The 57,671-nt window shown below is 43.9% G+C and carries 59 protein-coding genes (1 of these 59 running past the window's edge); 14 read left to right on the plus strand and 45 right to left on the minus strand.

What is annotated here, in order from left to right; all coding sequences use genetic code 11:
- Positions 1 to 91 precede the first annotated feature (91 nt).
- From EKM80_RS06065 to EKM80_RS06085, 5 genes are all read right to left on the minus strand, one after another.
- The gene (locus tag EKM80_RS06065; RefSeq protein ID WP_125552224.1) at positions 92 to 1,657 is read right to left on the minus strand and encodes a DEAD/DEAH box helicase; all 1,566 of its coding nucleotides are present in this window, start codon (positions 1,655 to 1,657) and stop codon (positions 92 to 94) included.
- A gap of 242 nt (positions 1,658 to 1,899) precedes the next feature.
- Positions 1,900 to 3,282, minus strand: coding sequence for a UDP-N-acetylmuramoyl-tripeptide--D-alanyl-D-alanine ligase (locus tag EKM80_RS06070; RefSeq protein WP_125552225.1), 1,383 nt, complete (start codon positions 3,280 to 3,282; stop codon positions 1,900 to 1,902).
- Between the two features lie 43 nt (positions 3,283 to 3,325).
- Positions 3,326 to 4,402: a D-alanine--D-alanine ligase family protein gene (locus EKM80_RS06075; RefSeq protein ID WP_125552226.1), complete on the minus strand. Its 1,077-nt coding sequence runs from the start codon at positions 4,400 to 4,402 to the stop codon at positions 3,326 to 3,328.
- A 104-nt stretch (positions 4,403 to 4,506) separates the two neighbouring features.
- Entirely contained in the window at positions 4,507 to 5,280 is a 774-nt protein-coding gene (locus EKM80_RS06080) for a hypothetical protein (protein WP_125552227.1), read from the minus strand.
- Between the two features lie 291 nt (positions 5,281 to 5,571).
- Positions 5,572 to 6,132: a LemA family protein gene (locus tag EKM80_RS06085; RefSeq protein WP_125552228.1), complete on the minus strand. Its 561-nt coding sequence runs from the start codon at positions 6,130 to 6,132 to the stop codon at positions 5,572 to 5,574.
- 244 nt (positions 6,133 to 6,376) lie between these two features.
- On the opposite strand from EKM80_RS06085, the gene EKM80_RS06090 reads away from it, so the two are divergent.
- Positions 6,377 to 7,597, plus strand: a complete 1,221-nt coding sequence (locus tag EKM80_RS06090; RefSeq protein WP_225418823.1) for a multidrug efflux MFS transporter — start codon at positions 6,377 to 6,379, stop codon at positions 7,595 to 7,597.
- Positions 7,598 to 7,747: 150 nt separating this feature from the next.
- On the opposite strand, the gene EKM80_RS06095 is transcribed toward EKM80_RS06090, so the two are convergent.
- From EKM80_RS06095 to EKM80_RS06120, 6 genes are all read right to left on the minus strand, one after another.
- The gene (locus EKM80_RS06095) at positions 7,748 to 8,023 is read right to left on the minus strand and encodes a type B 50S ribosomal protein L31 (protein ID WP_125552229.1); all 276 of its coding nucleotides are present in this window, start codon (positions 8,021 to 8,023) and stop codon (positions 7,748 to 7,750) included.
- Positions 8,024 to 8,179: 156 nt separating this feature from the next.
- Positions 8,180 to 9,472: a transcription termination factor Rho gene (rho, locus tag EKM80_RS06100; protein ID WP_125552230.1), complete on the minus strand. Its 1,293-nt coding sequence runs from the start codon at positions 9,470 to 9,472 to the stop codon at positions 8,180 to 8,182.
- Positions 9,473 to 9,566: 94 nt separating this feature from the next.
- Positions 9,567 to 10,856 (minus strand): UDP-N-acetylglucosamine 1-carboxyvinyltransferase, encoded by a 1,290-nt coding sequence (locus EKM80_RS06105; protein WP_125552231.1) that lies wholly within the window; start codon positions 10,854 to 10,856, stop codon positions 9,567 to 9,569.
- Between the two features lie 280 nt (positions 10,857 to 11,136).
- Complete coding sequence (locus tag EKM80_RS06110; protein ID WP_125552232.1) at positions 11,137 to 12,738, minus strand: CTP synthase; 1,602 nt, start codon at positions 12,736 to 12,738, stop codon at positions 11,137 to 11,139.
- A 249-nt stretch (positions 12,739 to 12,987) separates the two neighbouring features.
- Positions 12,988 to 13,578, minus strand: coding sequence for a DNA-directed RNA polymerase subunit delta (gene rpoE / locus EKM80_RS06115; RefSeq protein ID WP_318531438.1), 591 nt, complete (start codon positions 13,576 to 13,578; stop codon positions 12,988 to 12,990).
- 172 nt (positions 13,579 to 13,750) lie between these two features.
- Positions 13,751 to 14,197 (minus strand): DUF1934 domain-containing protein, encoded by a 447-nt coding sequence (locus EKM80_RS06120; RefSeq protein WP_125552234.1) that lies wholly within the window; start codon positions 14,195 to 14,197, stop codon positions 13,751 to 13,753.
- Between the two features lie 165 nt (positions 14,198 to 14,362).
- Between EKM80_RS06120 and EKM80_RS06125 the strand changes: the two genes are divergently transcribed.
- A complete protein-coding gene (locus EKM80_RS06125; RefSeq protein ID WP_125552235.1) occupies positions 14,363 to 15,709 on the plus strand; it encodes an HD domain-containing protein in 1,347 nt (448 codons plus the stop codon).
- On the opposite strand, the gene EKM80_RS06130 is transcribed toward EKM80_RS06125, so the two are convergent.
- Positions 15,706 to 16,158, minus strand: coding sequence for an NUDIX hydrolase (locus tag EKM80_RS06130; RefSeq protein WP_125552236.1), 453 nt, complete (start codon positions 16,156 to 16,158; stop codon positions 15,706 to 15,708). The two genes, EKM80_RS06125 and EKM80_RS06130, sit on opposite strands and share 4 nt — an antisense overlap.
- A gap of 446 nt (positions 16,159 to 16,604) precedes the next feature.
- A complete protein-coding gene (gene rlmN, locus EKM80_RS06135) occupies positions 16,605 to 17,627 on the minus strand; it encodes a 23S rRNA (adenine(2503)-C(2))-methyltransferase RlmN (protein ID WP_125552237.1) in 1,023 nt (340 codons plus the stop codon).
- A gap of 170 nt (positions 17,628 to 17,797) precedes the next feature.
- Between rlmN and mscL the strand changes: the two genes are divergently transcribed.
- Complete coding sequence (mscL, locus tag EKM80_RS06140; protein WP_125552238.1) at positions 17,798 to 18,187, plus strand: large-conductance mechanosensitive channel protein MscL; 390 nt, start codon at positions 17,798 to 17,800, stop codon at positions 18,185 to 18,187.
- Between the two features lie 39 nt (positions 18,188 to 18,226).
- Here the strand turns inward: mscL and EKM80_RS06145 are convergent, their stop codons facing one another.
- The 20 genes from EKM80_RS06145 to EKM80_RS06240 form a co-directional block, all read right to left on the minus strand.
- On the minus strand, positions 18,227 to 19,150 hold the full coding sequence (locus tag EKM80_RS06145; protein ID WP_125552239.1) for a YdcF family protein: 924 nt from the start codon (positions 19,148 to 19,150) through the stop codon (positions 18,227 to 18,229).
- A gap of 87 nt (positions 19,151 to 19,237) precedes the next feature.
- Positions 19,238 to 20,218: a ribose-phosphate diphosphokinase gene (locus tag EKM80_RS06150; protein ID WP_125552240.1), complete on the minus strand. Its 981-nt coding sequence runs from the start codon at positions 20,216 to 20,218 to the stop codon at positions 19,238 to 19,240.
- A 186-nt stretch (positions 20,219 to 20,404) separates the two neighbouring features.
- Positions 20,405 to 21,784, minus strand: coding sequence for a bifunctional UDP-N-acetylglucosamine diphosphorylase/glucosamine-1-phosphate N-acetyltransferase GlmU (gene glmU / locus EKM80_RS06155; RefSeq protein ID WP_125552241.1), 1,380 nt, complete (start codon positions 21,782 to 21,784; stop codon positions 20,405 to 20,407).
- Between the two features lie 244 nt (positions 21,785 to 22,028).
- The gene (locus EKM80_RS06160) at positions 22,029 to 23,183 is read right to left on the minus strand and encodes a VanZ family protein (protein ID WP_125552242.1); all 1,155 of its coding nucleotides are present in this window, start codon (positions 23,181 to 23,183) and stop codon (positions 22,029 to 22,031) included.
- A 4-nt stretch (positions 23,184 to 23,187) separates the two neighbouring features.
- A complete protein-coding gene (gene purR, locus EKM80_RS06165; protein WP_125552243.1) occupies positions 23,188 to 24,015 on the minus strand; it encodes a pur operon repressor in 828 nt (275 codons plus the stop codon).
- A gap of 218 nt (positions 24,016 to 24,233) precedes the next feature.
- Positions 24,234 to 25,100, minus strand: a complete 867-nt coding sequence (gene ispE, locus EKM80_RS06170; RefSeq protein WP_125552244.1) for a 4-(cytidine 5'-diphospho)-2-C-methyl-D-erythritol kinase — start codon at positions 25,098 to 25,100, stop codon at positions 24,234 to 24,236.
- Between the two features lie 176 nt (positions 25,101 to 25,276).
- Positions 25,277 to 26,815: an L-lactate permease gene (locus EKM80_RS06175; RefSeq protein ID WP_125552245.1), complete on the minus strand. Its 1,539-nt coding sequence runs from the start codon at positions 26,813 to 26,815 to the stop codon at positions 25,277 to 25,279.
- A 293-nt stretch (positions 26,816 to 27,108) separates the two neighbouring features.
- Positions 27,109 to 27,363, minus strand: coding sequence for a Veg family protein (locus EKM80_RS06180; protein ID WP_125552246.1), 255 nt, complete (start codon positions 27,361 to 27,363; stop codon positions 27,109 to 27,111).
- Positions 27,364 to 27,469: 106 nt separating this feature from the next.
- Positions 27,470 to 28,360 carry a 16S rRNA (adenine(1518)-N(6)/adenine(1519)-N(6))-dimethyltransferase RsmA gene (rsmA, locus tag EKM80_RS06185; RefSeq protein ID WP_125552247.1) on the minus strand — a complete coding sequence of 297 codons (891 nt, stop codon included), beginning with the start codon at positions 28,358 to 28,360 and terminating at the stop codon, positions 27,470 to 27,472.
- Positions 28,353 to 28,937, minus strand: a complete 585-nt coding sequence (rnmV, locus tag EKM80_RS06190; RefSeq protein WP_164509512.1) for a ribonuclease M5 — start codon at positions 28,935 to 28,937, stop codon at positions 28,353 to 28,355. Before rnmV ends, rsmA begins: the two co-directional genes overlap by 8 nt.
- The gene (locus EKM80_RS06195) at positions 28,937 to 29,710 is read right to left on the minus strand and encodes a TatD family hydrolase (protein ID WP_125552249.1); all 774 of its coding nucleotides are present in this window, start codon (positions 29,708 to 29,710) and stop codon (positions 28,937 to 28,939) included. The genes rnmV and EKM80_RS06195 overlap by 1 nt, the downstream gene beginning before the upstream one ends.
- A 111-nt stretch (positions 29,711 to 29,821) precedes the next feature.
- Positions 29,822 to 31,852 carry a methionine--tRNA ligase gene (gene metG, locus EKM80_RS06200; protein WP_125552250.1) on the minus strand — a complete coding sequence of 677 codons (2,031 nt, stop codon included), beginning with the start codon at positions 31,850 to 31,852 and terminating at the stop codon, positions 29,822 to 29,824.
- A gap of 112 nt (positions 31,853 to 31,964) precedes the next feature.
- Complete coding sequence (locus EKM80_RS06205) at positions 31,965 to 32,519, minus strand: DNA-3-methyladenine glycosylase I (RefSeq protein ID WP_125552251.1); 555 nt, start codon at positions 32,517 to 32,519, stop codon at positions 31,965 to 31,967.
- 14 nt (positions 32,520 to 32,533) lie between these two features.
- A complete protein-coding gene (locus EKM80_RS06210; RefSeq protein ID WP_125552252.1) occupies positions 32,534 to 33,376 on the minus strand; it encodes a DUF72 domain-containing protein in 843 nt (280 codons plus the stop codon).
- A 16-nt stretch (positions 33,377 to 33,392) separates the two neighbouring features.
- Positions 33,393 to 33,713, minus strand: coding sequence for a hypothetical protein (locus EKM80_RS06215; RefSeq protein ID WP_125552253.1), 321 nt, complete (start codon positions 33,711 to 33,713; stop codon positions 33,393 to 33,395).
- A gap of 51 nt (positions 33,714 to 33,764) precedes the next feature.
- A complete protein-coding gene (locus EKM80_RS06220) occupies positions 33,765 to 34,229 on the minus strand; it encodes an Rrf2 family transcriptional regulator (protein ID WP_125552254.1) in 465 nt (154 codons plus the stop codon).
- An 88-nt stretch (positions 34,230 to 34,317) separates the two neighbouring features.
- Positions 34,318 to 34,797 (minus strand): NUDIX hydrolase, encoded by a 480-nt coding sequence (locus tag EKM80_RS06225; RefSeq protein WP_225418824.1) that lies wholly within the window; start codon positions 34,795 to 34,797, stop codon positions 34,318 to 34,320.
- A 41-nt stretch (positions 34,798 to 34,838) separates the two neighbouring features.
- On the minus strand, positions 34,839 to 35,120 hold the full coding sequence (locus tag EKM80_RS06230) for a chorismate mutase (protein ID WP_125552255.1): 282 nt from the start codon (positions 35,118 to 35,120) through the stop codon (positions 34,839 to 34,841).
- Between the two features lie 84 nt (positions 35,121 to 35,204).
- The gene (locus EKM80_RS06235) at positions 35,205 to 35,891 is read right to left on the minus strand and encodes an NAD-dependent protein deacylase (RefSeq protein ID WP_125552256.1); all 687 of its coding nucleotides are present in this window, start codon (positions 35,889 to 35,891) and stop codon (positions 35,205 to 35,207) included.
- Between the two features lie 4 nt (positions 35,892 to 35,895).
- Positions 35,896 to 36,855, minus strand: a complete 960-nt coding sequence (locus EKM80_RS06240) for a hypothetical protein (RefSeq protein ID WP_125552257.1) — start codon at positions 36,853 to 36,855, stop codon at positions 35,896 to 35,898.
- A gap of 147 nt (positions 36,856 to 37,002) precedes the next feature.
- On the opposite strand from EKM80_RS06240, the gene EKM80_RS06245 reads away from it, so the two are divergent.
- Positions 37,003 to 37,539: a dihydrofolate reductase family protein gene (locus EKM80_RS06245; protein WP_125552258.1), complete on the plus strand. Its 537-nt coding sequence runs from the start codon at positions 37,003 to 37,005 to the stop codon at positions 37,537 to 37,539.
- A 45-nt stretch (positions 37,540 to 37,584) separates the two neighbouring features.
- Here the strand turns inward: EKM80_RS06245 and EKM80_RS06250 are convergent, their stop codons facing one another.
- The gene (locus tag EKM80_RS06250; protein ID WP_125552259.1) at positions 37,585 to 38,454 is read right to left on the minus strand and encodes an SPFH domain-containing protein; all 870 of its coding nucleotides are present in this window, start codon (positions 38,452 to 38,454) and stop codon (positions 37,585 to 37,587) included.
- Positions 38,455 to 38,456: 2 nt separating this feature from the next.
- A complete protein-coding gene (locus EKM80_RS06255; protein ID WP_125552260.1) occupies positions 38,457 to 39,011 on the minus strand; it encodes a TIGR01440 family protein in 555 nt (184 codons plus the stop codon).
- Positions 39,012 to 39,155: 144 nt separating this feature from the next.
- On the opposite strand from EKM80_RS06255, the gene EKM80_RS15105 reads away from it, so the two are divergent.
- Positions 39,156 to 39,281, plus strand: coding sequence for a hypothetical protein (locus EKM80_RS15105; RefSeq protein WP_263853729.1), 126 nt, complete (start codon positions 39,156 to 39,158; stop codon positions 39,279 to 39,281).
- A 17-nt stretch (positions 39,282 to 39,298) separates the two neighbouring features.
- Here the strand turns inward: EKM80_RS15105 and EKM80_RS06260 are convergent, their stop codons facing one another.
- The 5 genes from EKM80_RS06260 to dhaK form a co-directional block, all read right to left on the minus strand.
- Positions 39,299 to 40,129, minus strand: a complete 831-nt coding sequence (locus tag EKM80_RS06260; protein ID WP_125552261.1) for a Cof-type HAD-IIB family hydrolase — start codon at positions 40,127 to 40,129, stop codon at positions 39,299 to 39,301.
- Positions 40,130 to 40,217: 88 nt separating this feature from the next.
- On the minus strand, positions 40,218 to 40,586 hold the full coding sequence (dhaM, locus tag EKM80_RS06265) for a dihydroxyacetone kinase phosphoryl donor subunit DhaM (RefSeq protein WP_125552262.1): 369 nt from the start codon (positions 40,584 to 40,586) through the stop codon (positions 40,218 to 40,220).
- Positions 40,583 to 41,170: a dihydroxyacetone kinase subunit DhaL gene (gene dhaL, locus EKM80_RS06270; protein ID WP_125552263.1), complete on the minus strand. Its 588-nt coding sequence runs from the start codon at positions 41,168 to 41,170 to the stop codon at positions 40,583 to 40,585. Before dhaL ends, dhaM begins: the two co-directional genes overlap by 4 nt.
- 21 nt (positions 41,171 to 41,191) lie before the next feature.
- Positions 41,192 to 41,719, minus strand: coding sequence for a hypothetical protein (locus EKM80_RS06275; protein WP_125552264.1), 528 nt, complete (start codon positions 41,717 to 41,719; stop codon positions 41,192 to 41,194).
- Positions 41,720 to 41,862: 143 nt separating this feature from the next.
- Positions 41,863 to 42,867 (minus strand): dihydroxyacetone kinase subunit DhaK, encoded by a 1,005-nt coding sequence (gene dhaK, locus EKM80_RS06280; RefSeq protein WP_125552265.1) that lies wholly within the window; start codon positions 42,865 to 42,867, stop codon positions 41,863 to 41,865.
- Positions 42,868 to 43,264: 397 nt separating this feature from the next.
- Between dhaK and EKM80_RS06285 the strand changes: the two genes are divergently transcribed.
- The 7 genes from EKM80_RS06285 (at position 43,265) to EKM80_RS06315 (ending at position 48,968) form a co-directional block, all read left to right on the plus strand.
- A complete protein-coding gene (locus tag EKM80_RS06285) occupies positions 43,265 to 44,188 on the plus strand; it encodes an SPFH domain-containing protein (RefSeq protein ID WP_125552266.1) in 924 nt (307 codons plus the stop codon).
- Positions 44,189 to 44,374: 186 nt separating this feature from the next.
- Positions 44,375 to 45,466, plus strand: coding sequence for a DUF871 domain-containing protein (locus tag EKM80_RS06290; RefSeq protein ID WP_125552267.1), 1,092 nt, complete (start codon positions 44,375 to 44,377; stop codon positions 45,464 to 45,466).
- 8 nt (positions 45,467 to 45,474) lie between these two features.
- A complete protein-coding gene (locus EKM80_RS06295) occupies positions 45,475 to 46,635 on the plus strand; it encodes a GNAT family N-acetyltransferase (RefSeq protein WP_125552268.1) in 1,161 nt (386 codons plus the stop codon).
- Positions 46,636 to 46,792: 157 nt separating this feature from the next.
- Entirely contained in the window at positions 46,793 to 47,110 is a 318-nt protein-coding gene (locus EKM80_RS06300; protein ID WP_125552269.1) for a PadR family transcriptional regulator, read from the plus strand.
- The gene (locus EKM80_RS06305; protein ID WP_125552270.1) at positions 47,110 to 47,718 is read left to right on the plus strand and encodes a DUF1700 domain-containing protein; all 609 of its coding nucleotides are present in this window, start codon (positions 47,110 to 47,112) and stop codon (positions 47,716 to 47,718) included. The genes EKM80_RS06300 and EKM80_RS06305 overlap by 1 nt, the downstream gene beginning before the upstream one ends.
- Positions 47,718 to 48,575, plus strand: coding sequence for a DUF4097 family beta strand repeat-containing protein (locus EKM80_RS06310; protein WP_125552271.1), 858 nt, complete (start codon positions 47,718 to 47,720; stop codon positions 48,573 to 48,575). Before EKM80_RS06305 ends, EKM80_RS06310 begins: the two co-directional genes overlap by 1 nt.
- An 84-nt stretch (positions 48,576 to 48,659) precedes the next feature.
- A complete protein-coding gene (locus EKM80_RS06315; RefSeq protein ID WP_125552272.1) occupies positions 48,660 to 48,968 on the plus strand; it encodes a DUF960 domain-containing protein in 309 nt (102 codons plus the stop codon).
- A gap of 88 nt (positions 48,969 to 49,056) precedes the next feature.
- Here EKM80_RS06315 and argF read toward each other — a convergent pair whose 3' ends face one another.
- The 5 genes from argF to argC all read right to left on the minus strand — a co-directional run bounded on the left by argF (position 49,057) and on the right by argC (position 54,319).
- A complete protein-coding gene (argF, locus tag EKM80_RS06320) occupies positions 49,057 to 50,082 on the minus strand; it encodes an ornithine carbamoyltransferase (protein ID WP_125552273.1) in 1,026 nt (341 codons plus the stop codon).
- A 15-nt stretch (positions 50,083 to 50,097) separates the two neighbouring features.
- On the minus strand, positions 50,098 to 51,228 hold the full coding sequence (locus EKM80_RS06325) for an acetylornithine transaminase (RefSeq protein ID WP_125552274.1): 1,131 nt from the start codon (positions 51,226 to 51,228) through the stop codon (positions 50,098 to 50,100).
- A complete protein-coding gene (gene argB, locus EKM80_RS06330; RefSeq protein WP_125552275.1) occupies positions 51,225 to 51,983 on the minus strand; it encodes an acetylglutamate kinase in 759 nt (252 codons plus the stop codon). Before argB ends, EKM80_RS06325 begins: the two co-directional genes overlap by 4 nt.
- 84 nt (positions 51,984 to 52,067) lie before the next feature.
- Positions 52,068 to 53,264, minus strand: a complete 1,197-nt coding sequence (gene argJ / locus EKM80_RS06335; protein ID WP_125552276.1) for a bifunctional glutamate N-acetyltransferase/amino-acid acetyltransferase ArgJ — start codon at positions 53,262 to 53,264, stop codon at positions 52,068 to 52,070.
- Positions 53,265 to 53,290: 26 nt separating this feature from the next.
- On the minus strand, positions 53,291 to 54,319 hold the full coding sequence (gene argC / locus EKM80_RS06340) for an N-acetyl-gamma-glutamyl-phosphate reductase (RefSeq protein ID WP_125552277.1): 1,029 nt from the start codon (positions 54,317 to 54,319) through the stop codon (positions 53,291 to 53,293).
- Positions 54,320 to 54,672: 353 nt separating this feature from the next.
- Here argC and EKM80_RS06345 point away from each other — a divergent pair, with 353 nt between their 5' ends.
- Positions 54,673 to 55,749: a carbamoyl phosphate synthase small subunit gene (locus EKM80_RS06345; protein WP_125552278.1), complete on the plus strand. Its 1,077-nt coding sequence runs from the start codon at positions 54,673 to 54,675 to the stop codon at positions 55,747 to 55,749.
- A gap of 49 nt (positions 55,750 to 55,798) precedes the next feature.
- Positions 55,799 to 57,671, plus strand: the 5' portion of a protein-coding gene (gene carB, locus EKM80_RS06350) for a carbamoyl-phosphate synthase large subunit (protein WP_125552279.1). It continues 1,154 nt past the right edge of the window; only the first 1,873 of its 3,027 coding nucleotides appear in the window; its start codon is at positions 55,799 to 55,801; the stop codon falls past the right edge of the window.

The following is a 57,671-nucleotide window of genomic DNA, read 5'->3' on the forward strand; positions in this document are numbered from 1 at the left end:
TTCCAGTTCTGCCTAAAATTAGCTATCAACAGGATTTGACAAAGAGCCAAAAAAACCGGCAACTGAAATTCAGTTACCGGCTTTTCGTTAATTATGCGTGTGTATGGATGGTGTAGTTACGTTTGCTACCGCCATCTTTTTTGTCGTAACGTTTCTTGCGATCATAGCGACCTTCGCTGCTGCCATGGTTATTGTCGCGTGAACGACTATGACCGCCAGCACTATGGTTGTTGCTATGGCCGCCGCCATTACCACCGCCGCGACGATCACGATCGTTGCTACGATGACCGCCACGATAGCCGCCACTACGACGACCGTTGCCGCCATGACCGCGCCGTGGTAATGGGCGTTCGGGTGTGATCTTAACAGGCACTTCAGCAGCGTCGTCTTTACTAGTTACTTTCAATAAAGCAGCTGCCAATTGTAATGGTGTGTAATTATCCAACAATTGTTCGCCTTGTGCTTCATAATTACTTAAATCTTTGTCATCGATCATTGAATGAATCGCTGCGACTGCTGAAGTCAATTGACCTTGAAGTGCTTCCTTGGCCGTTGGTGCCTTCAGTGGTTGCATCTTAAGCCGAGTTAGCTTTTCAATCGTCCGTAAGTAGCCCATTTCATTAGGCGTTACGAAAGTGACCGATGTCCCTTTATGTCCAGCACGTGCTGTACGTCCAACACGATGGACGTAACTATCTGGATCTTGGGGAACATCATAATTATACACATGCGTAACACCAGTAATATCTAAGCCACGAGCAGCGACATCAGTTGCAACTAAGATATCTAAATGACCACCCTTAAATGAACGTAGTACGCTCATCCGTTTTTGCTGTGATAAGTCACCATGGATACCTTCAGCGTTGTAACCACGCGCACGTAAGCCTTTAGATAATTCATCGACCCGGCGTTTAGTACGACCGAAGACGATGGTTAATTCAGGCTTTTGCACGTCGAATAACCGCGTCATAACATCAAACTTTTCAAATTCTTTCGTTTGAACAAAGTACTGATCCAATAAGTCAGCCGTTAATTCCTTGGCCTTGATTTGAACCATTTTGGGATCGTGCATAAACCGATCAGCAATTTTACGAATAGCTGTCGGAATTGTTGCGGAGAATAAAAGGGTTTGGCGAGTTTCCGGTACTTGTTGGACGATTTTTTCAATATCTTCCAAGAAGCCCATATCTAACATTTCGTCAGCTTCGTCTAAGACCAATGTTTGTACGTGGTCTAAACGAATTGTCCGCCGGTTGATATGATCTTGTAGGCGGCCAGGTGTACCAACGATGATCTGTGGATGTTCTTTTAACGAACGAATCTGACGACCAATGTCAGCCCCACCATAGACAGCTTGGACCTTGGCATGTTTGTCTTGGCCTAAGCGATAAAGTTCTTCTTGTGTTTGTACAGCTAATTCACGTGTTGGTGAAATAATCAATGCTTGTACGTTAGGATTTTCAAGATCAATTCTTTGTAAGATTGCTAAACCAAAAGCAGCAGTTTTACCGGTACCAGTTTGGGCCTGGCCGATAACGTCAACGCCACTCAATGCCAACGGAATAGTTTCCGCTTGAATTGGAGTAGCTTCCTCGAAGCCTTGTCGTTGGACTGCTTTTAATAGCTCTGGATCTAATCCTAAATCTGTAAATTTCAAATAGTTTCCTCCTCGGGTCTGTTAAACAATTTGCAAAACAGTTCCCGATCCCATTCGCGTCTGCCTTGCAAAAATATTTGATGCTTACTAATTTGCATCTTTACCATGTTATCATGAACGACCGATAAAAACAAATTTTTGTAACAATTTATTTTCATGAAACCGTTCTGACCATACTTACTGTATCTTGTTTATTGAACAAAGTAAAAGACTATTGTCAATGATAATAGTCTTTTACTCACTTAATCGTTTGTTTGTAATGCATGTAAAACTTCATCCAAATGAATACCGTTACTGGCTTTGAGCAATACGGCATCAGCAGCGGTAATCGTTGCTAATAAATCAGTGATCATCGTCAATTTTTTGTTCAATGGATAATAATGAACGTGCCCGCTGAAAGCAGGATTTTTCGACAATATCGTTGCCAAAGATTGAATTTGTGGTCCCAACAAGTAAACTTCATTGATCTTAGCTGGATCAATAGCTGGTGCAACCGCCGCGTGTAGTGCTGGTGCTTGTTCACCTAGCTCCAACATATCACCTAACACAACAATGTGACGTCCAGTGACAGTTACCGCTGAAAAAGCCCGTAATACCGCCATCATGGCCGTTGGATTAGCATTATAAACATCACTTAAGATTTGTTCACCTTGCGCACCAGTGACCCATTGTGTCCGATTCTTGATCAATTTAAAATCAGCCAATGCCGCCTGCATTTGCTGCGGCTGAACTTGGAATAACCCGCCAATGGTAATTGCTGCCATCGCATTATTCACGTTATAGGTTCCTAGCAGTGGCAAATGAAATTCCGTCTCCGGATATTGGTTCAACGTAAAATCGATCTGTTTACTACCCGCCTTGATCGCCGTCGGGTATAAATCGTTGCTTTCTTGTTGGCCAAAGGTTTTCGTCCGCTGGGCAATCTTAGCAGCGCGCGCCTGCAATAACGGTTCATCACCATTATAAATCAGCATGCCATCTTCCTTGAGTCCGTGGGTGATTTCCATTTTGGCGTCAGCAATTTTATCGCGCGTGCCAAAAAATTCAATGTGCGCTTCGCCGATCATTGTAATGATGGCCAAGTCTGGGGCCACTAGCTGGCTCAAAAAATCCAGTTGGCCAGGCCGATCCATTCCCATTTCAATAACTAAAGTTTCAGTGTTTGTGCTCATATTCAAAATGGTGATTGGCACACCAATTTCGTTATTGAAATTACCCTGTGTTTTAACAATGTTAGTGTGCGGCGCCAAAATTGCGGCGGTCATATCCTTAGTGGTGGTTTTACCGTCACTGCCTGTGATGGCAATCACGCGTGGATCAACCTTATTTAGGTAATACTTAGCCAATTGTTGCAAGGCCTTCAAGGGATCACGGACTTCCAAAACCGGAAAGTCAGTTGGCTTACCCGGGTGCCCTAATTGCCAAAAGGCTGCAACTGCACCATTTTGCTGGGCGTTGCCAATATAGTCATGACCATCATTTTCAGCAGTCAGCGGAACAAAGAGTGCGCCAGTAGTTAGCTTCCGCGAATCAAAATGGACACTGGTGATTTCTAAATCTTGCCAGCGCGAATAGTCATTTTCAGCGGCTACTGCCTGCGCAATTTCTGCAAGTTGCATTTTCATAGATTAAAATTTCTCCTACTTAAAATTATCGTACCCCAACAAGTTAAAAATGTTGTTGGGCGCGTTGCCGCTTGAAACGTTTTAACGCCAATTGAATTAATTCTTCGATCAGATCGCCACTACTTAGCCCCATTTTTTGCCATAACTGTGGGTACATGGCGTACTGATCAAACATTGGCATCGTATTAATTTCGTTAAGCAAAACATCGCCATTAGCCGTCAAAAAGAAATCACAACGCGCTAGCCCAGAGCCATCCATAATGGCGTATGCTTGCTGTGCGTATTGCTTCATTTTGGCCAATGCATCTGCGTCGATTGCAGCCGGGATCTCTAATTCTAGCTGTTTACGGGACTGCTTCATCCCTTGATCAATAAAATCCTGTTGTTTGGCAATTTCACCAGGAATTGTAAAGTGTAGCTCTTCGTCACCTAGTAAACCTAGCTCAATTTCACGCGCCACGATGCCCTGTTCTACTAAAACACGAGAAGCAAATTCAAACGCCTTTTCGATGGCTGCAATCAATGCTTCACGATCACTTACCCGGCTAACCCCAAGACTCGAGCCTAGATTCGCCGGCTTGACGTACATTGGGTATAAAAGTGAGCCCTCACAACGCGCCAGAATCTTTTCAGCTGCTGCGTGCCATTGCGCTTTTAACACAGGAACGTAAGGTGCTTGCGGGATACCCGCTTGTTGAAATAACATTTTGCTAACAATTTTATCCATCCCCACAGCACTGGCCAGTACGCCATCGCCAACATAAGGAACGCCTAATGACTGCAACATGCCTTGAATCGTGCCATCTTCAGCATTTTGCCCATGCATGACTGGAAAAACAACTGCGTCTTCAATAGCTAAGTCGCCAGGTCGTAGTGCAATACCAGTTGATACGCCATTTTCATTAAATTGGGCGGTCTCACCGGCTACTAAATTAAGCGCAGTCGCCGCACTTAGCGGTTCATGTAAAACCGCCCCGCGCAACCAGGCCCCCGTTTGCGTAATATAAATTGGACAAACTGAGTAATACTTGAAATAAATTGCGTGAATAACTGCGAATGCCGAAGCAATCGACAAGTCATGCTCTGCATTTTGACCGCCATATAGTAGGTAAATCTGCATACGCGCCCTGCTTTCTTAAGTGTAGAAAAACGTCTGTAACATCTGACTCAGTGCATTGGATTTGAGCCATTGATCTACATTTTTACTTGGTTAAAACAATCTGATCAAAGCAATCCTTGGTTCGCAAAAGCAGCTTCATTAATGACGTTTAAGCGCCATTTTTGAATACCGTGATTGTAAATCAATTCAGCTACTTTTTCTTGATCCATACTATGCCAATCATCATCGATCAGCTTAAAACGACTATTTAAGTACAAAATTGGAATATGGATCTCCTTTTGCCGGCTATCAATATCAGCAAAGGAAAACAGCGCCCCGTCAATGAATAGCGGTTGTAACTGTTTAAGAATCGTCGGATCAATATCTTGAATTAATGACCGACGCCGAAATAAAAAGCGCATGTCAGGATATTTTTCCTGTAAATGTCGCTTTAGACTTCGATTTAACACGGTGTAAAATTGCGGCAAATGCCGGTAATAAGTTTTCACTGTGCCATCCGGTAAATCTAGATAAACATAATCATTTTGCAACTTATAATAAAACGGTGATTCTAAATGTGTGTAGGCGTGCCCCAAATAAAGCAACTGCGCCACCTCATTTGGCGTCACCTGCTCTAAGTATAATTCATGCGCAAAATCGATCCACTTATGTGTTGCTAAGTGTGGATCGGTTAAGTACGAGGCAATCGCCGGCGCACCAGAAATACTGTTGAACCCAGTGTGCGGATCAACATCATCATCCAGATCGACCGGCGTTAACAGTAGCAAATGATGCGGCACGCGTGGTAGCGCACCTGCAAAATCCTGCAAACTGATGCCATAGGACAATATTAAATTAGAAACCGTCTCTAAATGAACGTATACAACTTCCGCACTCATGATCCCACTCCACATCACTTTTAACCAATACTCACCTTATTGTACTACGAACGCTTAGGAAAGACAGCGAAAAAACAAGTATTCACACAACTGAAACATGCTTGAAATATTAATCAACAGTCGTACTAGCAACAAACGGCCGTCATTAAGCATAAACCACAGCTACCAGTTAGAAAGGGGTTGTGTCCTTACATGCGCAACCCCTCTAAATATGCTATTAGCTAGTGTTGCCCACAAAAAAGGTCCGCCAACTTTCAGCCAGTTACGGCTGATCATTGACGAACCTGTTACTTAAAATGAAACCTTAGGCGCCGTTTTTTCGGCTTCTGGTGTTTCTAAATAATTTATTTTCTGGAAGTTGTGGGCTGGTGCAATGACATTGCCCGGGAATGTTTGAATTTTATTATTATAATTAACGGCACTTGAATTGTACAGTTGGCGTGCATAGGCAATTTTATTCTCTGAATTGGTTAATTCATCCATCAACTGTCCAAATTGTTGATTTGCCTTAAGATCAGGATAGCTTTCTGATAAAGCAAAAATATCTTTTAAGCCAGCGGAAAGCTGATTGGAGACCGCCATTGTCTGTGCATGATCATCGCTAGGAACAGCTGCCAATTGATTGCGTTTGGCAATCACGTTTTCCAACGTGCCTTGTTCATGCTTAGCGTAGCCTTTAACCGTCTCAACTAAATTCGGGATCAAATCATTCCGGCGCTTCAATTGAACGTCGATTTGGCTCCAAGCTTCGTCGGTCCAATTACGACTACGTACCAAGCCATTATAAAAGCTGATGTAACCAATTACAATCACCGCTGCAAGCAAGATTGCAATTAAAATAATCCACAGCATCGCAAACCCTCTTTTCTTTTATATTCTGTATTTGCATTAATTGTCACAGATACGATTCAACTTGTCAATTAAGGTTATTGCTAGACGGAAAATTTTACCAGCAGCTTAATTGGTCTAGGCTTATTTAGGCCGCTGAATATGCTTTTACATCAGCTAATCATTAATTGTGGGCTACTAGCACTTTTAATTTTTGTCAATCGTGCTAACATAGAATTATCGCAATTTTCAGAAAGAAGGTGAGCGCTTGAACTCGGTTCAGCGCAAACGCCCGCAATGGCAACAAAATCTTTACGTGCTCTGGTTTGGTTGTTTTATGACCGGGATGGGATTTAGCTTAGTCCTTCCGTTTATGTCACTATATGTTGATACACTAGGTAAATTCACCCATGTCCAACTTAGTTTTTGGAGCGGCTTGACCTACTCCGCCACTTATTTAGTCACCGCCATCGTTTCTCCTTGGTGGGGCCGCTTAGCCGATCGCAAAGGCCGCAAATTAATGCTGCTACGTGCCTCAGCCGGAATGGCAGTGATCATTGGTGCCATGGCCTTTGTGACCAACGTCTATCAATTAGTTGTTTTGCGCGCCTTGCAAGGCGTCGTTTCTGGCTTCATTAGTAACGCCAACGCCTTGATTGCAACTTCAGCACCACGCAATAAAAGTGGTCAAGCGTTAGGCACACTTTCTACTGGCGCCGTCACTGGTCAAATGATCGGCCCATTATTAGGTGGTTCTATCGCCGGTTTCTTTGGCTACCGGGTCACCTTTTTGATTACAGCATGCCTACTGACAACTAGTTTTCTGTTATGTTTGTTTTTCGTTCATGAAACCTTTGAACCAGTTGAAAAAGGCAAAGAACAGCCAGCAAAAGCAATCATTCAGCAATTACCGCATCCCCAATTGATTATCGGTATGTTCGTTACCACGATGTTTATCATGGCCGCCAACAATTCGATCAGCCCAATCATCGCGTTGTTCGTTCGCGAGTTATTACACGGTACTGGTAACGTACCCTTGATCAGCGGTATTATTGCTGCCTTACCGGGGATTGCCACATTGATTGCTGCACCCCAATTTGGTAAGCTAGGCGACCGCATCGGTACCCAGCGAATTTTGTTACTAGGTTTGATTTTTGCCACTATCGTTTACCTGCCCCAAGGTTTCGTGACCAATGTGTGGCAACTGGCAGTATTGCGCGTTTTCGTCGGAATTTCTGACGCCGCCTTATTGCCTGCTGTACAGACAATTCTAGCCAAATACTCGCCGCATACCGTGGCTGGTCGTATTTTCAGCTATAATCAGTCCTTCCAGTCGGTTGGTCAAGTTTCTGGGCCATTGATTGGCTCCGGTATCTCCGGCTTTCTCGGCTACAACGGCGTCTTCTTCACGACAGCCGCACTCGAATTTATCAACTTCGTTTGGGTTTGGCGTAGCACTAAACCGTTACGCCTAAAAGCAAAAAAATAATCGTCAGCTAAATTAGCCGACGATTTTTTTGTACCATTTTTTTAACAAAAAGAAGCGTGTGTCATAAGACGGTAGCGCCCTCCGCTTAGCCTATAATATTCAGCAATAAAAAAACACCTGATAACAATATCAGGTGTCGCGTGCAATTGCTTAGTCTTTTTTGCCAGGTGCTGCATTTGTATCGGCAAAACCATATTTTTTGTTGAAACGATCGACTGCACCGTCGGCTTGCGTGAACTTCTGCTTGCCGGTGTAGAAAGGATGTGAGTCTGAACTGATTTCAACTAAAACTAATGGGTAACTATTACCGTCTTCCCATTCAACCGTTTGGTCAGATGTTTTCGTTGAGCCAGACAAGAATTGGAAACCTGTTTGGGAATCACGGAAAACAACGGGATGATAATCTGGATGAATACCTTTTTTCATTATAATACGCTCCTTTGCCCTGAATCATACTAACGTTAGCGTTTAAACTAGTCAGCCGGAAACAGCCTAACTGGTTATACCTAAGCTAGCCTGCGAAACAGAGATGATTTGGTTACACAACTAATAAATAGTACCATGTACGTTGAAATTTTGCAATTAGTGATGTGAATTTCTTGTTTGTTGTCGCTTAAACGTTAATCTGTTTAAATTTTGGTAGAACGCACGGTTGTCCGAAGTCCGCTGCATAAAGCGTAACAACTGTTCGGTGTATTCTAAAGCATCACCTGTCATTGAACGGCGAATTTTCCACAATGCGTCCAAATTTGTTTTTGGCAATAACAATTCTTCCTTGCGGGTGCCTGATTGCTTAATATCCAGTGCTGGAAAAACACGCCGTTCTGCTAATTCACGAGATAAATGCAGTTCTAAATTACCAGTTCCCTTGAATTCTTCATAGATCACATCATCCAAGCGGCTACCAGTATCAACCAACGCCGTAGCCAAAATTGTTAAGCTGCCGCCTTCTTCAATATTTCGTGCAGCACCAAAGAAACGTTTTGGCCGATAAAATGCTGCCGGATCCAGACCACCGGATAAGGTTTTACCACTGGAAGGTGTCGTTAGATTATACGCGCGCGTCAAACGGGTGATTGAATCCAACAAAATGATCACGTCTTGCTTATCTTCGACCAAGCGTTCTGCACGCTCCAAAACCAACTCGGCCACCCGCGTATGATTAGCTGGTTGCTGATCAAACGTAGATGAGACCACATCGCCTTTAACAGAGCGTTCAATATCAGTAACTTCTTCCGGCCGTTCATCGATCAACAGCACAATCAAATAGGCATCAGGATAATTCTCAGTGATACCAGTTGCGATAGCCTTAAGTAGACTCGTTTTCCCCGCTTTTGGTGGTGCCACGATCAAGCCACGCTGGCCAAAGCCAACTGGCGCAAAAACGTCGATCAAGCGGGTAGACAACTGCTGTTCAGTCGTTTCCAAACGAATTTGTTTATGCGGGTAAAGCGCCGTTAACGCTGGAAAATGCGGCCGCTGCTTAGCTTCTTCCGGATCTTTGCCGTTAACAGTATCAACGTGCATTAAGCCATAATAACGTTCGTTGGGCTTAGGTGGCCGTGCACGCCCATCAACTTTGTCACCAGTACGTAGGCCAAAACGCCGAATCTGTGATGCCGAAATATAAATATCTTCTTGCGATGGGCCATAATTGATTGGCCGTAAAAAGCCATAGCCATCGTCACCAACAATTTCCAAAACGCCTTCCATTGAAACGAAGCCCTGCTTTTTGGCTTGGGCACGCAACACGGCCAATGATAGTTCCTTTTTGTTCATTTGGCTGTAATACGGGATTTTAAAATCACGCGCGTACTTATAAATTTCTTTTAGGGTTTGGTTTTCTAACTCACCCATGGTCAAAAAATCGCTCATTAAATTACTCCTTCATTTAAATCAAAAAAAGAAACGAAAACAACGCTTCCGCTTATCAGCAAAGCAAGCTGCCCTCGTTCCTTAATATACGCTATTAGCGTGATGCAATCGTGATCTGTTCTACATCATCAACAATCTCGACCTGTGCGCCAAGTCCACGCAACTTATCGACTACTCGTTCGTAACCACGCAAAATATTGTCGACATTACTGATAATAGTTTCACCTTGTGCCATTAAACCAGCAGTCATCAGGCACGCACCAGCACGAATTTCGTCCGCTGATACTTCGGCACCATACAATTGATCAGCGTGATGCAAAATGATTACATCGTTTTCAATTGTGATCTCTGCCCCCATCCGAATCAATTCAGGAATATGTTTGACCCGCTTGGGGTAAATCGTATCAACAATTAAGCCTTCGCCGCGTGCCTTTAGCAACAATGGGGTAATTGGCTGCTGTAAATCAGTCGCAAAACCGGGGTAAACGGCTGTTTTGATTTGTACCATCTTTAAATGGTCAGATGGATTTACATAAATACTATCTTCATGATAGTCCAGCTGTGCACCCATTTCTTCCATTTTCGCCAAAAAAGCGTCTAAATGCTCAGGAATAATATTTTTAACTAAAACCCCATCACCAATCGCTGCGGCCATGGCTAAATAAGTCCCCGCTTCGATACGATCTGGGATGATTGTATGTGAATTATGTGCTTCTAATCGTTGTACACCGTCGATCCGAATAATATCGGTACCCACGCCACGAATTTTTGCACCCATATTATTTAAAAAGGTAGCTAAATCAATAATTTCCGGCTCCTTGGCGGCATTTTCAATAATTGTCCGCCCATTAGCACGAACCGCGGCCAATAAAATATTGATCGTCGCACCAACTGAAACCATATCTAAAAAGATTCGTGCACCGTGTAAACCTTCTGCCGGCGCCTTAATGTACATAGCGCCATGCTCATTTGTGACTTGTGCACCAAGGGCCTCAAACCCCTTAATGTGCTGGTCGATTGGCCGGGGTCCAATATCATCGCCACCGGGCAAGCCAACAATAGCCTCACCAAATTTACCTAATAATGCGCCCATAAAATAATATGAGGCACGTAGGCTTTTAATACGACCATTCGGTAATGGTGTCGGTACAATCTTGGTGGGATCGATTTTGAGGATATCCGCAGTGAACGTTGAGGTCACGTGCATCGATGCCAAGATTGACATTAAATTATGTACATCCCGAATATCAGGCACCCCGTCCAGCGTTACCGGCGTATCAGCTAGAATCGATGCGGGGATGAGCGCAACGGTACTATTCTTCGCGCCCCCGATCGTCACCGTGCCGGATAGCGGTTTGCCACCTTGGATCCTCATTTTCTTCATATGCTACTTTCCTCACTTCAATTATAATCATTTCAATGATAAAGAATGTAACCTAAAAATACAATACCTTAAGCCACTTAGTTAGGAAATTCTAACAATCATGTAACGTGCCTGAGCCTTACTTACACTAATCATACCGAAAAATAGTTGCTAAAACCAGTCTTAGGACTTTATCAATTCTTAATATTTGTCATGTTTTGTCATCTACCCTAAAAAAATAGAGTATTGTAGCAAATTGCCTACAATACTCTACCATAAAAGTTAGAATCGTGCTACCTCTTTAGCTATGGCTAGCTGTTTTGATAAATGCTTTGTACAAACCTTCTGGCCGGCTTGGACGTGATAAGAATTCTGGATGGTATTGCGCAGCCACGAAGAAATCATTTTGTGGTAATTCAACCACTTCGACCAAGCGATTATCTGGGGAAACACCAGAGAAAACTAAGCCATTTTTCGCCAATAAATCGCGATACTTATTGTTGAATTCGTAACGATGACGATGGCGTTCTTGGATCTCAGGCACGTTGTCGTAAGCGGCAGCGGCTACGGAACCTTCCTTAAGCACACAAGGATACAAGCCTAAACGTAAGGTACCGCCTAAGTTTTCCTTGGCGTTTTGGTCAGCCATCAAATCAATAACTGGATCAGCAATATCTGGTTGTGTCTCAGATGAGCCAGCATCCTTCAAACCAACCACGTTGCGCGCAAATTCGACACAGGCCATTTGCATCCCTAAACAAATACCTAAGAACGGTACGTTGTTTTCACGAGCATACTTAATGGCCGTAATTTTACCTTCAAGACCACGATCACCGAAACCACCAGGAACTAAAATACCATCGGCGTCACCTAATAATTCAGTGACATTTTCATCATTAACGTGTTCAGCATTAAATTTAACAATTTCAACGTCAACATCATAGAAATAACCGGCGTGCTTCAAGGCTTCCGTTACAGAAATATAAGCGTCCTGTAGTTCAACATATTTACCAACCAAGGCAATTTTTGTCTTACCTTTTAAGTTACGGACCCGTTGTAATAAGCCATTCCATTCCGTCATATCGGCAGTTGGCACGTTAGTCATGCCAAAATGTTCTAGCACAATATCGTCCATATTTTGTTTCTGTAAATTGACTGGAATTTGATAAAGTGTATCCACGTCCAAAGATTCGATGACTGCTTCTGGGGTCACGTCACAGAACAACGCAATCTTATCTCGCATGTCTTGGGTAATTGGCTTTTCTGAACGAACAACTAAAATGTCCGGTTGAATCCCCATACCACGTAATTCCTTAACTGAATGTTGCGTTGGTTTGGTTTTCATTTCACCAGCCGCACGCAAATAAGGAATCAGCGTTGCGTGGATGTAAAGTACATTTTCACGGCCAACATCAGCTTTCATTTGCCGAATTGCTTCTACGAATGGTAAGGATTCAATATCGCCTACCGTACCACCAATTTCGGTAATGATAATATCGGAATCAGACGTTTTAGCAGCCCGTGTAATTTTTTCCTTCAAAGCGTCAGTAATATGTGGAATAACTTGAACCGTTGCGCCAAGGTAGTCACCATTACGTTCTTTTTGGAGAACTTCACTGTAGATTTTACCCGTGGTAACGTTGGAGTATTGGTTTAAATCTTCATCAATAAAGCGTTCATAATGGCCAAGATCAAGATCGGTTTCCGCACCATCATCGGTGACAAAGACTTCCCCATGCTGATAAGGATTCATCGTACCAGGATCGATATTGATATACGGATCAAATTTCTGAATTGTTACTTTTAAACCTCTGTTTTTCAGTAGCCGTCCCAATGATGCTGCAATAATTCCTTTGCCTAATGATGAAACAACGCCGCCTGTTACAAAGATATACTTGGTCATATCAAAACTCCTTCAATATTATTCGGGGAAGATAAAATTAGAGCATTTTAAAAGGCACTCAGGCTCTTCAAAATACGTTCAAATTAATTTAGCTAGAACGCTTCAAAAATAAAAATAAGCTCCCCATTCCTCAAGAATAGGGAGCTTATCATAACCGTTCATTGGCTTTACAAATGCTTGTAAAGCGCCCAAACAATATAATACATGGAAATTGCTTAAGCGTCAAGCATTCAATTTTATTAAATTAGCTTAAGCGTTATCGTCGTCGTCAATGTCATCATCATCAAATTCAGCTAATTCACCTTCGATACCGTCAGGCAGATCTTCATCTGGTGCATCGTCAGCATCATCATCAACGCTAGCCAAAAGATCATGATCGGTATGATCACTGGTGTCGTCATCATCATCGACGTAGTCAGCTTCGTCATCCAAATCGTCATCATTATCTTCTGGATCGTCGTCATTATAATCGATCACATCGTCATCATCACTAACATCGGCTAAGAAGGCATTAACCTTTTTACGCCGCTTGCGTTGTGGTTGATCTTCTTCATCTTCTGGATGGTTGACCTCTTCATCGACTGAATCGAATGGGTACCATGAGCGTAAACCCCAAACGTTTTCACCTAATGAAATAAAGCTGCCATCAACGTTGAGATCTGTATAAAACTGTGATAGACGATTGCGGACTTCCTTGTCGCTTTCATCCAAATATTTTTGAATGGCATTGACTAAGTCAGCAAAGGGCATAACATCACCTTTTTGCTCTAAAATTGCATGTGCCACTTCGATCATTGATAATTCGTTTTTTTTCTGTCCCTTAAAAGCGTCGAGTTCCAACAGGTACACGTCCTTTCTCCACTAATAAATATAAGTTGTTTATTAGTGAAATACACCAATAAACCCGGATAATCTGAGCGAAATCTACCCAATCATAGCAAAAACTGCCTAATTAAAGCATCGCTCAGCAGTCTATCCTACATCATACTATGTCGATTTCGAAAAAGCAATATCAAGCGGTAAAAACTAGTCGCAATTGATAATCACCAAGATGATCGTTGCCAGCAAACAATTGATATTCAATATAAATTTCACCGGAAACTGGTTGTTCCTTGATCCGCATGTCTAACCGTGGCGTGAGCGTTTCAATTGGGATCACACCGTAGGGAGTTTGATAACGGGCGATCACCCGCGTGTTCCGACTAAAATGTAACTGTAAGCGCTGATTACCATTTTGCTCACCTCGGGTTAATTTAACATCGCCATCAGGTTCAATTTTCATTGTAACGGGAATCTGTGTGCCATCGTCTTCCGAAGTTTCTTTGTAGCGAATATATAATGCGCGGCCGACCTGCACTAACTGACCAGGTTCATCAAAAATATGCTGAGTGGAATCGCCCTCTTGTTGCACAACTGTTTCTAAGTGAATCATGATTGGTAAGCTTGTTGAAAGATCCATAATTTATTGCCACCTTTTTTCAGTTTCATGTATTTCTATTATATCAGTCCTAGCCATTTCTGCGTAGAATCTAACTCCAAAGCAGTCGCGGGACTTTGCTGGAAAAGGTATAATAGAAGCAATAACGAAGCTAACTATAAAAATAACTTTTAAAAGGACGTCATTATGGACTATCGTAATCAAATGCTACCACGGGAAAAAGTGCTACGCGATCCCGTGCATAATTATATTCACGTACAACATCGCGTGATTCTCGACCTGATCAATACCAAAGAATTTCAGCGCTTGCGGCGAATTAAGCAGCTCGGTACAGCTTCATTTACGTTTCATGGCGCCGAGCACAGTCGCTTCGGACACTCAGTTGGCGTTTACGAAATTGCGCGCCAAATCTGTGATAATTTTCAGCGCAACTTTCCAACGCAACAGCCAAATGATGGCTTATGGGATGATCATGAGCGTTTGGTCACGTTGTGTGCGGCCTTACTTCACGATATCGGCCATGGCCCCTATTCGCATACGTTTGAACATATTTTCAACACCAACCATGAACACGTTACCGTCGCGATTTTAACGGATCCAACAACCGAGGTCAACGCCGTTTTACGCCGCGTCAGCCCAGAATTTCCAGAGCAAGTTGCCAGCGTTATCACCCATGATTATCCTAATCCGCAAGTGGTCCAAATGATTTCCAGTCAAATCGATGCTGATCGAATGGATTATTTATTGCGCGATGCTTACAACACCGGCACCGAGTACGGTAAATTTGATCTCACCCGTATTTTACGCGTTATGCAACCCTATAAGGAAGGTATCGCCTTTTCCATGGATGGTATGCACGCGGTGGAAGATTATGTTTTAAGCCGCTTCCAGATGTACTTGCAAATCTATTTTCATCCCGTTTCTCGCTCAATGGAAATGATTCTACAACATCTACTGCAGCGGGCGAAAACATTGTATGATGAAAATCAGCTTTCCGCTGAAGAGGTCCCGTCACTGTTACTACCCTTCTTAGAAAATGATTTTACACTGGCCGACTATCTCAAACTCGATGACGGTGTATTGACCACTTACTTTATTGAATGGCAAGATTTTGACGATCCCATTCTCAGTGACTTAGCCAGCCGTTTCTTGAACCGGCGGCCATTAAAATCAGTTAGTGTCACCGATAAAACTCAAGATCTATTACCAAAAATGCGGCAATTAATTGCGGCTGTCGGCTACGATACCACTTATTACACGGCAATTAATAATAGCTACGACTTGCCTTACGACGCCTACGATCCGCATTCAGCTAATCCAAAAACGCAAATTGAAATCAGCCAACCAGATGGTAGCTTGATCGAGTTATCAGCACTTAGCAATATTGTCGCCGCCATCAGCGGTAAAATGACTGGCGACGAGCGGTTCTTCTTTCCTAAGGAAATGCTGCGCCGCGACACGACTGATAATTTATTTGCCGCAACCTATCAAGAATTTCAAAGCCACGTGTTAAATGGCACATTAATTCATTAAAGGCCTTGCCGCTGGCGCCACTGAGCTAAGGCCCAGCGATGCGTCGGTCGTTTTAACGCCTTAGCTGCCTCGTCTAACGGCATCCATTTAATCTGATTAAAGTCGCCTTCCAGCGGTGCTTGTATTTTAACTAGCCCTGTGCCGGCGTAGAAATGAGCGGGGTGATAGTACGCTTGCTTGCGCCACGTGGAATAAAAATACTCACTGGCGCGGCCGAGATAATCAGTGATCTGCATCTTGCCGCCAACTTCTTCAATTAATTCACGGGCAATGGTCTCCACATCAGATTCGCCAGGTTCAATGCCACCGCCAGGCAGTAAAAAGGTGTGATTCGGGGGCTCGACAACTAGGATTTGCTGTTGCGTTGCATCCGGCACGACCGCATAAGCACCTACGCGGGTTTTATAAGTTAACTTCGGATCACGTTCACCAAAAACGATTTCATCCATGATGATGACCTCCTAAGCATAAATTGAATTTGAAATTACTTATATTGTAGCCGACCTACTGTTGAGTAGCTAGTGGAAAATGAATATTTGATTAAATTTTAATTAGATTAACTGCTTAAGAATGCAAAAAGAGGCGGTGACATAAGTAATATTATGCCACCGCCTCTTTTTTATTGCCGAACATTATAACTTAAACGTGTAACATAAGACACCTCCCTCCGCTTAGCTACGATCGCCGAATAATTCACTACGTGAATTATTCGTCAATCTGCCATGTTTCTTGCGGCAGGTTTTTGCCACAAGAATGGACATCGTCCGTAGCATCCAGGATATATTAGCGAACTTTGTTAATATATCTACAATTGCGGAGTAGTAGGCTAATGCTCAGGAGCTAACCGTCTTATGTTACACTCTCTTTTTTTGCTCTTCCGTTTTAATAAAGCCGATTACTTCTTTTCAACAGTGTGCGGTTGGTCAAAATTAGTCCCAGCTTCGCGGCGAATTTGGACATTGATGCCTTGTTTCTTCAATGTATCAGCGAATGCCGTGACGTGTTTTTTGGGACTGCGGGTATATTGATCATGCTCAGTTGCTGGACTATACGGGATCAAATTAACATAGGCCAGATGCTGAATATCTTGGAATAACCCTGCCAGCTGCAACGCTTCTTCAGTGTGATCATTAACGCCATTTAACAATGTATACTCAAACGTAATTCGGCGATTGGTTTTAACCAAGTAATAATGAACCGCATCAAATAGCTGTTCCAAGTTCCAAGTATGATTCATCTGCACAATTTTATTGCGTAATTCATCGTTAGGTGCCTGAAGTGAAATGGCTAAGTTTACCTGCATATCGCGGTTAGCAAAGTCACGAATCTTGCTGGCTACACCGTTAGTTGAAACGGTCATGTGCCGCGCGCCGATCTCCAAACCAGTTTGATCATTAACGATGGTTAAGAACTTCATCACATTAGCAAAGTTATCAAATGGTTCACCAATGCCTGCAACAACAATATGGCTGACACGTTCACCCTTGGCTTGTTCATCCAATTGACGTTGGATTTGGACCACTTGTGCGACAATTTCACCAGCAGTTAAATTCCGCTGCTCGTTGGCCATGTCACTAGCGTAGCCCGTCTGAGTCGTCACACCAACTGACAAACCATAGTCATGGTGCTGTACAACTGTTTCAATCATGAATTCATCTGCTAATTGAAATAAATATTTAGCGACTTCGCCATCTTGCGATTCTTGAACTGAAACAGTTCGTAATGTGCTAAAGTCAAAATTTTCATCTAATAAAGCAATTGTCGCCTTTGACAGGTTCGTCATTTCAGCAAAACTAGCGACCCGCTTGATGTACAGCCAATCCCATGCTTGCGTGGCGCGGAATTTTTTATCATTATGTTCAATAAACCAATTAATTAAATCACGCTTGTTCAATCCATAAATGGACGTTTTTACCATTATACTGCCTCCGTTTTTCTACGTTCATAATACGCTTATGTTAGCCTACCTCGCCAAACGACGCAAGCTAATTCGCTTTCCAGCAACAAAAGTTCGCGTTTCCATTGGTTTGTCATCAGCTTTTGTTTATAATTAACTTTAATAACAATTTCAGAAAGTAGGTTTATTCTATGCTCAAGGAATTTCGTGATTTTATTCTCCGTGGCAACGTGATGGATCTGGCCGTTGCTGTTATCGTCGGTGGTGCCTTTACTACGATTGTTAAATCATTGACCACTAACCTGATCAATCCACTATTAGCCTTATTCGTCGGTAAAGTGGATCTATCCGGCATCGTACTAACGCTTGGCAGTGCTCAGTTTAAGGTTGGTTCGTTCTTAAACGATGTGATCAATTTCATTATTATTGCCTTCGTGATTTTCCTATTATTAAAAGGGCTCACGAAGTTACGTCACTTGGCAGCGCATGAAACGATTGAAGAAGAAGCTGTGCCAACTAAGGAAGAAGAATACCTAAAAGAAATTCGCGACTTACTGGTCCAACAACAGAACAAACACTAACACTTAACAGGTTGTGATATTATATCACAGCCATTTTTATTACCTTATATAAACCAGCATTACTGCTAACCAGCCCAGAAATTGCCACCAGCGGGTCATCACCAATAAGGCTAAGTAATCACGCAAGGCCCCTAAAGGTAAATAAGTCCAGGATGTCGTGGCCACATAGTAACTTAAATGCAAGCCTAAACGGCGACCGTATAGCGCCGCGCGCAGTAGATGGAAATCACTAGTCAGCACACCAATTGTGCTATTAGTGGGTAACTTAGCTAACGAAAATTGCAGATTTTCCAAGGTTGACGTTGAGCGGTCTTCCAAAATTAATTGCGCTGCCGGGACACCAAGTTTGAGCAGCACATTGGCCATTGCTTGCGCCTCCGTTAGTGGTTCATCACTGCCTTGCCCGCCGGATAACACCAAGTAACATTTACGCTGTTGATAAATTTGCGCAGCCCGCTGTACTCGCCGTTTTAGCGTAGACGTCAACTGTCCATTTGGCTGCAAGCCAGAACCCAGCACGATCACATACTGCGGTGACTGCTGTGGGTAGCTCATTAATAGCAGTGTTCCCAGTACATAAGTACCTAGCCCGACAGCAAAATAGCCAATGCTTAGCCAGAGTAACACCACCAGCTTCGACCGCCACCAAATGGTTATTACCGGTAAAAGCAACAAAATCAGTGCCACTAATTGTAAACTACGATAGGCTAAGTTTTCGCCGCGCCGTTGCAACAAACCGTGGGCAAAACGCCAAAATAGATAACCGACCAGCCAAAATACACCACTAGCAACACTATAAAATAGCACTTGATAAGCTTGTAACCCTGGCCAAATAACACTGGTGAAGCCGCGCCAAGCCAACAAACCACCGCCGCCAAGTAGCAGGTACCCTGCAAGCCAGAAATAGCGTCGCCAATATAGACTGGCGAACACTAACAGCCATAATCCTGTTAACCACAACATATGCACCGCCCCTATAAACAAAAAATAAGTGCACCAAAATCAGCGCCAAAGCCGCTAATTTTCAGTACACTCATCTGTGCTTTTTAATTATTTCGTTTCTTTATGGAACTTATTCTCGAATAAGGGACTTACTGGTTTGTTTTCGTGGATCCGCTTGATGGCATCCCCCATCAATGGGCCAACCGAGATCTGTACGACTTTGTCGATCAGTTTTTCTTTTGGTAATTGAATTGAATCAGTAACTACCAACTGTTTAATTGGTGATTTTGAAATGCGTTCGATAGCTGGGCCAGATAAAACAGCGTGGGTCGCACTTGCGTAAACTTCAGTTGCGCCAGCGTCGATCAAGGCTTGTGCGCCTAATGTGATCGTGCCTGCTGTGTCGATCATGTCATCGATCAAGATACATTTCTTACCTTTGACATCACCGATAATGTTCATGACTTCCGCAACGTTGGCTTTTGGCCGGCGCTTGTCAATGATGGCTAATGGTGCCTTCAGAAATTCAGCTAACTTACGTGCACGGGTTACGCCACCATGGTCAGGTGAAACGACTACAGCATCATCATCAACGCCTTGGGTCAAGAAATAATCGGCAATTAATGGTGCGCCCATTAAATGATCCACTGGAATATCGAAGAAACCTTGAATTTGTGCCGCATGTAGATCTAGCGCCAAAATCCGCGTTGCACCAGCCATTGCTAGCATATTAGCAACTAATTTAGCCGTAATTGGTTCCCGTGAACGGGCCTTACGATCTTGTCGTGCGTAACCGTAATATGGGATCACAATATTGATCGATGCTGCAGAAGCCCGCCGTAATGCATCAATCATGATCATCAATTCCATTAAATTATCATTAACAGGTGCTGAAGTTGATTGAATGACGTAAACGTTGTCGCCGCGAATGCTTTCTTCGATGTTGATCCGAATTTCACCATCGCTAAAACGATCGACTGTCGTCTTACCAAGTTCGACCCCGACTTCATCGGCAATTTTTTGCGCCAACGGCTTGTTTGAATTCAAAGCAAAAATTTTAAGCTTTGGATCAAAATAATGTTCTGACATGAGAGCCTCCATTTAATTTTAATGTCGTTCGTTTAGATATACCGTAATTAATTAGCATAAACGTGCCAAAAAGACATGAACATTTTTTTATAGCACTTTCTAAATTAAACCCACCATTAAATAATAGGGAATTTTCCCGCACAAATCAAGCGTGAGTACAAAAACTTACGCTATTTTCATGAAAGCCTAATTTTCAGGTTCATGGGGTAGCTTAGCCCAATAGTCTGCTTTGTTGACTTGGCGGGCCCGGGCAATCGCCATGGCGTGAAAATCAACATCAGCGGTAATCGTTGAACCAGCGGCAACGAAAGCGTGGTCAGCGACGTTAACTGGTGCGACAATATTCGAATTACTGCCAATAAAGGCCCAGTCACCAACGTTAGAATGATGCTTGTTCAAGCCGTCATAATTAACGAAAACTACGCCGCAGCCAATATTGATATGTTCTCCTAACGTAGCATCACCAACATATGATAAGTGACCCATTTTAGTATGTGCGCCTAATGTAGCCTTTTTGACTTCACAGAAATTACCGACGTGGACATATTCGCCAATATCAGATTGTGGCCGTAAATGGCTCATCGGTCCAATATTGCTGTGATCGCGCATAATTGATTCTTCAATCGTTGAGCTGGTGATTCGCACATCGTTCCCAATCGTGGCGTCACGCAAAGCTGAACCGTTGCTGATGTAGCAATCGCTGCCGATCACCGTTTTACCTTTTAAGGTCACGCCAGCTTCAATCGTTGTATCAGCCCCAATTTGAACACCGACATCAATATGCGTTGCTGCAGGATCAACCAAAGTGACCCCATTAGCCATATGTTCTGCGTTGATTCGTTGTTGCATGATTGCAGTTGCCTGTGCTAAAGCTGCCCGCGTATTGACCCCCAAAGATTCAGTGAAGTCTTTCATTTGGTACGCTGCGACAATTTCGCCTTTGGCCTTCAAAATGCCGATCACGTCAGTTAAGTAATACTCGCCTTGCGCGTTATCGTTACCAACTTCATGTAGCGCCGCAAATAACGCTGCATTATCGAAACAATAAACGCCGGTATTAATTTCGGTAATTGCTGCCTCTTCACGATTAGCATCTTTTTGCTCAACAATTTTTTCAACAACACCTAATTCATTGCGTACAATACGACCATAGCCAGTTGGGTCTGGTGCGATGGCGGTCAGCACAGTTGCCTTAGCGCCTTTTTCCTTATGGTATTCAAATAACTGTTCAAACGTCTTGGCTGTGAACAAAGGTGTATCACCACTCACTACCATGGTCATGCCATCTTTACCACCTAATTGGTCCTCTGTGCGTAAAACTGCATCCCCGGAGCCCTTCTGTTCAGACTGTAGCGCGTAGTCTGACCGTTGACCTAAAGCAGCTTTAACAGCATCAGCACCATGACCGATCACCGTAACGATCTGATCAGGACCTAACTGCTCTGCTTGAGTTAATACGTGTTCAACCATTGAACGACCACAAACTGGATGTAGCACCTTTGCTAACTTTGATTTCATGCGTGTACCTTGACCAGCCGCCAAGATCACTGTATATTTTGCTGTCATTTTTTTACCCCGCTTCAAAAAATTATGTCCGTTTCTGCTAGCTCAGTCAGCCGTATTTATCTAGACCAATCAGCACAACCACGCGACATCTACCTCACTATCATAGCCTAGTCATAAATAGCTGACAAGTAAAACCAGAGTGTGCCAAAAGACGATCAGCTTCTGAGCATTAGCCTACTACTCCGCAACGGGTGATGACTTGCCGCACTTCAGCAATAAAAAAGAGGCTGCAACATAATTTTACTTATGTCGTAGTCTCGTCATGGATCAATTCAACAGTGCTAACTTCCTTAGTGTGGCTCAAGCGCTCGTAAAACAAGCGATCGCGCCGAAACAACATCGTTAGCAGTGCATGCAGGCAAAAAATAGCCAACACAACTGCGACGACCAGCAACGCCATTAAATAATAATCAAACTGCGCTTGTGGTGCATGGCTTAGCCCATTTAACAATAAAATCGGTACAATAAAGGTGGGCACGACAGCGCCGTATAACAACACTTGCCGCCAAATTAATTGCCACCACCGCAACGGTACTGGCAATGCAGCGGTGATTTTTATTTTCACTAAGCGCTTGCCTAAGGTTGCCCCCTGCCATAATCCTGGTAATAATACAAAATAACCAAGTACTTCAAGTCCGTACCACAGACCCAGGTTAGCGGTGATGTTATAGGGTAAATGACGACTCAACAAGCTCACAATGCCAGTTAAAATTAGTAAACATAACCAATCAATGACAAAAGCCACAAAGCGCCGACTAAAGCTGACGCGGCGCCCTTTGGCAAAAGCGGCAGCAATCATTTGCCGTGAAGTAGGAAATAACTGCGTCAGAAATGGCGCTAAGCCAAAACCAATTATGCCACCCAAGGTATTGAGCATTAAGTCGTCAACGTCAAATAAACGGTATGGTCGTGGATAAATGCCGTACAGGCCGGATAATTGGGTTGTTTCAAAAAATAAGGTCAGCGCAAAACTAAGTGCCACCGTTTGTGGAAAGCTGCGCCGAAAATAGTAGCGTAGATAGGCCCCAAATGGAATCGTCAAAATCACGTTAAACGTTGGTTGTACAAAGGCAGCCTGCTTTAGCGCCGGTAAATAAGTCTGCGGATCACGCCATTGTAGCACCGTTTTATACATAAATTCACGGACAAACATCAGTGGTTCTAGATTATAGTGCGCTGATGTGTACAGTGCGACTAAATGCCGTGGTGGTAGCGGTAAAACAACTAAAAAATACGCCGTCAGCAAGTAAAAGACGAACGTATATAAAACAAACGCTTGCCAACCGGTCAGCGCACCGTATTTACGGTACTGGCGAACCAAGAACGGAATCGTGATTCCTAATGCCAATACTGGAAAAACCAGCAACGCTATTTTGATTGGATATAAATAAGCGTGCATTGGCTTATTTAAACGTCCGTGCTAAATAATTACCTGGTGCTACGTGAATTGTTTTATCACGACTATCGACCTTATCCACTGACAGTAATGCCGTGTAGTCAGCGATTGCCCGTTCACCAGCAAAAGCTGATTCTGCAAAAACGGTCACACCAACTAATTCAGATTCAAACTCTTCAATCAAGCTCTTCATCCCGTTGACAGTGCCGCCGCCTTTCATGAAGTCATCGACGACCAAGACCCGTGAACCTTGTTTCAAACTACGCTTGGATAATTCCATTTTTTCAACACGTTCTGAAGAACCGGAAACATAGTTAACACTGACAGTAGAGCCTTCAGTGATTTTTGAATCTCGCCGTACGATCACAAATGGCACATTCAAAAAGGTTGAGACACTCTGCGCAATGGGCACACCCTTAGTGGCGACCGTCATTACGGCATCGACTTCTTGTTCCACGTATTGTGTGGCAATCAAACGACCAACTGAGCGCAAAACATCAGGTTGTCCGAGTAAGTCAGATAAATAAACGTAACCACCTGGTAATAAGCGGCTTTGTTCGGATAATTCCGTCGTCATGGCGGCAATAAATTCAGTTGCTTCTTCTTGACCAATTGTTGGAATAAAACGAACTCCGCCGGCCGCTCCAGGAATTGTTTCTAAGATTCCTGTGCCACGGCTTTTAAAAGTCCGCCGTACAATACCAAGATCTTCACTGATCGAGGATTTAGCTGATTCATAACGTTTAGCAAAATAAGTTAGCGGGACCAACGTGTGTGGCCGCTCTAATAAGTAACGGGTAATATCGATCAATCGTTCACTGCGTCTAATTTTCAATTAATCCACCTCATTTCAAGACATTCGCTTGTCTATTATATAGAGTTTACCTTAAAAAAACTAGCATTAATCCATTTTTATCAAAAATAGTTCGCTTTTTCTCATAAAAGCCACTGTATTGCCATTTAAGCAGACCTTCGCAAAATTAATTTGTCAGTTCACTGCGCGTAAATGCGTTAGAGCCACGCCTTACTGCAACTTTTTAAAAACTAAGCATCTTAATTTAGCCCATTTAATAATGGCCGCACTAGATAAACCTCGGGACAAAACCCCTTCATACTATTAAAGACGTGTTGCGCTCGTGAATATTTAGCACATAACCCAAAAACCGTGGGGCCGCTACCGCTCATTTGCGCAGCATCAGCACCAAACTGCTGCATTTTTTGGCGTAACTGCTTAATCTGCGGGTAACGCTGGCTCGTGATAGCCTCTAATGTGTTGCCCATACTAGTCAAAATTTGTTCATAGTTGCCTTGCTTGATTGCCGTAACCATCTGTTCAATTGGCGGATGATTTAACTGCTGATCATACGGAATTGAGCGTAAAATACTAGGTGTCGAAACGCTTGCGTTGGGCTTAGCTAAAACCACCCAAAATGGCGGTAGCTTCGGTAACAAAGTGATTTCATCGCCGCGGCCAGTTACTAACGCCGTCTGTGAGTACACGCAATACGGCACATCAGAATCGATGGCTAAGCCTAAATGCGCCAAGTCCGCCAGCGACCAATTCAATTGCCACAAGCGGTTTAAACCACGCAGTACCGCCGCCGCATCCGAACTGCCACCACCTAAACCTGCCGCCACTGGAATTTGCTTACGAATATGAATTCGCGCACCACGGGTGATGCCGGCTTTACGCTGCAATAAGCGAGCCGCTTGAAATGCTAAGTTACGCTGATCCACTGGTAAAAAACCACTATCAGTCGTCACCTTGATCTGTCGTGAAGTCGTTGTCGATAATTCCACGTAGTCCGCCAAATCAACGGAGGTCATCACCATTTTCCATTCGTGCTCACCATCGGCATGCTGAAAAAGGGCGTCTAAACTTAAATTAATTTTTGCCGGTGCCTTCTCCGTTATTTCCATGCTCACTCCACCTGACCACTTGATTTGTTTACAATTATACTAACTTTTCCAGCAAGTTAAAAGGTGCGATACACGTGAATATTGCAGATAACGAAAAAGGTGGGCGATTGGCACATTTTAAGATCAAAAAAGCTGCAACCAAAATCACTTGGTCACAGCTGCTTTGTTATCCTAATTTAAATGTGGATGGCATGAATGAACAAACCAGAAGCGAAGATCCAAATACAGATAATAACTAAATAACCTAAGAAGAATTTCATACTCTGCTTAAGAATTTCGCCTTCTTGGCCTTGCAGATCAGTTGCTGCTGCAGCAACGGCAATACTTTGTGGCGAAATCATTTTCCCAGCGGTGGCGCCGACTGCATTAGCGGCTACGACCCAATACGTATTGTCGTGAAGCGCAACTGCAGCTTGACGTTGCAAGTTCCCGAACAACACATTGGCGGACGTATCAGAGCCAGTCACAAAGGTGCCTAACGCGCCAATTAGTGGTGCAACGATTGGATAGAATACACCAAGCACACCAACTAAAGTTGCGGCAATTACTGCAATCATGCCACTATAACCCATTATTTTAGCTAAAGCGACGATTGCACAGACGGTAATCAAAGTTTGAACCATTTGTACCGCTGTCTTACCCAAAATTTTGAAGATTTGACCTAGTTTCATCTTCTGAATCAAGCCGCCGATAATTGTTGCTAAAATAATCAACGTTCCTGGCGTGGAGACCCAATTGAACACGTATGGCTTAGCGCCACTACCCGTGTAGATCGTAATTGCCGACTTGATACCGGTTAGAAAATGATTCATTGGCGGTACCAATGGCGAAGCTAGCATAACAAAAACAAAAACCAGAATGAATGGCATTGCTGCTAACACAAATTTGTTAGCTTTAGGCGCCTTTTCTGTAGTTTTGTGCTCGCTGGGATGCTTGCGTTCATAGCGTAACGCAAACCACACAGTCACAATAATACAAATAATTGACCCAATAATGGCAGGCAGTTCAGCCCCAATATAACGAGCAACAAAAATTTGTGGAATACCGAAAGATAACCCAGCTGCTAACGTTGGCGCCCAAACCTCACGAATGGCTTTAACACCACCGCCAATCAACGCAACCAGCACAAATGGGATGATCACAATTAATGGCAATAACTGAATCGTCACTAAGTAAGATAAATGGAGCACGTCTAACCCACTGATTTGTGCCAAGGTAGTCACTGGTAACCCAATCGCACCAAAAGCTGTTGGCGCCGTATTGGCGATCAAACAGATTGTCGCTGACAAAATCGGATTAACACCAAAAGCAATCAAGATACTGGCTGGAATTGCCACCGCAGTACCAAAACCGGCGATTGCTTCCAGAAAGCCGCCGAAGCCCCAAGCGATGATCAAAACCAATAAACGTTTGTCACTAGTGATACTAGATAAACCTTGACGAATCGTCGCCATACTACCACTAGCAGTAGTTAAATTATAAGTGAAAACGGCAGCAATAATAATATAAACAATTGGCCAAACACCCATCACTGCACCTTCTAATGCTGCAGTCAAACTATTAATAATTGGCATTTTAAAAACAACGATAGCAAGAACAAAAGTTAAAATAAGTCCAATAGTACACGCTTTACTCCCAGCCATTTTGAGTACACCTAAAGAAAAAATTAGCCAAACGATCGGTAGTAGCGCGGTTATAAATAAGCCCCAATGCATAATTATGCCTCCCTATTCAAAATTAGTATCTGATAAGTAATTATATTGTAACCGATTTCGTTCCTATTGTAATCACTTTTTGTCGCAAAAATCTAATTATTTGTTTTTAGTAATTGCGATAAGATTCACAAATCACCTGGTTGACTTGCTAATCATTAGCTGGGTACGTGGACTATATTGATTTTATTCATAAACTTTAATTACATAAATTATCACATGCAGTTGGTTTTTATATATAATTTTTTATATAAAAAAACTCAGCGCCTATCAGGCGCTGAGTCCAAAATTCTTTTTTAAGATGCAGCAATTTGCTCATCATCAAATTCAATTTTAATGGTTTTTGTGAGTAGATCGGCATAGCTATAAGAAACCCGCTCGAAAGCATTTTCCTCTTGGTCCAAGTCAACAACGAAAACGGAAGGATACGTTTCGTGCAAAATCCCCTTGCGTCTGGTGACTTTTTTTCGCCCAGCTTGCGCGACAACCATCATTTTCTTTCCGACTTTACTATCGAGATTTGCTTTAATGCTCGCTAGTGTAATTGGCATCTGCTTCACCTCTTCTTAAGATAAAGACTAGTATATCACGAATTAGTGGAATTTGCAATTATACCACAAGCTTTTATTTAGCGCAACAAAAAACGTAGTGAAAAGGTCAAAGTTTTTCATTTGCTGTAATCGCATTGGCTAAGCGAACGAAATCGGTTACGCTCAGGCGCTCACCACGGATACCAGGATCGATTTCTTCAGCGGCTAAAACTTCAGTTAAGGCTGCTTTTGTGGTGTCATCTTTGCCGTAAAGTGCCGTTAAATTATTCCACAAGCTTTTGCGGCGTTGGGCAAAGCTGCCGCGGACTAAACGAGCAAATTCTTTGTCATCAGTGGCTACAGCAGGTGGGGTCACATGCCGTTTTAGCGCAACGATGGCGGAATCAACGTTAGGTTGCGGTACAAAAACAGTTTTCGGCACGATAAAAGCCAGGTTCACTGTCATTTGGTACTGGACTGCCACTGATAAGGAGCCATAAGCTTTGCTGCCCGGATCAGCAGCTAGGCGTTCGGCGACTTCTTTTTGCATCATAACTACGATTTGTTCGAAAGCAACGCCGCTTTCGAGCAGGCGCAATAAAATAGGTGTTGTGATGTAATAAGGCAAGTTAGCCACGACTTTAACCTGGTGCTGGCCATCAAAGTTATCACGGATCAACGTGGCCAAATCAGCTTTCAAAACATCTTGATTCAGCACGGTCACATTATCATATGGTGCCAGCGTATCAGCCAAAATTGGTAATAAGCGTTGATCAATTTCCAAGGCCAAGACTTGGTGTGCATTTTTGGCTAATTGTTCGGTTAAGCTACCGATACCTGGGCCGATTTCCAACACATCGTCGGCATCCGTCAATTCGGCTGCACTGGCGATCTGCTGTAAAATTGTTGGTTCAGTTAAAAAATTTTGGCCAAGACTTTTCTTAAATGTTAAGCCGTAATCCGCTAAGATTGCCCGCGTTCGTGCACGGCTGCCGATCGGTTTTTGTTCTTCAGTCATTCAGTTTTTCCTCCATCGCTTGTTCCTCTGCATTTAATTGCGCCACCGCGGCCGCAAAGTCAGCGGTGGTAATTTGAAATAATTGTAGGCGTTTATATAGTTGCTTGCTATTGGTGTAGCCGATATGCAAAATATCGCCGAGGCGTTGGCGCCGTGCACGGGCATTCGCGCCGGCCGTCAACCGTGCTAACTGTAGGTCTTGGCGGCTGATCACAGCTGGTGCATCAGGCATCGATGTGTATAGCTTAGCCAACGCCTGCAGAATCGCCTTATTGCTGGCATGCTCCACGCCAAGACTGCTGTGATGGTCGGCTGGCTGAGCCTGGCCTGAGCGTAGAAATGCGTGCTTCACACCTGGTACTGCCTGCGTAATAATTTTACGGATTTGTTCACCAGGAAAATCTGGATCAGTTAAAACGATCACGCCACGTTTTTCCTGTGCTAAAGCAATTTCAGCAAGTGTAGCGTCACTGATCTCAGAGCCATTGGTTTCAATTGTATCGGCATTGACCGCGTCTTGTAGACGCCGTGTATCGTCACGGCCTTCGACGACGATCACTTCTTTAATTTTATCCATTATGGTGTCACCTTAAAAAATTTAGTCGTGTTGGCATACGTCTGTGCAGCAATGGTTTCAACTGGTACCTCGCGTAATTTTGCGATTGCTTCCGCTACGTAGCGCGTGTAGCCGGGCTCATTTTGCTTACCGCGATAGGGTGTCGGCGTCAGATAAGGTGCATCTGTTTCTACAAACATGCGCTCTGCTGGCACTGCTTTAGCTGCTTCATGGACTAATGGTGCGTTTTTAAAGCTGACCACACCACTAAAGGAAATCATCATCCCTAAATCTAAAAATTTGTTCATCCAGTCGACGCTTCCATTAAAACTGTGCATAACACCGCCGTATTCGTCGATATGGGCGTCTTTAAGGATATCATAGGTATCGGCCAAGGCATCACGTGTGTGTACGGAGATCGGCAAATGAAGCTCACGTGCCAATTCGATTTGTTCGCGAAAAATTTTCTGTTGTTGGCTATGGTGCTCACTATCCCAATGATAGTCCAAGCCAATCTCGCCTACCGCAATCACTTTTGGCTGCTGCAATTGTTGCCGCAAAGTATCAGCAACTTGCTGATTGTAATCCATGGCATATTCTGGATGCCAGCCAACAATCGCATATAAGTTATCAAAGCGCGCAGCTAAATCTAACGCGCCTTGATTCAAATTAGCGTCTGAACCGACGATGGCCATTTTGGTTACGCCTAGTTCGGCGGCGTGCTGAATATAAGCTGCTTCCTGACCAGCAAATGGTGCGTCATTCAAATGGGTATGAGAATCAAAAATTTGCATAACTGCCTCCAAAAATATAGAAACTGACAATAGCTGGCTACTCGCCTGAATATTGCCGTCTGGCACACTCAAAAAATAAAGGGCTGCACATAATTGGCAGCCCCACAATATTTAACCGACTAAAGCACCGGCTGGAATTGATTCATCAACAGTCAATAAGGTGATCTTACCTTCTGATTCAGACGATAATAGCATTCCTTGGCTGATTTGACCGCGCATCTTCCGTGGTTTCAAGTTGGCCACAATGATAACGTGTTTACCAGTCAATTCAGTGAAGTTCGGGTAGAATTCGGCAATACCAGAAAGAATTTGCCGATCTTCACCATCACCAGCGTCCAAGCGGAACTGGAGCAACTTATCAGCACCGGCCACCTTTTGCACGTGCTTGATCACAGCGACTTTTAATTCTGTTTTATCAAAGTCATCAAACTTGATGGCTTTTTTAGTCATTTTAAGTTCAGTTTGTTCTGGGTCCCAGCCGGTTGGTGCGTCAGCTTTTTCTTGTTCTTTTTTGTTAGTACCAACAGTCATTTGCATTTGTTCTTGGATGTATTTAACTTCTTCATCCATGTCCAAACGTGGGAAAATCGGTGTTCCTTTAGCAATCACCTTCGTGTCGGCTGGAAAATGACCAAAGCTGAATTCTTGGTTTGCTTGGTCATCAAAATCCAAGCCCAACTGAGCAAAAATCTGTTTTGGTGCGTGTGTCATTACTGGCTGCAATAACAACGCAACTAAGCGTAAGCTCTCAGCTAAATGGCCCAACACGCTGTCCAATTCAGCTTTTTTGCTATCGTCTTTGGCCAAACGCCATGGTTCGGTTTCGTCGATATATTTATTAGCACGGCTAATTAAACGCCAAACTTCATCCAGCGCATCGGAGAAATGTAGATCATCCATCAATTTCTCGTACTTAGCCAATGTTTCCGTAGCCACAGCCTTCATGTTAGCATCAGATTCAGTCAAATTAGCTGTCGCATCTGGCACCATGCCACCATTGTATTTATTGATCATCGCAATTGTCCGATTCAACAAGTTACCTAGATCATTAGCCAAATCATAATTGATCCGCGATACAAAATCTTCTGGGGTGAAAACGCCGTCGTTACCGAACGGGATAGCGCGCATCAAATAATAACGCAAGGCATCCAGACCATAGCGTTCAACTAACATTTCTGGGTAAACGACATTGCCCTTAGACTTAGACATTTTACCGTCTTTCATCAACAACCAACCATGACCGAAAACTTTCTTTGGCAATGGTAAATCTAAGGCCATCAAAATAATGGGCCAATAGATCGTATGGAAACGGACGATTTCTTTACCAACTAACTGGACATCTGCTGGCCAGTAACGCTTGAACAACGTATCGTCAGGCGTACCATAACCAAGTGCCGTAATATAGTTGAGCAGCGCGTCGACCCACACGTAGACCACGTGCTTATCGTTGCCCTTTATCGGTACACCCCAGTTAAAGGTTGTCCGTGACATTGCCAAATCTTCCAGTCCAGGTTCGATGAAGTTTTTCAGCATTTCGTTTTTCCGCGAAGCCGGTTGGATAAATTCAGGATGTTCGTCATAATATTTGACTAAGCGATCAGCGTATTTGCCCATTTTAAAGAAGTAAGATTCTTCCTTGACCAAGGATACTTCGTGACCACTGGGCGCCTTACCACCGGTAACTTTACCGTTATCGTCACGGTAAACTTCAGCTAATTGGGATTCAGTGAAATATTCTTCATCGGAAACAGAATACCAGCCTTCGTACTCACCTAAATAAACGTCGCCTTGTTTGATCAAACGGTCAACGATATTTTGTACGGCTTTAACGTGGTAATCATCAGTTGTACGAATGAATTTATCATTGGAGATTTCCAATAACTGCCACAGCTTCTTAACGTCAGCAGCCATGTTGTCCACGTATTCTTGGGGTGTGATACCCATTTCTTCAGCTTTTTGTTCGATTTTCAAACCATGTTCATCAGTACCGGTCAAATAAAAAACGTCATAGCCGGATAAACGCTTGTACCGCGCCAACACATCACAAGCAATCGTCGTATACGAATTACCAATGTGCAGGCGGCCAGATGGATAATAAATTGGTGATGTAATATAAAATGTTGGTTTAGTTTCTGCTACCATATTTATGTTCCTCGCTTTATGTAAAGATAGTTACCAAAATTATAGCACAAAAAAACGCGCGGTTGGGCGTTTCTCTAATAATAAAGCGCAAACCCAAAATTAGATTTGTGTTTCAGCGCCAGGCACAATTCATTTCATGATCATTGACTGCACCGACACTTTGCATGAAAGCATACGCCGCCACTGGACCAATAAATTTGAAGCCCCGCTTTTTTAGATCTTTAGCCAGCGCTACCGACGTTGCTGTTTGCGTTGGTGCCTCATTATAGCGGTCAATATTATGCTGCTGTGGCGTCCCAATCAGCGCCCAAAAATACTTAGCAAAACTACCATATTCCCGCGCTACTTGCAAAAACATCTGCGCATTATTGACGGTCGCCTCCAGTTTACGTCGATTACGAATAATCGCCGCATCCTGCATGGCAGCTTCAATTTCCGCTGTTGTCATCGCCGCCACCGCTGAAATTTGATAGTTGTAAAAATCACGCTGAAAGGCCGCTCGCTTATTTAACACCGTTGACCAGCTCAAGCCAGCTTGGTACGTTTCCATGCATAGCCGCTCAAATAATGCCTGATCGTCATGTGTTGGTCGGCCCCACTCATCATCATGATAAGCTTGCATCGCCGGACTGGAATTTGCCCAGCCACAACGTTGTTTATCCGCCATCCGCCTTATCCCCTTTAAAATAAATCTAACTGTTGCGGCGCCAACCCAGTAAATTCCACGCCTAACATTTTTTGTAGCGTCAATGCATTATCGGCTGCATCGCCACCAGAATTATTATTGAAAATCACACAAACTTCCGCAGTTTCAGTAGCTAGACGCTGAATGTCTGGCACAAAGCTAGCTAACTCGCTATGATTGTATCGCCATAAGGTGCGTTGGCCGCGCCAATCCTTACCCTGATTCGCCCAACCAGCAAAGTTGCGGCCATGTAAACGCAAAATAGCCAACTGATTAGTGGCTACCGGAAAATAAGGCGCGCTACCAGTCTGTGTTTGCGGTTCATCAACGATCACATGACTAAAGTCCAACTGACGGAGCAGGCCCAGTGTTTGTTGGCGAAATTCTTCCTGATACCACATTTGATTCCGAAATTCGACGGCTGCTGGTAAATCACCAAGATAACTGCGGACCTTGCGCAAGTAACGGCTATTTTCTATCGATACGCCAAAAAACGGTGGAAACTGAAATAAAATTGTTTTCAGTTTGCCCGCGGCTACCAGTGGCGCACTATTTTGCTTGAAGTGGGTGAAAACTTCTTCAACGCTTAACGCGCCCACTGTCTCCGGACCGCGATGCTGCGTCATGATCTGATTTGCTTTGACAATGAACTGAAAGGTTGCTGGTGTTTCTGTCGCCCATTTTTCAAAGGAGCTCAGCCGTGGAATACCATAAAATGGGGTATCCAGTTCAACACAAGGTAAAAATTGGCTATACTCGGGCAACGTTAATTTGCGCGCACGGCCTTCGTGCACTAAACTGCCATGTTCGCTCCATGTCGTCAAACCTAGCGTAATCATCGAATTTCCTCCTCAGCTAATAGCGTTGAAATTGGCGTACCAGTCCAGTTTCTTGTTGGTTCAATTCACCTAATGCGTGGACGACACGTTGGCCATTACGGCGATAATTACCCCGCAACCGATTCAAGGCCACGGTGATGATTGCCAGTAACAGCGCCACGATAAATGCACGACCGCGGGTAAATGGCAACGCAAAGATTGTTAATTGTAAGCCGCTAAATGCGATACGCAATAGTACGTAGGCAAATAAAAAATTGATCACAAATTGAAAACGACGGACATTGCGCATCCGTTGGGTGATCAATTTTAATGCTAATATCAGATCCTCACGCAGCATTGCCTCGCCCCTTCCCCGATAGAAACCCGCTCGTTCTTCTTAAGCTACGATTTAGCTAAATGGCTTCTTGGTGATCGATTTAAAATAACCGTGTTCCTTAATATCGTGCTTAAGATCCGCCATCGTAAATTGATGATAAAATGCACGGTAGCCTTCATCCGCTAACGTAAATAAATCCGTCAGTGTTTCTTCAATATTGCGGCTGATATCGTTGCCTTCGCCGATTGCATCGGTATTACCAGTCGTGAAACGGGCATAACTCAGCGTCGGTGGAATCGTCAAATCATACAATTCGCCGACATTGATTTGCGCTAATTGACGATCAAGTTGGTAGCCACCATTTTTTCCAACCACACCTCGAATATAATGTTGCTTGTGTAACGCCGACAAAATATTGCGAATCATCACTGGATTAGTCGCCATCGAAACCGCCAACTCACGGCTGGACACAAGCCCAGGTTGTTTTTTTTCTAAATAAAGTAGACTGTGCACAGCCACTGAAAAATCCAGACGCATTGCGCCGCTTCCTTTCTAAATAATATCTATTTGTGAAAATATCAAAATTTTGGATATCACCGGCGCCTATTTAACTGCCAATTTTCAGTTATGCCAACGGTTTGATCCAAAAATCAATCAATTGTTCATCAACAAAATTTGTGATATAGCGTTGCTGTTTCCCCGCTAAAGCAGGTTCAAGTAGACGCTTAAAATCTGGGACCACACCTAGATTAGCCGGTTGCGTTAACCAAGCAACTGGGAAAAAGTTAAGCAATCCTTCCCGCATTTGCTGCGGATACGCTGTTACATCAATTTCGTGTAATTCAGCAGTATACAGATAAATACTATCAATGTACTGACCAGCGATAAACCAATCAATAACACCTGCTGTAGTTAACAAATAGTCAGCTGCAGCAATGCCAGTTTCTTCAAAAATCTCACGGCGGGCCGCGTTTTCAGGGGTTTCGCCGGTCTCTAATTTACCGCCGATCCCATTCCATTGTCCCGGATAAGGTGGCTTGCGTCGGTTCAGTACTAATAATTGATCTTGGTAATGTAACAACGCTAATGTATATTTATAAGCCATCAGTTGTAATCCCTTCTTTGTCACTCTACCACGACACGACACTACTTGTCGTTTTGTAAGCCTTTGATCACATGTGCTTGGTATTGCTTAGCAATTAGCATCGTCGTTCGGTACCAATCCGTTAAATAGGGTGCCAACGTCGCATCTTGCAAAGCCGCTGTCTGTTGCGTGATGACTTCTTGTTCACGTAAAACATTGGTCAGCGGTAGCTTATTGGCGTACTTTACCGTAGCAATTTTATGCGCCACTGCCAACCGCTTTTCAAATAAGGCCGTTAATTGGGCGTCGATTTCGTTGATTTCTTGGCGTTCATTTTCTAACACTTTACTCGCTCCATCCAAAATTAAATTAGTTCTCATTTATTAATCTAATTTTAATCAACTTGCTGCTGCAAAACAAGCACCGTTTTACAGTTGCTGGAAAACGTCTAATGCATCGGCTTGTAGCATTTCAAATGGGAACGGTAACTGCAACTTTTCTTCATTGACGGCAATCACGCGCGCATCGTTTTGCGCATAGTTCACCAGTAATGAAAATGGTGCAACCCGAAAAGACGTCCCGCAGATGACGATTAAATCAGCTTGACTGACAGCAGTCACAGCCTGACTAATTGCCTGCTCCGACAACGCCTCACCATATAAGACGATATCCGGCCGCAAAATGCCATTGTCTGCGGCATGGCGATCACTTTGTAAATACTGCCGATAATCAACCGTTGCATGGCATTTTTGGCAATAAACGTGATATAAATTACCGTGAAATTCAACGACATGTTTTGCACCAGCTGCGGTATGCAAGCCATCAACGTTTTGCGTGATGATCGCGCCTTTTTCATTACTGATTGCTGCCATTTTTTCATGAATCGCATTTGGTTTGGCTTCTGGATAGTACATGCTAGATTTCACAAAATCATAAAAATCAGCCGGATGCTGCTGTAAATTATCTGTGCTCAGTAAATATTCGGGATCCTGCTGATTAGCATACAGCCCATTTTTAGAACGGTAATCAGGAATGCCAGAAGCTGTCGAAACACCAGCACCAGTCAGAAACGTGACAAATTTAGCGTCAGCCAGCGTTGCTTTTAAATCAACCATAAATTCATTTCCTTTCCACAAATGGAATCTGCTGCTCTCGCATAAATTCTTGAATTGATTGACTATAAACATGCTTGAAAAAGTCAGCACTTTGCTGCTTGCCAGCTGGTGCAGTTAAAATGAAGGCATTTTGGTGATCAGTTTTACCGATACCGATATAAGCTGACTGGTCGCCTTTACGAACAGTCAATTCAGAATGTAAGATTGTAAATACTTGGCGCACTTGGAGCCGCTGTTGCCGCGCTGAAAAAACGCCATCTAACGTGATCAACTGATTGTGATTTGTCGTTGCCAAGCCAACGCTCTCCAACCACGGATCAAAGGCAGCAAATAAATTCACTACTGCGCGCCGCATGGTGAACGGTGAATCAACGGGCTTTGCGGCAACGATTTTGTACAAGCGTTGCGCCCCGTAATAAGACAGCGGGTACTTTTCTTTGAACTGACGGCTAAATAGCTTAGTTTCACCATGATAAAAAACCAACGTGTCCAATAACGCTAAAGTGCGAAAAACAGCTAAACGGTCCGGCTTATCTTCCTCTACTGGTACTTCAGCTAAAATGCCCGCTAAATATTGTTCTTGCGCAACTTGATCGACCAACTGTAATTCCTGTTGCTGCGCGCCAATAATCACGTGGCTCACCACGTTATATAACTCGATTGCCGTTGCCCATAATTGGCGATCAAACATTTCTTTACCTGTCGTTAAATTAAAACGAATCTGCGGATAACCATGGTGAGCCATTAGTAAATGGAGCAACTCATGGCTCAGTGTGTAATCAACGTTCGTGATGTCAGTGACAAAAATCGTAATGCTGCCATCTTCATTTTCCACTTGTCGCGATTGGCCATGCCGAATGTAGCCCACTTTTTTGGTTCCCAATTCAACATGGATCTCCTGGCCAACTAATTCCTGTGCTTCGTCTAGCAAAGCCGTTACCGCTGGTGCAAATTTTTCTGTCATCCCGCACTGCCCTCTTTCTGTCTGCTTCCATTCTAACAAAGCCAGACCCGCTTGTGAACTAAGCTGGTCGTATTAATCGAAGCGCTTTCGTGATATACTTAACATAGCAATACAAGTTAATCATAGAAAACTAACGGGGTGAAATTTATGGCAGAAACACGCAATGTTCTTTTATATTTGATTCAAAGTCTTGATGGTTATATCGCAGAAAGCGATGGCAGTATGACTTGGTTACAACAATTGAACACCACCGAAGCGGACAGCGCCTTTCAAAATTTCTATAGTCGCGTTGAAACTGTGATCATGGGCCGTAAAACTTATACCCGCGCCACTCAGCGCGCCGGTAGCTATCCATATAGTGATAAGCAAAGTTTCGTTTTCTCGACCACCATGCACGACACCGAAGACCGCGCTACAGTGGTTGCTGGCGATGTGGTTGAATTTGTTCGTCAGCTCAAGCAGGAAAAAGGCGGCGATATTTGGTTAGTCGGCGGCCCTGACTTGTTTGCGGAATTACTTAAAGCTCACGAAATTGATAAATTAATTATCTCGATTGCACCAGTACTATTAGGCAATGGTACACCATTATTAAATACTAACTTAAAAGATGTCCCATTAAACTTGATCGCCACAAAACAAATCGGCCGTTTAGTCGAATTGACCTATGCAGTTGATCAAAAATAAGCAATAAAATAACGCCACCACCAGTTATCTGGTAATGGCGCTATTTTATTGCTCAGTTTCACCAGTATTGATCACTGGTTGGGTCCCACGATCAGTGATAATCGAAACTAATAAATTATTAACGATACGCATTTTCTGATTATCATCAAACTTCAGCTTACCGCCAGCTTCCAATTGATCTAGCGCATCTTCAGTCATAGAAACGGCGCCTTCAACAATAATTTTGCGTGCCGCTAAAATAGCTGATGCTTGTTGCCGTTGTAGCATCGCACTGGCAATTTCAGTGGCGTAGGCCAAATGAGTTAATCGTGTTTCAATGATTTCCACACCAGCCACTTGGAGTCGTTCTTCCAACTCAGTGGTCAACTTCTGCGAAACTTCCGCCGTATTACCGCGCAAAGTAATGGCAGCCTCGTCAGCAAAAGTATCATAAGCGTATTGACTGGCCACGTGGCGGATAGCAGCTTCACTTTGAATTTGAACAAATTGTTCGTAGTAATCCACGTTGAACAGAGCTTTAGCAGTATCAGTCACCCGAAAAACAATCACCGCAGCGATTTCAACTGGATTACCTTGTTCATCGTTGACCTTCAAAATATCGCTATTGAAATTACGGACTCGTAATGAAATTGGCTGTTTTTTAGTCACCGGTACGGTAATAAATAAACCATTTTCACGAATCGAGCCAATATAGCGACCGAAGAAAGTCAGCGCTTGTGCCTCATTTGGCGCAATGATCGTGATTGCACTGAAGAAAAATACCGCAATCGCTAAAATGATAATACCAACAATGATCCGCACAATACCATCGTTTAAAATACCCATTGCAGTCAACCACACACCGAATAATGACAACAGAATCAAAACAACTAACCCAACATAACCGTTAACGTACCACGCTTTTTTCTCCTTCATATTCATGGCCTCCACTCATATTGTGCCCGCTCGCCACCAATTAACTTTGGCCGGCTACGTAAATAAGTTGTGTGCGCAGCGCCTACCGTTTTGACGCTGGTACGAACTGGAATCTGAACGAATTTAACGTGCATCCCGATTGCTGTATCACCAATATCCATTCCTGCCTGAGCAGTGATATGCTCAATTTCGACTGGATCGCTAAAATTTTCAAAGGCAGCCATTTGCGTTGCCCCACCAGCATGCAGTGCCGGCACCACGCTAACTAACTCCCAGTTATGGGCTTCGGCAACTTTACGCTCAACCGCTAACGCGCGATTTAAATGCTCGCAACCCTGCACCGCTAAATCAATTTGTAGTGGCACTAATAAGTCTTGCAGCGTTTTAACCACAACGCGGCCAACTTCACGACTTGAATCTTGGCCAATGTGTTCACCTTGAATTTCACTGGTACTACAGCCAACGACAAAGACATCGCCTGCTTTTAAGTTCGCCACCGCTAATAATTCTTGTGCGCCTTGTCTGATTTGTGTTGCAATTTCAGTTAAATCAACCATCCAACCACCCCTATATCTTTGTATTTGACCACATTATGCGCGGTCGCTATAGTGCGGTCAAGTGAATTAGTTATCCACCTATCTAGACAAGCGCTACTTTTGCGTTATAATAGACTGCATTAATCTATTTTGGAGGTGACGGTAATGAAATACACGAAACAACATCGTAACACCAGTAGTAGCCAACGTGAGCAAACCTGGAAGAAATATAAAAAACAAGCTAACCAACTAAGCGCACATAAACGCAATGGTCAGCGCAACGGACGCTAAAAAGAGCCAAGAACAAATTATTGTTCCTGACTCTTTTTTGATGCCGTTAATAAAGTTTCTAAGGTGGCTAAAACACCTGCGTGCTCAGCATCTAACTCAGTTGCCTGCTGTGCCACTGCTTTAACGAAGTCAGGCGCATTTTGCATCGCATAACTTTGCCCAGCGGCTTCAAGCATATCAATATCATTCGCACCATCGCCAAAGGCCAACGTCTCTGCCGGCTTGATCTGCCAGTGCTGTTGTAAAAAAGCAACGGCAGCGGCTTTGCCAACATCGCCACGAACCACATCGATCACGCCATAGCCACTATCATGTGCCACTAACTTCCCAGCAAAATAAGCGTTCAGCGCCGCAACGTGTTCAGCCGCATCCCCGCCGCTATAAGCTAAGCTGATTTTCTTAATTGGTTCGTGCACCTGCTTTAAATCGATCGGCTGTAAATTAGCATAAAATTTACTAGCCTGCTCAAGCAAGGCTGGTGCAACACCTTGATTTGTATATGAACGATCATTCCCAGTTAAAATCACATAAGCATGTTGCAATGGTTCTGCCTTAGCTTGATAGTTTGCTAAAAAATCAGCTAGCTGCTGCGCCGATAACGCGCCATCAAAAATTTGTTGTTCCTGCCAATAAATTGAGGCACCATTTTCTGCTACATAGATTAAATTATCGGCCTGTAACGGTGCCATAACTTCGCGTAAATGGCGATATTGATTACCGCTGCACACTGCAAAATAAGCATCCTGCTGATTTAAACGTTGTAGCAGCCGTGCTAGTCGGTTATGATCCACTTGCTGATCAGCGTTAAGTAACGTGCCATTCATATCGGTTACCACCAATTTTATCATCAAGCCACTTCCTTACTTTTAATCACTACCCTTATTTTAACCTATTTGGGCAAAAAAAAACTAGGAGTTCCGCACTCCTAGTCAGAATTTATTTTATTTTAAGGTCGGCCAACTGTGCTTCAACAGCTGTGCGGTCAACGCCAGCTTGCAACAAGGCCGCCGCAGTATAGGCGCCTTCCACCAGCGCAACATCATATAAATGCACTGGCTTATCACTAAAGTCTTGCGCCAATTCCAGATTCATTTTGGCACTACCTAAATCGTAAAAGGCCAAAATCTCGTCAGCCTTATTGTCACTAATGGCTTGCTGAATCTTTTCGACGCTGGTACCAACACCACCGTCATCGGTACCGCCAGCAATCGTTACAGAAACATCGGCCGCCACTTGGCTGATCAGTGTTTGAACACCGGCGGCAATTTTATCCACGTGTGAAACAATAATGATGCCTAAACTCATGCAGTCACCCCCGCTTTCAACATTTCACTGAACAAATAACCACTGGAAACAGAACCAGGATCGAGATGACCAATTGAATTATCACCAACGTACGAGGCCCGCCCTTTAGTAGCTTTCATTGGTTTAGTAGCTTGCACTGCATCATCAATGACTTGCGTGGTCAGGTTACCAGCCTTAGCAGCAGCAACAACTGGCGCCCAAACATCGATCATCGTCTTTTCACCAGTAGTGGCGCCACCACGTTTTTGTAGGCCAGCTAACCCAGCGGCCAACAAATCAGCGACTTCTTGTGTCTCACGGCTAGCCTTAGCCATTTCCAAAAAGGCTGTGCCATATAATGCACCCGAAGCGCCACCGACCTTACTAACTAAAGCCATGGCGATAGTTTTCAAGGCTGCTGTCAAGTCAGCTGGTTCTTGTTTGCCTAATGCATCCTCAATAGCAGCTGCACCACGAGCTAAATTATTGCCATGGTCACCATCACCGATTGGCGTGTCTAATTCACTTAAATAAGCTTTTTGCGCCGTTACCGTCGCGTCAAAACCGTGTAACCATTTTAATGTATCTTCTAACGTTAATGTCATCAATTGATCTTCCTTTCTTACTTACAATTCCGCCAAACTATACGCATTTGTCGGGAAATCCGTACCCCGAATAGCTTGCGGGTAACCCGCTAACAAATCAGCGGTAAACTGCGGGGTCAGTGGTTTAGCTGCAGCCATTACTTGCGGCAAGATATCTAACGGATCGACTAAATCGATATCGTGCGCCAGCAACACTGCAACCAGCTGCGATAACATTTGAAAATCACGACTTACAATATAGTACGGCCGCCCAGCAATCATGAACACTAAGAATAGCCATAACGCAGTTGTATCCACCGCTAAATTACCAGCGCGCAGATAACCTAACTGAACTGAGCCAACTGCATCCCAGCTTTCCTGTAAGAAAAGTTGACCACGCTCATCGCGTAAGGCTACCTGCGCCTTTGTCAAAATCAAGGTACTGGCAGTAGCACTGGCGGTGGTAAAACTAAAATTCAACGGGGTTAAATGTGTGTTGATCTTAGTGGCAATATCTTTCGTAGCTGGCGCACGTTCGCCAGAAAACAATTGTGGCGCTAGCGTGTACATAGACGTAACCTCCTATCGGGCATAAGTTGCGTGTTGTTCCAACTAGGTTGCTGGCACTGTGTTTTGCAAGTTTATCGGCTTTGCTCCCTTAGATGAACGAAACCGCAGTCTTCTAGTTAGCAGCGCCCTTAAAAATAGCCGTTCTATTTTTGGGTCCACGCAATGGTGTCAACTGGATACTGTAACCCCTTGAGCCAAGCGTCATCCTCTAATTTGAATAAGGTTAACGAAATACCAGCCATATCCAACGAGGTCATATAATTGCCAACTTTAGTGAAGTCGACGTTAATATCATCGGCAGCTAATTGGTTCAACGCGTCATTAGTGAAGACATATTGTTCCATTAACGGCGTTGCGCCCATCCCATTGATCAAAACAGCAAAATGGTCACCAGCTTGATACTTGAATTCGTCCTTCAAGCGGCCAAGTAATTCAGTGACTAATGCTTTAGATGGTTGGAGCTTTTCCTTACGATAACCAGGTTCGCCATGAATACCGACACCATATTCGATTTCGTCATCAGCTAAATCAAAGCCCGGTTTGCCAACTTCTGGCACAGTAGCACCAGATAAAGCAACGGCAATCGTTTTGATATTCGGCATTACTTTTTTAGCTAAAGCTTCTAGTTCGTCTAACGAAGCACCTTGATCGGCAGCAGCACCAATGATTTTGTGCATAAAAATCGTTCCGGCAACACCACGCCGACCTTGAGTGTACGTACTATTTTCTACGGCAATATCGTCATCAACCACAATTGACTTGACCTTGATGTCATCGAGGTCGGCCATATCTTTTGCCATGTCGAAGTTCATCACATCACCAGAGTAATTCTTGATGACCATGAAAACACCTTTGCCATGATCAGCGGCCTTGATTGCTGCATAAAGTTGATCTGGCGTTGGTGACGTGAAGACTTGCCCCGCCACAGCAGCTGATAACATGCCAGCACCAACAAAACCAGCGTGGGTAGGTTCATGGCCACTGCCACCGCCACTGATCACGCCAACCTTGCCTGCCATTGAGGCCTTATCATGCCGCACTAACGCTTCCGTTTCCGGTAAACGTTCAACGTATTGCGGATACGCCTGTACTAAGCCAGCGACCATTTCCGGTACGATATTCTGTGGATCGTTCATGATTTTTTTCATCAAAATAACCTCCAATTATTAAACTCACGTCTAGTATAACCGTTTTCTGAAGTCGGTTACAAGATTAAGCAATAAGCTTTTAACGGAACTTAAAAATCACAGCCCTTTTGCGCTCAACTTATAGATAAACTAGCGCTCAACTCTTAAATTTTTGGAAAATTAAACCGGCTGCCAAGTAGGATTATCGCAATGTTTCGGCGCTGATTTGATTGCTTGACGGTTCAAAAAATAAAACGATTTCGCTGGATCCAATTCTCTATTCGACTAGCCCTTACTAATGACGAATAATCACGAACTATATACGCATTTTTGTTTAAAATAATTCTTGTAATATAACCCAATGTCACTTGTAAATCGAGTATACTTAAAGTATTAATTGTATTGGAGGAAATTTATAATGGGTAAATGGATTTTGATTGGGATCATCGTTATTCTAGTCATCTTAGTTTTATTGCTGACTGTAAAAATCGTCAACCAACCTAACAAAGGTGTGGTTGTCACGTTAGGTCGTTTTGATGGCATTTTGGAACCAGGTATTCATGTGATCAAACCGTTCATTTCACACATCATCACTGTTGGAACGGCACAAACACCAGTTGACTTAAATCAGCAAGTCGTGATCACTAAAGATAACGCCGAAATTTCAGTGAAGATCTCCTTAAAGTATCACGTCACAAATATTGAAGATTTCACGTTTAAAAATGAGGATTCCGTTCGTTCCATGATTCAGGACACACGGGCGGCGTTGCGCGGTATTATTGGTAACAAAGAATTAAATGAAGTTCTGAATGGCACTCAAGAAATTAACAAGGAATTGTTCAAAGAAATTTCGTCAGTCACAGCTGGCTATGGCTTAAATGTTGACCGAATCAACATTGATTCAGTTAATCCATCAGCTGATATTCAAGCCTCAATGAACAAATTACTTCAAGCAACTCGTGAACGTGATGCTGCTATCGCCAGTGCTGAAGGTCGAGCACGTTCAGTCACTTTGGAAAATCAGGCTAACAATCAAGCCTTGCTGGAAACTAACCAAGCCAATAACCAAGCATTGGTCAACACGGCAACCGCCAAAGCTACGGCCTTAAAGACCACGACAGACGCTCAAGTTTATCAGACACAACAACTAAATATTGTTTTGACTGACGCTGGCCATAATTACTTTGTTCAGCAAAATATTGACGCCTTTCGTGACTTGGCTAAAAGCCCAGCTAACACTGTGGTACTTCCTAACGCCACAGCCGATAGCATGGGCCAATTACCAGCCATCGGTAACCTATTGACCCTTGATCAAGCTAAAACCAAAACAACAAAAGAATAATTTCAATCTACCGTAATGCAAAGCCAACTACTTTGTATTACGGTTTTGTTTTTTCCTAAGCAACATTTTCCGTTAGCTCAATAGTGGTCTAGACTGTTCTAAAATTATGTTATACTGTAAGCGGATTAATCTATTTGTACCAACCAATTAGACAACGCAACTTTTAAAATAAGGGAGAATTTTAATATGAGCAAATTAGGTGTTTCCGTTTATCCAGAACATGCAACTTTTGAACAAGATCAAGCCTACTTAGACTTAGCCCACAAATATGGCTTTCAGCGTGTTTTCACGTCGTTATTAGAAATCACTGGTGATCAAGCAGAAGTTGTTGGTCACTTTAAAAAAGTGATTGCTTATGCCAACACATTAGGCATGCAAGTCATGGTCGATATGAATCCTAGTCTGTTCAAACAATTAGGTATTTCCTACGAAGATCTCAGTTTTTTCAAGGATCTCGGCGCTTGGGGTGTGCGCTTAGATCTAGGCTTTACTGGTCAAGAAGAAGCACGGATGACTCACAATCCTTATGGTTTAAAGATCGAGGTCAACATGTCCAAAGGCACGCATTATTTGGATACAATTATGGATTACTCACCTAATCGTGATAATTTGCTGGGCTCACATAACTTCTATCCCCAAAAGTTCACCGGTCTTGGTTATGATTATTTCAAAGCCTGCTGCGAAAATTATCGTCAGTACGCAATCAACACCGCCGCTTTCGTCACTGCGCCCAGCGCTACTTTTGGACCTTGGCCAGTAGCTGATGGTTTGAGCACATTAGAGGACCACCGTAATTTAGGCATCACCACGCAAGTGCAGCATTTATGCCTTAGCGGATTGATCGATGATGTCCTGATCGGTGATGCCTACGCCAGTGAAGCTGAATTAAAAGCTGCCAGCGAGGCTTTTTTCACACCAGAACCCATTTTACATGTCGACGTCCAGCCTAACCTCACAGAAAATGAACGCAAGGTCTTATTTGACCAAAACCAAACTTACCGTGGCGACTTTTCTGACTACGTGATCCGCTCGACTATGACCCGGGTCATCTACAAGGATGCTGCTTTTCCTGCTAATAACACAACGCCGATTTACGCCGGTGATTTGTTGATCGACAATGATGATTATGGCCAGTACAAGGGGGAGCTGCAAATTGCTCGCCGCGACTTTGCCAATGATGGCCGCATCAATGTGGTCGGTCATATTAGCGCCGATGATCAAATTCTGCTTAGCTATTTGAAACCGTGGGCCGACTTTAAATTAGTCGCCAACGCTTAGGTGGCCTGATGGATTATCGTTTAAAAGCTGCCGATGAAGCAGCTTTTTATCAACTCTATTTATACGCCTTTAATAAGATGGACAGTCCGCAGCGGCGCACTTTTTTCAGTCAACGTTATCAGCATGCTTGGGTTTACGGTCTACGCGACCAGCAACAATTGGTAAGTGGCTTATACAGCATCCCCTTACAAGTTAATTTTCACGGCACTATTTATCAAATGAACGGCATTGGCGACGTGATGAACGCGCCAGAATTTTCCGGTCGTGGTGGCGCGGGGACGCTACTGCAGGCTGCGTTAACGGAAATGGCAGCCAAAGGGGTGACCTTGTCGTATTTAGCGCCCTTCTCCTTCCGCTATTACCGTCGTTTCGGTTACGAGCAAGTCTTTGATCATACGCTGTACCAACTAGCTAGTTCTGACCTGCCGCGCTTAAACTTCGAGATTCATGGCAAAATTGTCCGTTTACCATTAGCTACAGCGTGGCCACAATTACAGAATCTCTATGCAGCACAGCCAGTGAATCAGCGTGGCGGTTTATTGCGGCCCACATGGTGGTGGCAATATTTAGTCGCCAAGAACCCGGCGTGGGAAGTCGCTTTGCGCTATGATGAACAACAACAATTAACCGGCTACCTGATCTATCAGCGCACGGCCACAACTTTTGCTATTCAGGAGTGGCAATTTAGTGATAGCGCCACTTATCAAGCGTTAGCGCTATTCATTAGCAAGCATGGCACCAGTTATCAGCAATTCAGTTACGCTGCGCCAACACCAGTTCAGCTTGATCGTTTGGCTGAACCTTACACATTATCCGCCACCACTATTCCCTATATGATGGCGCGAATCGTCAACTTAGCCGATTTTCTGCAACGCTATCCATTTGTGCACGCCTTTACGCCAATCACGCTAACAATCAGTGATCCCATTTTACCAGCCAATCAGGCAACTTGGCAGTTACAACGGCAACACGGCCAAACACAGGTGCAAAAGGTGGCCACAACTGGCGACTTAGCCTTAAGTATTCAAAGCTTGACCAAAGCGCTATTTGGCTATCGCCAGCTCACCGACTTATTACGTTACGGTGAAATCAGCGGTGACGCACAAGTCGCGCAACAATTAGATCAAGCTTTAGTGCAGGAGGCGCCTAGTTTGATCGATTATTTCTAATTTACGCAAAGCTGTGCCGTTATGGTGCAGCTTTTTTATTTTTCTTATCGTCAGTGCGCACGCCCAAAACTATTTTAGCTTGACATATTATTATACAGTCTATATGATATAGATAAATTAATACTATACGTCATATAATATAGTGAGGAGCATAATTATGAACATTCCAGTTAGCTCGGAATTGCTGGATGGCTGTGTTTTAGCGCTATTAGCCGATAAAGATTATTACGGCTACACCATTACGCAGCAGATCCAGCAAACGATCACGATCTCGGAATCAACGTTATATCCAGTGCTACGGCGCTTAAAAAAAGACGGCGCGCTGGAAACCTATGATGAACCATTTAAAGGCCGTAATCGCCGCTATTATCGCATCACACCTGCTGGTACCACTCGCCTTGGCGAAATCCGCAACGATTGGGAAGATTACAAACACAATATTGACTGGTTAATGAAAAAGGAGGGGCAAGCCTGATGACCACCACTGATTATTTAGATGAATTTAAGGCATTATTGCCAGGACTTAGCAACGATGAAACCAGCGACGTGCTGGACTATTATCAAGAATACATCCTCGACGCCGATTTAGCCGATTACGCAGCTGTTGTAGCCAAGTTAGGCACACCGCAACAATTAGCACGCAAAACTTTAGCAGACTATTCGATCCGCCAAAGTGCACCAGTAACACTGGCCACTCCGCGACACAACGCCCGCTTGATCTGGATCATTATCCTTGCCCTTTTTGCCTCACCAATTGCGATTCCCTTGGCAGTCGCGGTGATTTTAATGTTGATCGCCGGTATAGTAGTGGTTGGTACAATTATTTTCGCGGCCATGATGGTGGTGGCTGGCTTGCTATTGGCAGGTGGCTTTGCGCTGATCAGTGGTATCGCCATTTTGTTCCAATCTTTTGCGACTGGTGTCTTCTACACAGGTCTTGGCTTAGCCGGCTTAGGTGGTGGCGTTTTGGCACTATTGATCGGCTATATGGTGGTCAAAGTTCTGCTCCAAATGGGTGTAGTGATCATTAAATATATCTACCACAAATTTCAAACTCGACATCAGAAAGGAGCGCGGAACTAATGCGAAAAACAGCTAAATGGGCGGCGATCATTTTACTTATCGGTGCAATTTTCACCGGTATCGGCGCACTAATGGGTGGTGTTAACAGCATTACTTATGATCATGGTTTCCGCGTTGTTCACAACGAAACTGTTACCCGCAAGTTAGGCAACGTCAAGCAACTCGAGGTCGACTCTGATAATGCCTACGTGGAAATTATAGCGGGTAAACAAGCAACTGTGACCGTATCTGGATCTGATGCCAAAGCAACTAAAATCAATTTAAATAACGATATTTTAACCATCACACATTCTGGCGACAGTAGCGGCATTGGCTTTAATTTTGCTAGTAATGAAGCCCATATCAAAATCACGCTGCCACAAAAATCCTTGAACCAACTTAACTTAAGCCTGACTAGTGGCAATCTTAAACTACAACAAGTCACCACTAAGGATGCTAATATTAGCCTAGATTCTGGCCGGTTGGTTGCCAATCAACTAACCGTTAGCCACAATGGTTTACTCAAAAGTAATAGTGGCGACGTCAAAATATCACACAGCAACTTGAATAAAGTAACAACGCAAATTAGTTCTGGCGAGCTGGATATTGATAATAGTACTTTAAGTCATTTTACAGCCACTAACGCCAGTGGTGACACTGACATCGAGCATTCCAAACTCAGTGGCATCACTAGCTTAACTAACCACAGCGGCGATGTTGAACTAAATAATAGTGCTAGTACCGGTTACCGGCTGCAAACTGATTCTGGTGAAATCAGTGTCCACGATAATGACCACGGTGCCGTCTATAATCACGATCCTGGTGCTAGTGAGCGACTAGAAGTAACCAATAATAGCGGCGATATTGAAATTGAATAAGCATTATCTAGCGGTATTTTTCAACCGAATGGCGTATAATAGTGAACTAGAAAAGACATTCGGTTAAGGAAGAAGGCTGAGTTAATGTTTGATAACACACAAAGTCGCTTTGCATCTTATGGCGTCGTCGCAAGTATCCCTGGGGAATTGATCGACGCAATCTGGGCAATCATCGATAATAATCTGCAAGGCGTCTTTCCCCTCGCCCACACATTAGTTTTCGAAATCAGTAATAATCACGGCCATGTCACTTATGATTATGTGCAAAACCACGAAGTTGTCGCTAGTTTTGACACACCAGCCACATATTCCAGTGACTTTCCGGCAACGCTACTGGCCTACGATAGTGGTACTCAACAAACGATCTTGTTGCCTAGTGAAGCTGAAAATTAAATTAATCACACCAAAAAAGGCGTTGCCTGTAGTCAAACCTATAAGCAACGCCTTTTTGGTACAAAAGACTTCATTTTTAGCCGTTTTACTATTTTGTTTCAAATAACTGCTCAGGAATAAATAGATCCCCTAGCGTCGCCGCCATGATGGCTTTGATCGAGTGTAGTCGATTCTCTGCCTCTTGGAAAACGACTGATTGATCACTATTAAAGACATCATCAGTAATTTCCAATGCGGTCACACCAAATTCTTCTTCTAACGCTTTACCAATTTCGGTATTCTTATCATGATAAGCCGGTAAACAATGCATAATGATCGTATCCGCTTTTTCAGTCTGCGCAACTAGCTTGGCATTAACTTGGTATGGTAAGAGTTCCTTGACCCGCGCTTGCGGTGAGACATCTTCACCCATGGAGATCCACACGTCCGTATAAATGGCGTCGGCGTCGGCAACCGCTGCCCCTGGATCTGAGGTGATCAAGACTTTACTGCCACTTTTAGCCGCCGCCTCCTTGGCCATGGCAACTATGGTAGCACTTGGTTGCAAGGCCGTTGGCGCGCCAATCTGGATATTAACGCCTAACAAGGCCGCCGTTACTAGCAACGAATTCCCCATATTATTCCGGCCGTCACCAACATACGCCAAGGTTAAGCCTTGTAAATGACCGAAGTGTTCCTTCAAAGTCATAAAGTCAGCGATCATTTGTGTGGGGTGCCATTGGTCAGTCAAGCCATTCCAAACGGGTACGCCGCTATATTTAGCCAACTGTTCCACTGTATCTTGAGCAAAGCCCCGGTACTCGATGCCATCAAACATTGAGCCTAACACTTTGGCCGTATCAGCTGTCGATTCTTTTTTGCCAAATTGAATATCGTTTTTACCGAGAAATTCGGGATGTGCCCCTAGATCAGTCGCTGCCACAGTGAAAGCTGAACGCGTCCGCGTTGATGCTTTTTCGAACAGCAAGGCAATATTCTTGCCTTGTAAGTAATGATGCGGAATGTGCTGCTGCTTTAATTGCTTCAAATGAATGGCAAAGTCGATGAAATATTCCAATTCTTGCGCCGTGAAGTCAATTTCTTTTAGTAATGATTTATTAGCGAAATGATTCATAATGGGGCCTCCTTATTAATTCGATAAAACTTGCTTGATCGTAGCAACGCCTTGGGCTAGTTGTTCTTGGCTGACGATCAGTGGTGGCAATAAACGCAACGTGTCGTGTTTTGCCGACAACGTTAGCAAATGCTCATCCTGTAACGCCGCAACCACTGGGTCAACGGGTACCGTCAAATGAATGCCTTGCATCAAACCCAGACCAGTGATACCACTCACATTAGCCAGTGGCGCCAGCTGCGTTTGCAATAATTGTTCTAAGTAAGCGGCTTTAGCTTGTACTTGAGCTAGAAAGTCAGGTGTTAATTGTGTCAAAACAGCCTTTGCCGCCGCCATTGCTAATTTATTACCACCAAATGTCGTCCCGTGACTACCTGGTGTAAAGGCGCTAGCTAAATCAGCATTCCCAATCAACGCCCCAACTGGCAGGCCATTAGCCAAGCCTTTGGCAGTGGTGACAATATCCGGCTTCAAACCATAATGCTGGTAGGCAAATAGTTGCCCAGTTCGGCCGTTACCCGTTTGGACTTCGTCAATAATCAACAAGACATGTTCTTGCTGGCACTTTGCGGCCACATGCTGTAACCATGCACCGCTAGCAGGATTGACCCCACCTTCGCCTTGAACCACTTCTAAGATAACTGCGGCCAAATCAGAAGTAATCTGTGGTAACGCCGCATCATCATTGTATGGGGCAAAGCTAATATCAGGCACTAACGGACCGAAACCAGCTTTAATCGCTGAATTATCAGTCATCGACAAGGCGCCATATGTCCGACCATGGAAACTATCGCTAAATGCCAGCACAGCACTTTTACCACTGGCTTTGCGGGCTAACTTCAAAGCTGCTTCGTTGGCCTCGGTACCAGAATTGCAGAAGAAAACTAATTTATCTGCATCACCGACTAGTAAAGCAGCAACTTGCTCCTGCAACTGACTTTGATACAAATTCGAAGTATGCCAAATTTTTTGTGCTTGCTCTGCAACGCTTGCTTGTACTGCAGTATTGCTGTAACCCAAGTTGCAGACGCCAATACCGCTCGTAAAGTCGAGGTACGTTTTTTGATGATCATCGGTCAAGTAGCAATCATGCCCGCTGATGATGTCGAAGGGATAACGTGTGTAGGTTGGAAAAAGTTTACTCATTGGGCAATTCCTGCTTTCTGTGTAATAAATGTCGTGCCGGTATGGGTCAAGTCATCGGTGATAAAAGCCTGTTGCACGCCATGATTCAACGCCGCAAACGCTGCTTTAATTTTCGGGGTCATGCCGCTTTTGATAATGTCAGCCGCAATCATTGTGTGTGCTTTTTGCTGTGACAATTCGGGTACGACTTCGCCCGCTGACAAAACACCCGGCACGTCCGTTAACAAAACCAATTTACTAGCGTTAAGCTTAGTGGCAATTTCTGCTGCCGCGGTGTCAGCGTTAACGTTCAACCATTTCCCATCAGTAGTCTGAGCTAAGGGGGCCAAAACACCAATTTCTCGGCTTAAAATTTGCGTTAACCACGCTGTGTTCAACTGGTCAAGCACGCCGACCTCGCCGTATTTGGCTTGATCTAAATAATGACCTTGCAATAACTGGTTGCAACCAGCATTTAAACCGATGACTGGTAAATGATGTGCGCTTAATTTACTCAGTAACTCTGGTTGAACCAAGCCTAGCAAAACCGCTTTAGTCAGCTCGAGTGTTGCGGCATCAGTTACCCGCACACCGGCGATTTTTTTAACGGCCAAATGTAATTCCGTACTTAATTGGGAGATCTTTGGTCCGCCACCATGAACGATCAGAATCTTTTGACCTTGTTGGCACCAGCGTGCTAACTGTTGAAAAAAGCTATCTGGCAATTGAGTTACGGCATTGCCGCCAATTTTAATCACAATGATCTGTTGCTTCATTTGGACGCTCCCCTTTTTAAATTAAATCTACGAAAGTAACTAGCCAATATCGGTTGCTGTGCACTTTTTTAAACGCGTTATCTTCTAACTATGGTAAGTTGCGTTGATTTTCACGTAATCATAAGTCAGATCGCAGCCCCAAGCTTGCCCGTGGCCAGTGCCATTATGCAACTCGACGGCCACGTTGATCACAGTACCAGCTAATGGAGCTTCTAATTTGCTGACATCAGTGGTTGCAGCGTGACTGGCTTGAATCATCGGTAACTCATTTAAAGTGACATCGACAGCATCTAGAGCCAAATGTGCATCGGTTTGACCAATGGCCACCATGATTCGCCCCCAGTTAGGGTCTTCACCGTAAATGGCCGCCTTAACTAAGTTAGAACCAACAATAGCTTTAGCAACTTGCTGGCCTTCCAGGTCGGACCAAGCACCGTTAACAGTAACTGCAACAAGCTTAGTGGCACCTTCACCATCGGCGGCAATTTTCTTGGCCAATTCGCCAAGAATATAGGTTAATGCTGTGGCAAACGTGGCGTAATCAGCAGAAGTTTCAGTTAACGGGGTGTTACCGGCAACACCATTGGCCAATACTGTGACCATATCGTTGGTCGACGTATCGCCGTCAACAGTGATCTGGTTAAATGTGGTGTCAGTAGCTTGACTTAATAATTTCTGTAACAGCGTGCCGGAAATTGCCGCATCCGTTGTGACGAAGCCGAGCATCGTTGCCATGTTTGGATGGATCATCCCTGAACCTTTACAAAAGCCGCTAATGGTAATTTTCTTACCGTCAATCTGGCAAGTAACCGCAACGGTTTTAGCATGTGTATCAGTAGTCAAAACGGCTTCGGTAACTTTGGTATTGTCGGTTAATTGTAGTTGATCGATACCGGCAGCAATCACGTCCATCGGTAGTAGTTCACCGATGATCCCCGTTGAAGCAACACCGACTAAATCAGTGCTTAAACCTAATTTAGTTGCCGCCAGCTTTTGCATTTGGACAGCATCTTGTTCACCTTGAGCACCAGTACATGAATTGGCGTTAGCGCTATTTAGTACAACGGCTTGCAATTGATGCTGCAGATTGATTGTTTGCTTAGTTAACTTGGTAGGTGCAGCTTGAAATTGGTTCGTCGTGTAAACGCCAGCGGCAGCAGCTGGTTGTTCTGAATACAGCCACCCCATGTCCAATTTTTCTTTGCGTAACCCAGCGTGGACACCGTCAGCTTTGAAACCTTGGGGCCAGGTAAATGGGATTTCTGTATATTTTGTTTCCATAATGACTACTCCTTGTAATGACTTATTTATGGCATTAATGCGGCTAGCTGCAAACCAGCTGTGGCGGCAAAACCAAAGTATTGATTAAAATTTTGAATGGCTTGGCCAGCAGCGCCCTTTAATAGATTATCGATAACACTGACCACTAATACTGTGTGGGTCACTGGATTATAACTGATGCCCAAATCACAGAAGTTAGTACCAACGACTTCTTTTAGTGTTGGTAATTGGCCTGCGGGTAAGACGCGAACAAATGGTTGGTCAGCATAGGTTGCCGTGAATGCTGCTTGTAGCTGTTCCGCCGTAGCTTCGCTTTTTGCATAGATTGTGTCCATAATGCCGCGGACGATTGGTAACAGTGTCGTCGTAAACTGAATTGCTGGTACGTTGTCGTCCCAAATTTTTAATTGTTGCATGATTTCTGGAATGTGTTGGTGCCGATTAACTTTATATAGTTGTAAGTTTTCATCAGTTTGGCTGAAATGTGTGCTGGTGGCCAGTTTTTTACCAGCACCGGATGTACCAGATTTGGCATCAACAATAATACTCGTTGGATCGATCAAATGCTGTTGAACCAGTGGTGCCAGGCCTAGCAAAGTCGCAGTTGCGTAACAGCCAGGATTGGCAATATAGCTATGCCCCGCTGCGTTGGCGAATTCAGCTAAGCCATAATGACTTTGCTGCAACGCGCTAACAGCTGGTGCCGGCTTGTGGTACCACTTGGTGAAAGTTGTCGGATCAAGCAAGCGATAATCACCAGATAAATCAATCACCGGAAAGTTAGCGGCAATAAATGGTGTTGCCAATTCAGTGGTAACACCAGCAGATGTGGCGAAGAAGATCACATCACATTCGGCCATGATCACTGCTGGATCAAGTGGTTCAATCAGCGTTTGATCACCGATGAAATTCGGTACTGCTTCTACTAAAGGTTGCACTTGGCTATTATCGGGATGGCCGAACAAGCGAATCGCCGCCACCTCAGGATGTTGCTGTAATAATTGATATAAAACCATGCCACTATAACCTGTAACGCCGACTAAAGCTGCGTTCATGTCCCTCACCGCCTCATATGCCATTTTTAATGGCTAATTTTTATGCTTACTTTCATTGCTGTTTGGATTAAACGCGCCAGATTCGGAATACTTTTTGCCGCGTTTTATTCTTTTCAAATGAATTTTTAATCAAACTATCATTGACCAACAGCTTACACCTGCCTTTTTATAAATGCAAGCTTTTTTCAATTTTTATGCAGTTATTCTTTTTTATTTGCATATTTTAGCGCATATAATTAAGTAATATACATATTTTATGAATTTTATAGTTGACTTATATTCAAAAATGCGGTTTACTTAATCACAATCAATTAGATATTAATTTGCATTTTTATGTGAAAGGATGAAAACGAATGAAAAGTTATCTTATTTTAGAAGATGGTTTAACATTTGCCGGCGACGCTTTTGGCGCCCACATTGCCGCTGCTGGTGAAGTGGTTTTTAATACCGGCATGACGGGCTATCAAGAAGCAATCACCGATCCTTCCTATAGTAATCAACTCATTACCTTTACTTATCCCTTGATTGGTAACTATGGTATCGACGCCACACACAATCAATCCGTACAGGCAAGTTGCGCTGCGGTGATCGTCCGGCAGCTGGCTGACCTACCCAATCATTACGCGCAACAAATGAATCTCGATGCATTTTTACAACAACAAAAAGTCCCTGGTATCCAAGGTATCGATACTCGGCAATTAACTAAACATATTCGCCAACACGGCACGCTGAAAGCTATTTTAACGACACAGCCTTTAACCGTCGCTTTTTCCGCCGCCTATGCCGCAATTAAACAAAAAGAAGCGCCACTACAGCGCGCAACTTATACGACTAAACAGGCGCAACAACACGTGGTCTTGATCGACTTTGGTACCAAAAAAGCAATCATCGATCAATTATTGGCGCAGCATTGTAACGTTGATGTCGTGCCTTATACAACCTCATTGGCTGATATTGATGCTTTACAACCAGACGGTATCTTCCTATCTAATGGTCCTGATGATCCTGCCGATTACGAAATGGTTTTACCGTTGATTCAAGCACTCCAAGCCAAATATCCATTAGCCGGCATTTGCCTGGGTCACCAACTATTAGCCCTAGCTAACGGCGCCAAGACCTATAAGCTACAATACGGCCACCGTGGTTTGAATCATCCCGTTAAAAATATCGCCACTGGTAAAACTATTTTGACTAGTCAAAACCACGGCTATGCAGTAGCCGTGGATTCGCTAGTAGATACACCGTTAGAAATGACTGCCTATGAGTTAAATGACGGTAGTGTGGAAGGCCTGCAGCACAAGAGTTTGCCAGTTATTTCCGTCCAGTACCATCCGGAAGCTAATCCTGGTCCTACTGATGCCCTAGGCTTTTTCACCGAATTTTATGACTTAATGAACGCCAATAAAGCGAAAAAGAGTAGCGTGGCGTAACTGAACCCTTTTACTGGAAATCGACTTTTTAACGAACAGGAAGATGCAGATGCCAAAACTAACTAATATTCATAAAATTGCCGTGATCGGCTCAGGACCAATCGTGATCGGCCAAGCCGCCGAATTCGATTATGCCGGTAGCCAAGCGTGCTTAAGCTTAAAAGAAGAAGGCTATCAAGTTGTCTTGATCAACTCTAACCCAGCAACGATCATGACCGATGATGAAATCGCCGATAAAGTTTATTTAGAACCACTAACACTAGAATCAGTCAGCGCCATTTTAGCCAAAGAACGGCCTGATGCATTATTACCAACGCTCGGCGGCCAAACGGGGTTGAATTTGGCGGTTGAATTGGACGATGCTGGCGTTTTAGCCAAATACAACATTCAATTGTTAGGCACTGGCCTAGCTACAATTAAGCAAGCCGAGGATCGGGAGAGTTTCAAGGAATTAATGCAAAAAATTGGCCAGCCAGTTCCCGCTAGCAAAACAGTGCACGCTGTCCAAACCGCATTAGACTTTGCTGAACAAATCAGTTACCCCGTTATCGTTCGGCCTGCCTATACGCTGGGTGGTACCGGTGGTGGGATTGCCGCCAATGCCGCAGAATTACAAAAAATCATGGTACGCGGCCTAAGCATGTCCCCCGTCAATGAATGTTTAATTGAAAAAAGCATCGCAGGCTTTAAAGAAATCGAATACGAAGTTATGCGTGATAATATTGGGGACAAAATCACCGTCTGCAATATGGAAAACTTTGATCCAGTTGGTATCCATACTGGTGATTCAATTGTTTTTGCACCCTCGCAGACACTAAATGACACCGAGTACCAAACCCTGCGGCAAGCATCATTGGATATTATCGACGCCTTGGATATCAAAGGTGGCTGCAACGTTCAATTGGCGCAGGATCCTAATAGTGCGCGTTATTACATTATTGAGGTTAACCCACGGGTCAGCCGTTCTTCTGCTTTGGCATCCAAAGCAACCGGTTATCCCATCGCTAAAATTGCCGCTAAAATCGCCGTTGGCTTGAATTTAAGCGAGCTGCGCAACCCCATAACCAAAACAACTTATGCCGCCTTTGAACCCGCATTAGATTACGTTGTCGCTAAAATTCCACGCTTTCCCTTCGATAAATTCAATACTGCTGAACGTCAACTGGGGACGCAAATGAAAGCCACCGGTGAGGTTATGGGTATCGGCAGTACGATTGAAGAGTCATTGCTCAAAGCCTTACAGTCAATGGAAATTGATCAGACTGCTATTAATCAGTTGAAACCGACTAGCGATACGCCTGATTTAGCCGCGGCATTGCACGTTCCAACTGACGACCGGCTATTGGTGATTTTTGCGGCTTTACGTGCCGGCTACAGTGTAGCTAAAATTCATGACCTGACTCAAATCGATCGTTTCTTTTTAGATAAATTAGCGCACATTATTCAACTACAACAGTTGTTACCACAAGATTTAGCCGCTAATTACGCCACCGCAAAGAAGTTTGGCTTTAATGATGCCATGATCAGCGCCGTTACCAATGAGCAGTTGCCCACTTTAGCGCCGGTCTATAAAATGGTTGATACTTGTGCCGGCGAATTTGCCAGCAGTACCCCTTATTTTTATAGTACTTATTTTGGTACAGAAAACGAAAGCGAGCCACTAGGCAATAGTATTTTAGTTATCGGTTCTGGCCCAATTCGAATTGGCCAAGGGGTTGAATTTGATTACACCACGGTTCACTGCGTCCAAGCTATTCAACAGGCTGGCTATCACGCAATCATCGTCAACAACAATCCCGAAACCGTGTCCACTGATTTTTCGATTTCGGACAAACTCTATTTCGAACCGTTGACCTTAGAAAGCGTGCTGCATATCGCTGCCTTAGAGCAGCCACTAGGCGTCATTGTCCAATTTGGCGGCC

Source organism: Loigolactobacillus jiayinensis, assembly GCF_003946445.1.
Classification (GTDB): domain Bacteria; phylum Bacillota; class Bacilli; order Lactobacillales; family Lactobacillaceae; genus Loigolactobacillus; species Loigolactobacillus jiayinensis.

Excerpts from the sequence above, each read along its gene's own strand:
- EKM80_RS06125 (WP_125552235.1), top strand. The coding sequence starts at position 14,363 with ATGGACTATCGTAATCAAATGCTACCACGGGAAAAAGTGCTACGCGAT.
- EKM80_RS06240 (WP_125552257.1), bottom strand. The coding sequence starts at position 36,855 with ATGACAGAAAAATTTGCACCAGCGGTAACGGCTTTGCTAGACGAAGCA.
- ispE (WP_125552244.1), bottom strand. The coding sequence starts at position 25,100 with ATGGAAATAACGGAGAAGGCACCGGCAAAAATTAATTTAAGTTTAGAC.
- EKM80_RS06120 (WP_125552234.1), bottom strand. The coding sequence starts at position 14,197 with ATGGATCTTTCAACAAGCTTACCAATCATGATTCACTTAGAAACAGTT.
- EKM80_RS06205 (WP_125552251.1), bottom strand. The coding sequence starts at position 32,519 with ATGGCGGATAAACAACGTTGTGGCTGGGCAAATTCCAGTCCGGCGATG.
- EKM80_RS06300 (WP_125552269.1), top strand. The coding sequence starts at position 46,793 with ATGAACATTCCAGTTAGCTCGGAATTGCTGGATGGCTGTGTTTTAGCG.
- EKM80_RS06255 (WP_125552260.1), bottom strand. The coding sequence starts at position 39,011 with ATGGTTGATTTAACTGAAATTGCAACACAAATCAGACAAGGCGCACAA.
- EKM80_RS06070 (WP_125552225.1), bottom strand. The coding sequence starts at position 3,282 with ATGAAAATGCAACTTGCAGAAATTGCGCAGGCAGTAGCCGCTGAAAAT.
- glmU (WP_125552241.1), bottom strand. The coding sequence starts at position 21,784 with ATGACAGCAAAATATACAGTGATCTTGGCGGCTGGTCAAGGTACACGC.
- dhaM (WP_125552262.1), bottom strand. The coding sequence starts at position 40,586 with ATGAGTTTAGGCATCATTATTGTTTCACACGTGGATAAAATTGCCGCC.
- EKM80_RS06225 (WP_225418824.1), bottom strand. The coding sequence starts at position 34,797 with ATGGCTTATAAATATACATTAGCGTTGTTACATTACCAAGATCAATTA.
- EKM80_RS06220 (WP_125552254.1), bottom strand. The coding sequence starts at position 34,229 with ATGCGTCTGGATTTTTCAGTGGCTGTGCACAGTCTACTTTATTTAGAA.
- EKM80_RS06150 (WP_125552240.1), bottom strand. The coding sequence starts at position 20,218 with ATGTCAGAACATTATTTTGATCCAAAGCTTAAAATTTTTGCTTTGAAT.
- EKM80_RS06315 (WP_125552272.1), top strand. The coding sequence starts at position 48,660 with ATGTTTGATAACACACAAAGTCGCTTTGCATCTTATGGCGTCGTCGCA.
- EKM80_RS06075 (WP_125552226.1), bottom strand. The coding sequence starts at position 4,402 with ATGCAGATTTACCTACTATATGGCGGTCAAAATGCAGAGCATGACTTG.
- EKM80_RS06180 (WP_125552246.1), bottom strand. The coding sequence starts at position 27,363 with ATGCCAATTACACTAGCGAGCATTAAAGCAAATCTCGATAGTAAAGTC.
- EKM80_RS06210 (WP_125552252.1), bottom strand. The coding sequence starts at position 33,376 with ATGATTACGCTAGGTTTGACGACATGGAGCGAACATGGCAGTTTAGTG.
- argC (WP_125552277.1), bottom strand. The coding sequence starts at position 54,319 with ATGAACGCAGCTTTAGTCGGCGTTACAGGTTATAGTGGCATGGTTTTA.
- EKM80_RS06235 (WP_125552256.1), bottom strand. The coding sequence starts at position 35,891 with ATGGTTGATTTAAAAGCAACGCTGGCTGACGCTAAATTTGTCACGTTT.
- EKM80_RS06175 (WP_125552245.1), bottom strand. The coding sequence starts at position 26,815 with ATGCATTGGGGCTTATTTATAACCGCGCTACTACCGATCGTTTGGCTA.
- EKM80_RS06195 (WP_125552249.1), bottom strand. The coding sequence starts at position 29,710 with ATGCAAATTTTTGATTCTCATACCCATTTGAATGACGCACCATTTGCT.
- EKM80_RS06285 (WP_125552266.1), top strand. The coding sequence starts at position 43,265 with ATGGGTAAATGGATTTTGATTGGGATCATCGTTATTCTAGTCATCTTA.
- EKM80_RS06095 (WP_125552229.1), bottom strand. The coding sequence starts at position 8,023 with ATGAAAAAAGGTATTCATCCAGATTATCATCCCGTTGTTTTCCGTGAT.
- metG (WP_125552250.1), bottom strand. The coding sequence starts at position 31,852 with ATGGTAGCAGAAACTAAACCAACATTTTATATTACATCACCAATTTAT.
- EKM80_RS06325 (WP_125552274.1), bottom strand. The coding sequence starts at position 51,228 with ATGAGTAAACTTTTTCCAACCTACACACGTTATCCCTTCGACATCATC.
- EKM80_RS06260 (WP_125552261.1), bottom strand. The coding sequence starts at position 40,129 with ATGATAAAATTGGTGGTAACCGATATGAATGGCACGTTACTTAACGCT.
- EKM80_RS06215 (WP_125552253.1), bottom strand. The coding sequence starts at position 33,713 with ATGCTGCGTGAGGATCTGATATTAGCATTAAAATTGATCACCCAACGG.
- EKM80_RS06145 (WP_125552239.1), bottom strand. The coding sequence starts at position 19,150 with ATGTTGTGGTTAACAGGATTATGGCTGTTAGTGTTCGCCAGTCTATAT.
- EKM80_RS06105 (WP_125552231.1), bottom strand. The coding sequence starts at position 10,856 with ATGAAGAAAATGAGGATCCAAGGTGGCAAACCGCTATCCGGCACGGTG.
- EKM80_RS06305 (WP_125552270.1), top strand. The coding sequence starts at position 47,110 with ATGACCACCACTGATTATTTAGATGAATTTAAGGCATTATTGCCAGGA.
- rho (WP_125552230.1), bottom strand. The coding sequence starts at position 9,472 with ATGAGCGATTTTTTGACCATGGGTGAGTTAGAAAACCAAACCCTAAAA.
- EKM80_RS15105 (WP_263853729.1), top strand. The coding sequence starts at position 39,156 with ATGAAATACACGAAACAACATCGTAACACCAGTAGTAGCCAACGTGAG.
- EKM80_RS06250 (WP_125552259.1), bottom strand. The coding sequence starts at position 38,454 with ATGAAGGAGAAAAAAGCGTGGTACGTTAACGGTTATGTTGGGTTAGTT.
- EKM80_RS06245 (WP_125552258.1), top strand. The coding sequence starts at position 37,003 with ATGGCAGAAACACGCAATGTTCTTTTATATTTGATTCAAAGTCTTGAT.
- argF (WP_125552273.1), bottom strand. The coding sequence starts at position 50,082 with ATGAATCATTTCGCTAATAAATCATTACTAAAAGAAATTGACTTCACG.
- argB (WP_125552275.1), bottom strand. The coding sequence starts at position 51,983 with ATGAAGCAACAGATCATTGTGATTAAAATTGGCGGCAATGCCGTAACT.
- EKM80_RS06110 (WP_125552232.1), bottom strand. The coding sequence starts at position 12,738 with ATGACCAAGTATATCTTTGTAACAGGCGGCGTTGTTTCATCATTAGGC.
- EKM80_RS06080 (WP_125552227.1), bottom strand. The coding sequence starts at position 5,280 with ATGAGTGCGGAAGTTGTATACGTTCATTTAGAGACGGTTTCTAATTTA.
- EKM80_RS06295 (WP_125552268.1), top strand. The coding sequence starts at position 45,475 with ATGGATTATCGTTTAAAAGCTGCCGATGAAGCAGCTTTTTATCAACTC.
- EKM80_RS06130 (WP_125552236.1), bottom strand. The coding sequence starts at position 16,158 with ATGGATGAAATCGTTTTTGGTGAACGTGATCCGAAGTTAACTTATAAA.
- rnmV (WP_164509512.1), bottom strand. The coding sequence starts at position 28,937 with ATGGATAAAATTAAAGAAGTGATCGTCGTCGAAGGCCGTGACGATACA.
- argJ (WP_125552276.1), bottom strand. The coding sequence starts at position 53,264 with ATGGAAACAAAATATACAGAAATCCCATTTACCTGGCCCCAAGGTTTC.
- EKM80_RS06160 (WP_125552242.1), bottom strand. The coding sequence starts at position 23,183 with ATGCACGCTTATTTATATCCAATCAAAATAGCGTTGCTGGTTTTTCCA.
- dhaK (WP_125552265.1), bottom strand. The coding sequence starts at position 42,867 with ATGAAAAAAATCATGAACGATCCACAGAATATCGTACCGGAAATGGTC.
- rlmN (WP_125552237.1), bottom strand. The coding sequence starts at position 17,627 with ATGGTAAAAACGTCCATTTATGGATTGAACAAGCGTGATTTAATTAAT.
- EKM80_RS06310 (WP_125552271.1), top strand. The coding sequence starts at position 47,718 with ATGCGAAAAACAGCTAAATGGGCGGCGATCATTTTACTTATCGGTGCA.
- dhaL (WP_125552263.1), bottom strand. The coding sequence starts at position 41,170 with ATGACATTAACGTTAGAAGATACATTAAAATGGTTACACGGTTTTGAC.
- rsmA (WP_125552247.1), bottom strand. The coding sequence starts at position 28,360 with ATGACTGAAGAACAAAAACCGATCGGCAGCCGTGCACGAACGCGGGCA.
- mscL (WP_125552238.1), top strand. The coding sequence starts at position 17,798 with ATGCTCAAGGAATTTCGTGATTTTATTCTCCGTGGCAACGTGATGGAT.
- EKM80_RS06290 (WP_125552267.1), top strand. The coding sequence starts at position 44,375 with ATGAGCAAATTAGGTGTTTCCGTTTATCCAGAACATGCAACTTTTGAA.
- EKM80_RS06275 (WP_125552264.1), bottom strand. The coding sequence starts at position 41,719 with ATGTACACGCTAGCGCCACAATTGTTTTCTGGCGAACGTGCGCCAGCT.
- EKM80_RS06085 (WP_125552228.1), bottom strand. The coding sequence starts at position 6,132 with ATGCTGTGGATTATTTTAATTGCAATCTTGCTTGCAGCGGTGATTGTA.
- EKM80_RS06345 (WP_125552278.1), top strand. The coding sequence starts at position 54,673 with ATGAAAAGTTATCTTATTTTAGAAGATGGTTTAACATTTGCCGGCGAC.